Source organism: Algoriella xinjiangensis, assembly GCF_900115015.1.
Classification (GTDB): Bacteria; Bacteroidota; Bacteroidia; order Flavobacteriales; family Weeksellaceae; genus Empedobacter; species Empedobacter xinjiangensis.
This window is the reverse complement of sequence record NZ_FOUZ01000006.1, coordinates 1-57,671: the sequence shown is the minus strand read 5'-3', so window position 1 is coordinate 57,671 and position 57,671 is coordinate 1. Positions and strand designations below refer to the sequence as shown.

Annotated in this window: 63 protein-coding genes (1 of these 63 running past the window's edge); 27 read left to right on the top strand and 36 right to left on the bottom strand. The window is 30.6% G+C overall.

Annotated features, from left to right (window positions below; translation table 11 throughout):
- Positions 1-224 carry the 3' portion of an Imm40 family immunity protein gene (gene imm40 / locus BM072_RS06850; protein ID WP_125113026.1) on the top strand. 139 nt of this gene lie to the left of the window's left edge, so only the last 224 of its 363 coding nucleotides appear in the window; the start codon falls outside the window, past its left edge; the stop codon is at positions 222-224.
- Between the two features lie 447 nt (positions 225-671).
- Here the strand turns inward: imm40 and BM072_RS06845 are convergent, their stop codons facing one another.
- Positions 672-1,229, bottom strand: a complete 558-nt coding sequence (locus BM072_RS06845; protein ID WP_092907866.1) for a hypothetical protein — start codon at positions 1,227-1,229, stop codon at positions 672-674.
- The gene (gene ligA, locus BM072_RS06840; protein WP_092907864.1) at positions 1,229-3,223 is read right to left on the bottom strand and encodes an NAD-dependent DNA ligase LigA; all 1,995 of its coding nucleotides are present in this window, start codon (positions 3,221-3,223) and stop codon (positions 1,229-1,231) included. The genes BM072_RS06845 and ligA overlap by 1 nt, the downstream gene beginning before the upstream one ends.
- Before the next feature lie 118 nt (positions 3,224-3,341).
- Here ligA and BM072_RS06835 point away from each other — a divergent pair, with 118 nt between their 5' ends.
- The 7 genes from BM072_RS06835 to BM072_RS06800 all read left to right on the top strand — a co-directional run bounded on the left by BM072_RS06835 (position 3,342) and on the right by BM072_RS06800 (position 9,680).
- Positions 3,342-3,596 carry a hypothetical protein gene (locus BM072_RS06835; protein ID WP_092907862.1) on the top strand — a complete coding sequence of 85 codons (255 nt, stop codon included), beginning with the start codon at positions 3,342-3,344 and terminating at the stop codon, positions 3,594-3,596.
- Between the two features lie 790 nt (positions 3,597-4,386).
- On the top strand, positions 4,387-5,091 hold the full coding sequence (locus tag BM072_RS06825; RefSeq protein ID WP_092907858.1) for a phosphoadenylyl-sulfate reductase: 705 nt from the start codon (positions 4,387-4,389) through the stop codon (positions 5,089-5,091).
- A 12-nt stretch (positions 5,092-5,103) separates the two neighbouring features.
- Entirely contained in the window at positions 5,104-6,009 is a 906-nt protein-coding gene (gene cysD / locus BM072_RS06820) for a sulfate adenylyltransferase subunit CysD (protein ID WP_092907856.1), read from the top strand.
- Between the two features lie 207 nt (positions 6,010-6,216).
- Entirely contained in the window at positions 6,217-7,455 is a 1,239-nt protein-coding gene (locus BM072_RS06815) for a sulfate adenylyltransferase subunit 1 (protein WP_092907854.1), read from the top strand.
- A gap of 9 nt (positions 7,456-7,464) precedes the next feature.
- Positions 7,465-8,637 (top strand): sulfite exporter TauE/SafE family protein, encoded by a 1,173-nt coding sequence (locus BM072_RS06810; RefSeq protein WP_125113027.1) that lies wholly within the window; start codon positions 7,465-7,467, stop codon positions 8,635-8,637.
- An 83-nt stretch (positions 8,638-8,720) separates the two neighbouring features.
- The gene (locus BM072_RS06805; RefSeq protein ID WP_092907852.1) at positions 8,721-9,281 is read left to right on the top strand and encodes a Crp/Fnr family transcriptional regulator; all 561 of its coding nucleotides are present in this window, start codon (positions 8,721-8,723) and stop codon (positions 9,279-9,281) included.
- Between the two features lie 72 nt (positions 9,282-9,353).
- Positions 9,354-9,680, top strand: coding sequence for a DMT family transporter (locus BM072_RS06800; protein ID WP_092907850.1), 327 nt, complete (start codon positions 9,354-9,356; stop codon positions 9,678-9,680).
- Positions 9,681-9,731: 51 nt separating this feature from the next.
- On the opposite strand, the gene asnB is transcribed toward BM072_RS06800, so the two are convergent.
- On the bottom strand, positions 9,732-11,342 hold the full coding sequence (gene asnB, locus BM072_RS06795) for an asparagine synthase B (protein WP_092907848.1): 1,611 nt from the start codon (positions 11,340-11,342) through the stop codon (positions 9,732-9,734).
- 211 nt (positions 11,343-11,553) lie between these two features.
- Between asnB and BM072_RS06790 the strand changes: the two genes are divergently transcribed.
- Positions 11,554-11,880 (top strand): DUF493 family protein, encoded by a 327-nt coding sequence (locus tag BM072_RS06790; protein ID WP_092907847.1) that lies wholly within the window; start codon positions 11,554-11,556, stop codon positions 11,878-11,880.
- A gap of 43 nt (positions 11,881-11,923) precedes the next feature.
- Here BM072_RS06790 and BM072_RS06785 read toward each other — a convergent pair whose 3' ends face one another.
- From BM072_RS06785 to BM072_RS06760, 6 genes are all read right to left on the bottom strand, one after another.
- Complete coding sequence (locus BM072_RS06785) at positions 11,924-12,691, bottom strand: isocitrate lyase/PEP mutase family protein (RefSeq protein ID WP_092907845.1); 768 nt, start codon at positions 12,689-12,691, stop codon at positions 11,924-11,926.
- 397 nt (positions 12,692-13,088) lie between these two features.
- On the bottom strand, positions 13,089-13,580 hold the full coding sequence (locus BM072_RS06780; protein WP_092907843.1) for a 3'-5' exonuclease: 492 nt from the start codon (positions 13,578-13,580) through the stop codon (positions 13,089-13,091).
- A complete protein-coding gene (miaA, locus tag BM072_RS06775) occupies positions 13,573-14,499 on the bottom strand; it encodes a tRNA (adenosine(37)-N6)-dimethylallyltransferase MiaA (RefSeq protein WP_092907841.1) in 927 nt (308 codons plus the stop codon). The genes BM072_RS06780 and miaA overlap by 8 nt, the downstream gene beginning before the upstream one ends.
- A 145-nt stretch (positions 14,500-14,644) precedes the next feature.
- Positions 14,645-15,106: a MaoC family dehydratase gene (locus BM072_RS06770; protein ID WP_092907839.1), complete on the bottom strand. Its 462-nt coding sequence runs from the start codon at positions 15,104-15,106 to the stop codon at positions 14,645-14,647.
- 167 nt (positions 15,107-15,273) lie between these two features.
- Positions 15,274-15,627, bottom strand: a complete 354-nt coding sequence (locus tag BM072_RS06765) for a YkvA family protein (RefSeq protein WP_092907837.1) — start codon at positions 15,625-15,627, stop codon at positions 15,274-15,276.
- Positions 15,628-15,746: 119 nt separating this feature from the next.
- Positions 15,747-15,971: a hypothetical protein gene (locus tag BM072_RS06760; protein ID WP_092907835.1), complete on the bottom strand. Its 225-nt coding sequence runs from the start codon at positions 15,969-15,971 to the stop codon at positions 15,747-15,749.
- Positions 15,972-16,213: 242 nt separating this feature from the next.
- Between BM072_RS06760 and BM072_RS06755 the strand changes: the two genes are divergently transcribed.
- The 3 genes from BM072_RS06755 to BM072_RS06745 all read left to right on the top strand — a co-directional run bounded on the left by BM072_RS06755 (position 16,214) and on the right by BM072_RS06745 (position 17,889).
- Positions 16,214-16,621: a hypothetical protein gene (locus BM072_RS06755; protein ID WP_092907833.1), complete on the top strand. Its 408-nt coding sequence runs from the start codon at positions 16,214-16,216 to the stop codon at positions 16,619-16,621.
- Positions 16,622-16,625: 4 nt separating this feature from the next.
- Entirely contained in the window at positions 16,626-16,952 is a 327-nt protein-coding gene (locus BM072_RS06750; protein WP_092907831.1) for a translation initiation factor, read from the top strand.
- A gap of 64 nt (positions 16,953-17,016) precedes the next feature.
- Complete coding sequence (locus BM072_RS06745) at positions 17,017-17,889, top strand: nucleoside phosphorylase (RefSeq protein WP_092907829.1); 873 nt, start codon at positions 17,017-17,019, stop codon at positions 17,887-17,889.
- 64 nt (positions 17,890-17,953) lie between these two features.
- Here BM072_RS06745 and recN read toward each other — a convergent pair whose 3' ends face one another.
- The 11 genes from recN to BM072_RS06690 form a co-directional block, all read right to left on the bottom strand.
- Positions 17,954-19,612: a DNA repair protein RecN gene (recN, locus tag BM072_RS06740; RefSeq protein WP_092907827.1), complete on the bottom strand. Its 1,659-nt coding sequence runs from the start codon at positions 19,610-19,612 to the stop codon at positions 17,954-17,956.
- 1 nt (position 19,613) lies between these two features.
- Positions 19,614-20,519, bottom strand: coding sequence for a type IX secretion system protein PorD (gene porD / locus BM072_RS06735; RefSeq protein ID WP_092907825.1), 906 nt, complete (start codon positions 20,517-20,519; stop codon positions 19,614-19,616).
- 8 nt (positions 20,520-20,527) lie between these two features.
- A complete protein-coding gene (gene coaBC / locus BM072_RS06730) occupies positions 20,528-21,727 on the bottom strand; it encodes a bifunctional phosphopantothenoylcysteine decarboxylase/phosphopantothenate--cysteine ligase CoaBC (protein WP_092907823.1) in 1,200 nt (399 codons plus the stop codon).
- Positions 21,727-22,050 (bottom strand): DNA-directed RNA polymerase subunit omega, encoded by a 324-nt coding sequence (locus BM072_RS06725; protein WP_092907822.1) that lies wholly within the window; start codon positions 22,048-22,050, stop codon positions 21,727-21,729. Before BM072_RS06725 ends, coaBC begins: the two co-directional genes overlap by 1 nt.
- A 21-nt stretch (positions 22,051-22,071) precedes the next feature.
- Positions 22,072-22,956 (bottom strand): outer membrane protein assembly factor BamD, encoded by an 885-nt coding sequence (locus BM072_RS06720; RefSeq protein WP_092907820.1) that lies wholly within the window; start codon positions 22,954-22,956, stop codon positions 22,072-22,074.
- An 82-nt stretch (positions 22,957-23,038) separates the two neighbouring features.
- Complete coding sequence (locus BM072_RS06715) at positions 23,039-23,545, bottom strand: ferritin (protein ID WP_092907818.1); 507 nt, start codon at positions 23,543-23,545, stop codon at positions 23,039-23,041.
- Positions 23,546-23,556: 11 nt separating this feature from the next.
- Positions 23,557-24,435, bottom strand: coding sequence for a 4-hydroxy-tetrahydrodipicolinate synthase (gene dapA / locus BM072_RS06710; RefSeq protein ID WP_092907816.1), 879 nt, complete (start codon positions 24,433-24,435; stop codon positions 23,557-23,559).
- Positions 24,436-24,722: 287 nt separating this feature from the next.
- Positions 24,723-25,019, bottom strand: a complete 297-nt coding sequence (locus BM072_RS06705) for a hypothetical protein (protein ID WP_092907814.1) — start codon at positions 25,017-25,019, stop codon at positions 24,723-24,725.
- A gap of 147 nt (positions 25,020-25,166) precedes the next feature.
- Positions 25,167-25,646, bottom strand: coding sequence for a hypothetical protein (locus BM072_RS06700; RefSeq protein WP_092907812.1), 480 nt, complete (start codon positions 25,644-25,646; stop codon positions 25,167-25,169).
- 161 nt (positions 25,647-25,807) lie between these two features.
- On the bottom strand, positions 25,808-26,200 hold the full coding sequence (locus BM072_RS06695; protein WP_092907810.1) for a VOC family protein: 393 nt from the start codon (positions 26,198-26,200) through the stop codon (positions 25,808-25,810).
- Between the two features lie 17 nt (positions 26,201-26,217).
- The gene (locus BM072_RS06690; RefSeq protein WP_092907808.1) at positions 26,218-26,787 is read right to left on the bottom strand and encodes a DUF1572 domain-containing protein; all 570 of its coding nucleotides are present in this window, start codon (positions 26,785-26,787) and stop codon (positions 26,218-26,220) included.
- Positions 26,788-27,186: 399 nt separating this feature from the next.
- Between BM072_RS06690 and BM072_RS06685 the strand changes: the two genes are divergently transcribed.
- From BM072_RS06685 to BM072_RS06665, 5 genes are all read left to right on the top strand, one after another.
- Entirely contained in the window at positions 27,187-28,905 is a 1,719-nt protein-coding gene (locus BM072_RS06685; RefSeq protein ID WP_092907806.1) for an amidohydrolase, read from the top strand.
- Positions 28,906-28,924: 19 nt separating this feature from the next.
- The gene (locus BM072_RS06680; RefSeq protein WP_092907804.1) at positions 28,925-29,698 is read left to right on the top strand and encodes a glucose 1-dehydrogenase; all 774 of its coding nucleotides are present in this window, start codon (positions 28,925-28,927) and stop codon (positions 29,696-29,698) included.
- Positions 29,699-29,890: 192 nt separating this feature from the next.
- Positions 29,891-31,129: a M20 metallopeptidase family protein gene (locus tag BM072_RS06675; RefSeq protein ID WP_221405167.1), complete on the top strand. Its 1,239-nt coding sequence runs from the start codon at positions 29,891-29,893 to the stop codon at positions 31,127-31,129.
- Positions 31,130-31,307: 178 nt separating this feature from the next.
- Positions 31,308-31,976, top strand: a complete 669-nt coding sequence (locus BM072_RS06670) for a TMEM175 family protein (protein ID WP_092907802.1) — start codon at positions 31,308-31,310, stop codon at positions 31,974-31,976.
- Between the two features lie 312 nt (positions 31,977-32,288).
- The gene (locus tag BM072_RS06665) at positions 32,289-32,555 is read left to right on the top strand and encodes a hypothetical protein (protein WP_092907800.1); all 267 of its coding nucleotides are present in this window, start codon (positions 32,289-32,291) and stop codon (positions 32,553-32,555) included.
- A gap of 47 nt (positions 32,556-32,602) precedes the next feature.
- Here the strand turns inward: BM072_RS06665 and BM072_RS06660 are convergent, their stop codons facing one another.
- The gene (locus BM072_RS06660; protein WP_092907798.1) at positions 32,603-33,067 is read right to left on the bottom strand and encodes a hypothetical protein; all 465 of its coding nucleotides are present in this window, start codon (positions 33,065-33,067) and stop codon (positions 32,603-32,605) included.
- A gap of 282 nt (positions 33,068-33,349) precedes the next feature.
- Between BM072_RS06660 and BM072_RS06655 the strand changes: the two genes are divergently transcribed.
- Entirely contained in the window at positions 33,350-34,006 is a 657-nt protein-coding gene (locus tag BM072_RS06655; protein ID WP_092907796.1) for an HAD family hydrolase, read from the top strand.
- 31 nt (positions 34,007-34,037) lie between these two features.
- Here the strand turns inward: BM072_RS06655 and BM072_RS06650 are convergent, their stop codons facing one another.
- The 3 genes from BM072_RS06650 to BM072_RS06640 are packed head-to-tail and all read right to left on the bottom strand — an operon-like array spanning position 34,038 to position 36,145.
- Entirely contained in the window at positions 34,038-34,646 is a 609-nt protein-coding gene (locus BM072_RS06650; protein WP_092907794.1) for a fumarylacetoacetate hydrolase family protein, read from the bottom strand.
- A gap of 3 nt (positions 34,647-34,649) precedes the next feature.
- Positions 34,650-35,408 (bottom strand): 3'-5' exonuclease, encoded by a 759-nt coding sequence (locus BM072_RS06645; protein ID WP_092907792.1) that lies wholly within the window; start codon positions 35,406-35,408, stop codon positions 34,650-34,652.
- Positions 35,405-36,145: a CDP-alcohol phosphatidyltransferase family protein gene (locus tag BM072_RS06640; RefSeq protein ID WP_092908063.1), complete on the bottom strand. Its 741-nt coding sequence runs from the start codon at positions 36,143-36,145 to the stop codon at positions 35,405-35,407. The genes BM072_RS06645 and BM072_RS06640 overlap by 4 nt, the downstream gene beginning before the upstream one ends.
- Positions 36,146-36,249: 104 nt before the next feature.
- On the opposite strand from BM072_RS06640, the gene BM072_RS06635 reads away from it, so the two are divergent.
- Entirely contained in the window at positions 36,250-37,350 is a 1,101-nt protein-coding gene (locus tag BM072_RS06635; RefSeq protein ID WP_245752068.1) for a putative type IX sorting system protein PorV2, read from the top strand.
- Between the two features lie 203 nt (positions 37,351-37,553).
- On the opposite strand, the gene BM072_RS06630 is transcribed toward BM072_RS06635, so the two are convergent.
- Both BM072_RS06630 and pafA read right to left on the bottom strand, forming a co-directional pair.
- Positions 37,554-38,393 (bottom strand): sulfurtransferase, encoded by an 840-nt coding sequence (locus BM072_RS06630; protein ID WP_092907788.1) that lies wholly within the window; start codon positions 38,391-38,393, stop codon positions 37,554-37,556.
- 77 nt (positions 38,394-38,470) lie between these two features.
- Entirely contained in the window at positions 38,471-40,117 is a 1,647-nt protein-coding gene (gene pafA, locus BM072_RS06625; RefSeq protein ID WP_092907786.1) for an alkaline phosphatase PafA, read from the bottom strand.
- 104 nt (positions 40,118-40,221) lie between these two features.
- On the opposite strand from pafA, the gene BM072_RS06620 reads away from it, so the two are divergent.
- Positions 40,222-40,674 carry an SRPBCC family protein gene (locus BM072_RS06620; protein WP_092907784.1) on the top strand — a complete coding sequence of 151 codons (453 nt, stop codon included), beginning with the start codon at positions 40,222-40,224 and terminating at the stop codon, positions 40,672-40,674.
- 54 nt (positions 40,675-40,728) lie between these two features.
- Here the strand turns inward: BM072_RS06620 and BM072_RS06615 are convergent, their stop codons facing one another.
- The gene (locus tag BM072_RS06615) at positions 40,729-40,935 is read right to left on the bottom strand and encodes a hypothetical protein (protein ID WP_092907782.1); all 207 of its coding nucleotides are present in this window, start codon (positions 40,933-40,935) and stop codon (positions 40,729-40,731) included.
- Between the two features lie 133 nt (positions 40,936-41,068).
- Between BM072_RS06615 and fumC the strand changes: the two genes are divergently transcribed.
- From fumC to BM072_RS06600, 3 genes are all read left to right on the top strand, one after another.
- A complete protein-coding gene (gene fumC, locus BM072_RS06610) occupies positions 41,069-42,466 on the top strand; it encodes a class II fumarate hydratase (RefSeq protein WP_092907780.1) in 1,398 nt (465 codons plus the stop codon).
- Positions 42,467-42,597: 131 nt separating this feature from the next.
- The gene (locus tag BM072_RS06605; RefSeq protein WP_092907778.1) at positions 42,598-43,032 is read left to right on the top strand and encodes an antitoxin Xre/MbcA/ParS toxin-binding domain-containing protein; all 435 of its coding nucleotides are present in this window, start codon (positions 42,598-42,600) and stop codon (positions 43,030-43,032) included.
- 2 nt (positions 43,033-43,034) lie between these two features.
- A complete protein-coding gene (locus BM072_RS06600) occupies positions 43,035-43,487 on the top strand; it encodes an RES family NAD+ phosphorylase (RefSeq protein ID WP_092907776.1) in 453 nt (150 codons plus the stop codon).
- A gap of 51 nt (positions 43,488-43,538) precedes the next feature.
- Here BM072_RS06600 and BM072_RS06595 read toward each other — a convergent pair whose 3' ends face one another.
- Complete coding sequence (locus tag BM072_RS06595) at positions 43,539-43,880, bottom strand: DUF2489 domain-containing protein (RefSeq protein WP_177190271.1); 342 nt, start codon at positions 43,878-43,880, stop codon at positions 43,539-43,541.
- Position 43,881: 1 nt separating this feature from the next.
- Positions 43,882-44,028 carry a DUF2695 domain-containing protein gene (locus tag BM072_RS15630; RefSeq protein ID WP_125113139.1) on the bottom strand — a complete coding sequence of 49 codons (147 nt, stop codon included), beginning with the start codon at positions 44,026-44,028 and terminating at the stop codon, positions 43,882-43,884.
- Positions 44,029-44,250: 222 nt separating this feature from the next.
- On the opposite strand from BM072_RS15630, the gene BM072_RS06590 reads away from it, so the two are divergent.
- The 4 genes from BM072_RS06590 to BM072_RS06575 all read left to right on the top strand — a co-directional run bounded on the left by BM072_RS06590 (position 44,251) and on the right by BM072_RS06575 (position 47,692).
- Positions 44,251-44,919 carry an ankyrin repeat domain-containing protein gene (locus BM072_RS06590; protein ID WP_092907772.1) on the top strand — a complete coding sequence of 223 codons (669 nt, stop codon included), beginning with the start codon at positions 44,251-44,253 and terminating at the stop codon, positions 44,917-44,919.
- Positions 44,920-44,921: 2 nt separating this feature from the next.
- On the top strand, positions 44,922-46,133 hold the full coding sequence (locus tag BM072_RS06585; protein ID WP_092907770.1) for an amidohydrolase: 1,212 nt from the start codon (positions 44,922-44,924) through the stop codon (positions 46,131-46,133).
- An 89-nt stretch (positions 46,134-46,222) separates the two neighbouring features.
- Positions 46,223-46,705 (top strand): DUF4822 domain-containing protein, encoded by a 483-nt coding sequence (locus BM072_RS06580; RefSeq protein WP_092907768.1) that lies wholly within the window; start codon positions 46,223-46,225, stop codon positions 46,703-46,705.
- A 129-nt stretch (positions 46,706-46,834) separates the two neighbouring features.
- Positions 46,835-47,692 carry an AraC family transcriptional regulator gene (locus BM072_RS06575; protein ID WP_092907766.1) on the top strand — a complete coding sequence of 286 codons (858 nt, stop codon included), beginning with the start codon at positions 46,835-46,837 and terminating at the stop codon, positions 47,690-47,692.
- Between the two features lie 26 nt (positions 47,693-47,718).
- On the opposite strand, the gene BM072_RS06570 is transcribed toward BM072_RS06575, so the two are convergent.
- The 7 genes from BM072_RS06570 to BM072_RS06540 form a co-directional block, all read right to left on the bottom strand.
- Complete coding sequence (locus BM072_RS06570) at positions 47,719-48,321, bottom strand: transcriptional regulator (RefSeq protein WP_125113029.1); 603 nt, start codon at positions 48,319-48,321, stop codon at positions 47,719-47,721.
- A 116-nt stretch (positions 48,322-48,437) separates the two neighbouring features.
- Positions 48,438-50,840, bottom strand: coding sequence for a heavy metal translocating P-type ATPase (locus tag BM072_RS06565; protein ID WP_092907762.1), 2,403 nt, complete (start codon positions 50,838-50,840; stop codon positions 48,438-48,440).
- A 133-nt stretch (positions 50,841-50,973) separates the two neighbouring features.
- Complete coding sequence (locus tag BM072_RS06560; protein ID WP_092907760.1) at positions 50,974-52,272, bottom strand: cryptochrome/photolyase family protein; 1,299 nt, start codon at positions 52,270-52,272, stop codon at positions 50,974-50,976.
- Positions 52,273-52,350: 78 nt separating this feature from the next.
- The gene (locus BM072_RS06555) at positions 52,351-53,496 is read right to left on the bottom strand and encodes a cytochrome-c peroxidase (RefSeq protein ID WP_092907758.1); all 1,146 of its coding nucleotides are present in this window, start codon (positions 53,494-53,496) and stop codon (positions 52,351-52,353) included.
- A gap of 9 nt (positions 53,497-53,505) precedes the next feature.
- Positions 53,506-55,104 (bottom strand): DUF6850 family outer membrane beta-barrel protein, encoded by a 1,599-nt coding sequence (locus BM072_RS06550; protein WP_125113030.1) that lies wholly within the window; start codon positions 55,102-55,104, stop codon positions 53,506-53,508.
- Positions 55,105-55,119: 15 nt separating this feature from the next.
- On the bottom strand, positions 55,120-56,448 hold the full coding sequence (locus BM072_RS06545) for a DUF4876 domain-containing protein (protein ID WP_125113031.1): 1,329 nt from the start codon (positions 56,446-56,448) through the stop codon (positions 55,120-55,122).
- Between the two features lie 16 nt (positions 56,449-56,464).
- A complete protein-coding gene (locus tag BM072_RS06540) occupies positions 56,465-57,583 on the bottom strand; it encodes a TonB-dependent receptor domain-containing protein (RefSeq protein WP_092907752.1) in 1,119 nt (372 codons plus the stop codon).
- Between the last annotated feature and the right edge of the window lie 88 nt (positions 57,584-57,671).

The following is a 57,671-nucleotide window of genomic DNA, read 5'->3' as shown; positions in this document are numbered from 1 at the left end:
GAGGCGATATTCTTTCAGAACGAAATGGTTCACTTATTTACGCTTATCAACTTTGGGGAGATGAATTTCAATACCTAAACTGGTATTGTGATAAATTAAAAAATGAAAATAACGAAAACTATTTAAAAAGGAGTCTTAATGTTGCTAAAGAAGCTATTATTAATGCTAAAATTATTTCGGAGCAGTTAAATAAAAAATGTCTTATAGTATTTATTACTGATTAGTAATGTTTGGTACTGTTCCAGGCGTGTTATTTTATTACAACTCACACATAAACAATCAATTAATCATAAAATAACTTTGCTCAATAGTGGACAGGTAATCTGTTAGATGTGTTAGCAATCCGTAAGGAACACACACAGTATATTAACTATTAAATAACATCACCCAATGATGGATTAAATCTTTATTAATATGCCTCAAAAGTTAAACACTTTTTGGGGCATGTTTTATGGTTTCAAAATTTCATTAAAGTATAAACTAAATCCTAATTTTTGTATATTCGCATTAGAGTTATCGGAAATAGATTGAAAAACAATGTAATAAGAACCGTTACTAATTCGTTACTTCTCTTTTTTGGATTCACTTGAAAAACAATGAAATTCAAACTGTAATAGATTTTTGTAAATACTTTAAAATAAAAAAAAACCATCAATTTGATGGCTTTTTAGTTAATAAACTTCTTCTTTTTTAAAGAAAACAGTATCTATATTTTTTCTCAATTTCAGTTCGGTATATTGAATGGTATATTCATCAATTTTGCCATACGTTTCGAGCATATAATTGTCCTTAAAACGATAATTTCTTATTACTTTTTGACGCGCATTCGAACCAAGTTCGTCTTTCAAATCTAGTAGTTTCATCGAAATTTGATACTTTGAATCTTCTTCTATTTTATTGATAATTCGGTTTACATCAGCTGTATCAATAATCAAAACGGTTTTTTGTTTCATATTTTTAATTCCGTTAATGTCATTTGACACAATACGAATCGGATTTTTAAATCCAATACCTGCTTTGTGCAAATCATTTACCGCGTCTTGATTACTGTACATTTGGCTTCTGTAACCATATTTTACCATTGGTATCATAATGATTAGAAACATAATTGAGCAAATAATAATTGCTAATTTATTATAACCTGCCATTTTTAATCCATAATAAATAAATGGAATTAAGAGTAATATTACGATTCCGAAAATTACAACTGCTATTAATCCTGATTCCATTATCCGTTTATCATTGTTAAAAATTCATCTTCTGTCAATACAACAACAGTTCCTATTTCTTCTGCTTTTTTCAATTTGCTACCTGCTTTGTCGCCTGCAATCAAATAATTTAAGTTTTTAGATACTGCGGAAATATTTTTTCCACCATGATCTTCCACCATTTTTTGAGCTTCTGTACGTGTAAATTTGGTTAAAGATCCTGTAAATAGAAAAGTTTTACCTTCTAAAGAATCTGATAAAGGTTTAGCTTCGTCGCCAATTTCAAAGTTTAAACCATATTCTCTTAATCGTTGAATAATTAATTGATGATGTTCTTCTTTAAAATAATCTTGAATTGATACCGCTATTTTTTCGCCTACATCATCCACCGAAACTAATTCTTCTGTTGTCGCATTTATTAACCGATCAATCGTTTGAAAATGTTTTACTAATTTTTTTGCCACAGTTTCGCCAACATGACGAATTCCGATTGCATAAAGTACTTTTTCAAATGGTTGTTCTTTTGATTTCTCAACCGAATTAATAATATTTTGAGCAGATTTTTCCGCCATTCTTTCCAAAGGCAAAATATCTTCTTTTTTTAATGTATAAAAATCAGCAACATTATTTACCAAACCAGCTTGAAATAGTAAAGCTGCAGTTTCTCCGCCAATACTATCAATGTCCATCGCTTTTCGAGAGATAAAATGCTCAAGTTTACCAATAATTTGAGGTTCGCAACCATCTTCATTTGGGCAATAATGTTGTACTTCGCCTTCTTTACGAATCAATTCGGTTCGACAAGAAGGACAGTTTTTAATAAACTCAATTTCTTGTGTTTCGGGTTGACGAACATCTATATTTACACCAACAATTTTCGGAATAATTTCGCCACCTTTTTCTACATAAACCATATCACCAATTCGAATATCCAATTTTTTGATAATATCTTCATTGTGTACAGACGCACGTTTTACGATAGTACCTGCCAAAGAAACTGGCGCCAAATTAGCCACTGGCGTAATTGCACCCGTTCTACCAACTTGATAATCGATGCTTAATAATTCGGTTTCGGCAGCTTCGGCTTTAAATTTATAGGCCATTGCCCAACGCGGCGATTTTGCTGTATAACCTAATTCATCTTGTTGTGTAAACGAATTTACTTTGATTACAATTCCGTCTGTTTCGTAAGGCAAATTTTTACGTTCTACATCCCAATAGTTTACAAATTCTAAAACTTCTTCTAAAGATTGACATAGTTTTGATGTATTTGGAATCTTAAAACCTAATTCATCAGCCGCTTGTAGCATTTCCCATTGTGTAGCATAAGGTAAATTGTTTCCGATAAAATAATACGGAAAACATTGTAAACCACGTTTTGCAACTTCAGAATTATCTTGTAATTTTAATGATCCAGAAGCTGTATTTCTAGGATTTGCATACAATTCTAACCCATTATTTGCGCGTTCTTCATTAATCGCTGCAAATTTATCTAAAGGAATTGTAATTTCGCCGCGCATATAAAAACGTTCGGGATAATTACCTTTCAATTTTAAAGGAACAGATTGTATTGTTCTGATATTATTTGTGATTTCGTCACCTTGTGTTCCGTCACCACGCGTCACAGCTTGCGTTAATTCGCCATTTTCATATAAAATAGAAATTGATGCACCATCATATTTTAGTTCGCAAACAAATTCTATTTTTTCGCCTAATGCTTTTTCAATTCGTTTTTCCCAATCTTGTAAATCCTCAACCGAATATGAATTGTCTAAAGAATACATTCTAAATTCGTGCGCAATTGTCGGGAAATTTTTAGTCACCATTCCACCAACTCGTTGAGTAGGAGAGTTGATGTCAAAAAATATAGGATTTTCGTCTTCTAATCGTTTTAATTCTTTCAATTTCAAGTCAAATTCGAAATCAGAAATCGTCGGATTATCTAAAACGTAGTAATTATAATTATGTTGATTTAATTCTTCTCTTAAAGCAATAATTTTATCTTGAATTTCCATAGTCGAAATGTTACTGAGCAAAGATAAACACTAGATTTAAATCGCACAATTTTTAAAATAAAATCGAAGTCGTTATATTTAGGAATATTTATTGCATTAATTAAGAAAACTTAGAACCATGAATAATTTAATAGAAGTACTCGATACTAAATCGAAAGGATTTGAAAATACAGTTTCTATTGTAACAACCGGAGCAGCAGCAGGAATTGCAGTTTCTAAAGCTATAGAAAAAAACCAAAAAATTGGTGCATTAGTAGGAATCGGATTAGGTTTATTGGCTTATGCAATGTTTAGCCCAGAAGGAAAATTAAAAAAAGAAAAACGTAAGCTTGAAAAACAAATAGAAAAAATAGAAGGAGAAATTGAGAAATAAAATTTTATTTTTTTTGAGCATTGTCTCATTTTTAATCAGTTTAGTTTTACCAGTACATTTTATTTTCGATAAACCTGATGAATATTTAGGTTACGTTTATTTAAGCGTAGGCTGGTATACATTTCCTTATTTAGATTTTTTCTGTTGGTTAGGAAATTTCACGTTACTTGTTTCGTGGATATTTTATAAAAAGAAATTCAGTTTATACACCGCTTATTTAACGGCAGTATTAATGTCATTTTACGGAATTAATCATTTATTTGAGCTAGATATTCTAATGATTAAAGAATATCATCTTCCATTATTTGGTTATTGGCTATGGTTTTTATCATCAATTTTTCAAATAATTTACCTTTATAAAAGAAATTACATAAAAAGTCAAACTATATAGTTTGACTTTTTATTTTGCGAATATGATAATTTAGTCTCGAGTGGGATTTGATAATTCGTAATTATTTATTAAGTATTTAATAAATAATTAAAACTAAGCTTAATTCTATTGTTGTTTTCTTGATTTGATGTTTTAAAATCTCTTAAAACAGCCAATTTCCTTGCTTTTTTAATCACTTTTACGAATATCATAATCTATCCTCGAACATGATTAGATAAATGATAATTATTTACTTCAATTAATATCATTTTTAACCATCAAAATTTACTTGAATTTATATATAACATGATTCTCTATAAATAAAGTAGAGAAATAGTTTTGTCATTAAATTTCGAATTAATAGATTTGCTCAAAATTAAATCTCTATTTAAACCATAGAGATTATATTTAATTATTGAAATGAATCAACTCAAACAAATTTTAGAACAAGTTATTCAACAAAAAACATTAGAAGAAAAACTAAAGTTTTTGAATAATAATACAAAAGAAAAAATTGTTTTTTCGACAAGTTTTGGATTTGAAGATCAAGTTATCTCGCATGCTATTCTTAATCAAAAACTACAAAATATAGAAATTTTTACGTTAGATACGGGTCGTGTTTTTCAAGAAACTTATACAACTTGGAATAAAACCGAACTTAAATATCAAACGAAAATTAAACCATATTATCCTCCGACAACAGAATTAGAAAATTTTATAGAAGCAAATGGAATTAATCCTTTTTATGATTCTGTAGACTTGCGCAAACAATGTTGTTATATCCGAAAAGTAATTCCGTTAAATCGCGCTTTGCAAACTGCATCGATTTGGATTACTGGTTTGCGTGCCGAACAATCAAACAATCGTCATGATATGCACGAAATTGAATTTGATGAAGAAAAACAACTTTTTAAATTTAATCCTTTGATTGATTTTACGACAGAAGATTGTTTTAATTATCTAAAAGAAAATCGTGTGCCTTATAATCCTTTGCATGATAAAGGTTTTATAAGCATTGGTTGTGCGCCTTGTACGCGAGCAATTGCTGATGGAGAAGATTTTCGCGCTGGCCGTTGGTGGTGGGAAGATGAGAATAAAAAAGAATGTGGTTTACACGCAAAATAATTTAATACGTTTATGTCTACTCAAAATAGTTATTTAAAACAATTAGAAAACGAAGCAATTTATATTTTTAGAGAAACTGCGGCTCAATTTGAGCGTCCTGCATTACTTTTTTCTGGAGGTAAAGATTCTATCGTTTTAGTTCATTTGGCACTTAAAGCTTTTCGTCCTGGTAAATTTCCTTTTCCGCTTGTACATGTGGATACTGGGCATAATTTTCCGGAAGCGATAGAATTTAGAGATTATGTTGCAAATCAAATAGGAGAAAAACTTATTGTTGCTTCTGTAGAGGATGCGATTACAAAATATAATTTAAAAGAAACGGGCGGACGATTTCCTTCTCGTAATGCTTTGCAAACGTATGCACTTTTAGATGTGATTGAAGAAAATCAGTTTGATGCTTGTATTGGTGGCGCTCGTCGTGATGAAGAAAAAGCACGTGCAAAAGAACGTATTTTTTCTGTTCGTGATGATTTTGGCCAATGGGATCCAAAACTACAACGTCCAGAACTTTGGAATATATTAAATGGTCGCATCGATCAAGGACATAATGTTCGTGTTTTTCCTTTAAGTAATTGGACAGAACTTGATATTTGGAATTATATTAAACAAGAAAATATAGAATTGCCTTCGTTGTATTTTTCTCATGAAAGAGAATGTATTCAATATAATGATCGTTTAGTTGCAACTTCTCAATTTATACAACCACAAGATGGCGAAGATTATGGAATTGAAACTGTTCGTTATCGTACAGTTGGTGATATGACGTGTACTGCAGCTGTGCCTTCAACTGCTATAACAATTGATGAAATTATTGAAGAGATTATTGCTACTCGAGTTTCTGAACGTGGACAAACTCGTTTAGATGATCAAGTTTCTGAAGCGGCTATGGAAGATCGTAAAAAACAAGGCTACTTTTAAAACATTATTAGTCATTCTGAACTTGTTTCAGAATCGCATATTATTAGATACGAAGCTGAACTAAATTCAGCTTGACAATCTTGTTTTAAATAAAATTATCAATATAAATAGTCTTGTCATTCTGAACTTGTTTCAGAATCACCTATTATTAGATATCAAGCTGAATTAAATTCAACTTTACAATTCTCAAATCTCAAAACTAATCCAATGGATACATTAAAATTTATAACTGCAGGAAATGTAGATGACGGTAAAAGTACCTTAATTGGACGTTTACTTTACGATTCACATTCAATACATACAGATCAATTAGGTGTTTTACAAAAACAATCTAAGAACATTTCAAAAAATAGTGATATCGATTTAGCTTTGGTTACAGATGGTCTTCGTGCCGAACGTGAACAAGGTATTACGATTGATGTTGCGTATAAATATTTTGCAACCGATAAACGTAAATTTATTATTGCAGATGCGCCAGGACATGAGCAATATACGCGTAATATGGTGACTGGTGTTTCTAATTCTGATTTAATTATTATTCTTATTGATGCGCGTCATGGTGTTACAACTCAAACAAAACGACATGCAAGTATTGGATCTTTAATTGGGCTTAAAAAAGCAATTGTAGCAATTAATAAAATGGATTTAGAAGATTATTCTGAAAAAATTTTTACTCAAATTAAAAATGATTTCGAAGCACTTTTACTGCAACTTAATTATGATGAGGTTCATTATGTGCCAATTTCTGCTTTAGTTGGCGATAATATTGTTTCTTTATCAGAGAATACACCTTGGTATAAAGGTCAATCAATTTTATCACTTTTAGAAACAATTACAATCGCTTCTCAAGCAAATCTTCCAGCTCGTTTTCAAGTTCAATATGTTATTCGTCCGCAAGAAGAAACTTTGCATGATTATCGTGGTTATGCTGGTCTTGTTCTAAGTGGAAAATATAAAGTTGGGGATGATATAACTATTTTACCTGCAAATATTCCGACAAAAATTGTGCGTCTTGAACGTGATTTAACTGATGTTAATGAAGTTATTGCTGGAGAAAATGTTGTGATTCATTTAGCTGATAATATTGATATTTCTCGTGGAGATTCTTTTATTTTAGCAAATGATGAGGTTTTACAAAATAATAAATTTACTTCTTGGATTTGTTGGTTAGATCAACAAAATCTTCAATTAGGAAAACCATATATTTTACAACATCGTTTTAAATCGACTCGTGTTAAAATAAAAGCAATTACACAACGTTGGGATGTTAATAATTGGGAGTTTATTGCAGCTGATCAAATTGGTTTAAATGATATTGCGCAAATAGAAATTCAATCTAATCAACCTTTGGTTTATGATGTTTTTACAGATAATAATCAAACCGGAAATGCTATTTTGATTGACGAAACTACGCACAATACGGTTGGCGCTTTAATGATTTTGTAAAAAACGCCTATGTATCAATTAATTTATTCGCTGAATAAGAAAAAAGTGAAACGAATTTTGGTGATTAATGAAACTGATCAAGAAATTTCTTCTCCAAAAATTGAACAACAATATCCAAAAGCGACAATTGTACATTACGATGAAAATAATTTTACAGCACTCAATAATTATCATTCGTTTGATATTTTAGTCTTTAATTTTTGTCAATTACATTGGGTGAAAGATTTTTTAGCTCAAAAACTTTCAATTGATTTAGAAACTGAAGAAACAAATTATCATTTAGAATTAACCAAACAACATCAATCAAATCCCACAAAGGGTTTGGGTTATATAAAAGTAATTCGAAATAGTAGTATTCTATTTTTCGTATTCTTTTTTGGATATAGTCTTTCGACATTAATTCCTATCGAAAATGTCAACGATTTTGTGGTTCAAATTCCAAATGAATTTTACATTATGTTGGCTGTTGGTTTTTTTGCTCAATTGGTTGATGGCGCGCTAGGTTTAGGTTATGGAATGACTTCTGCCGCAGCTATGATGTCGATGGGAATTAAATTGCCAGCCATTTCAGGAAGTATTCATACAGCCGAAATGTTTTCGAGTGCGGTAAGTGGTTATTCGCATTATCGTTTCGGTAATGTCAATAAAAAAATGCTCGTTTGGCTCGCAATTCCAGGCGTTGTTGGCGCTGTTTTAGGTTCTCTTTTCGTTATTTACATTGGCGAAGAATACGAATATTATGCATATCCGTTTGTTGCATTATATTTAGCTTTAATCGCAATCAGATTGTTTGCTTTAGCTTTTAAAAAGAAAGTCGTTCGTAAAAAGATTAAAAAATTAAGTTTTTTAGGATTTTCAGGTGGATTTTTCGATGCTTTTGGAGGTGGAGGTTGGGGACCAATTGTTACTTCAACTTTATTAACAAAAGGAAGAAATTCTAAATATGTAATTGGAACAGTTTCTTTGGCCGAATTTTTTGTGACTTTTGCCGCAACAATGACTTTTTTTACAAGTCTTGGTGTAGAATATTGGTACATTGTTTTAGGTTTGATAATTGGCGGAATGATTGCTGCACCTTTTGCTGCAAAATTAGCAGGTAAATTACCGCAAAAAATCGCTTACATATTAGTCGCTTTATTAGTTATTATTTCGAGTATAAGAATCATTATAAAAATGGTTTAAAGTTTACACATATTATATTCAATAAAAACTCAACTTCATCAAGTTGAGTTTTTTATTTCCGAAACATTTCCGTTCTTTACAAAATGAAATTCGAACAAATCATTGATGAGGTTTATATTATTTCTGATAATTCTAAACAATTATTAATGAATAATATAAAAGAAGTTACTTTACCTAAAGGTTTAAATATATTAAACTCTGATAAAATTGAACGAAAAGTCTATTTTATTAAAAAAGGAATTGTACGTGCTTATACAATTTTTGATGGTGATGAGGTGACTTTTTGGTTTGGTCAAGAAGGAAATTCTATTCTTTCGATGCGAAGTTATATCGAGAAAAAAGCAAGTTACGAAACAATAGAATTGCTAGAAGATTGTGTTCTTTATGAAATAAAAATGAATGATTTACAAGGTTTATATGAGACTAATCTTGAGTTGGCAAATTGGGGAAGAAAACTTGCCGAAAACGAGTTAATCAAAACCGAGGAACGATTTATTTCGAGCCAATTAGGAACTGCAATTCAACGGTATAAAAAGTTATTAATTGAAAACCCAAGTTTGATTAATCGTGTTCAATTAGGGTATATAGCTTCATATTTGGGGATAAGTCAAGTTACACTAAGCAGAATTAGAGCAGAAATTTAATTGGTTTATTTTTTAACATTTGTTAAAAAATAAACAGTTTTTCAATCTAATATTTGCATAAAATTATAGAAAATGAATTGGATTTTATTAATATTAGGCGGATTATTCGAGATTGGTTTTACATCTTGTTTAGGAAAAGCAAAAATGACAACTGGTAACGAAATGTATTTGTGGTACGGTGGTTTTGTCATCAGTTTATTTGCGAGTATGGGTTTATTGATAAAAGCTACAGAAACTTTACCACTTGGAACAGCTTATGCAGTTTGGACGGGAATAGGGGCGGTTGGAACAGTATTAATCGGAATTTTTGTATTTAAAGAACCTGCTACATTTTGGCGTTTGTTTTTTATTTTTACTTTAATTAGTTCAATCGTCGGATTAAAATTTGTATCAAATTAATAACTAAATATATAAAAAAGTCAACCAATTGGTTGACTTTTTTTATTTAATCTATACTAAAACAACTTCTGTTGTTTGCTCGTGAATTGTAGAAGCTCTACCAGAAGGATCTTCGTTATCTTGCCATTTTGGAATCCATTTTTTTACAGTTTCTGCAGCAGATTTAGTCGGAAAATGTTTTGCGAAAATTTTGCGCATATACATTGCTTCTTTAGTTGTTGGTGTGTTGAAAGGGAATAATTCTTCTGCTTTTTCCATTTCTTCATCAGTAATTTTACTTTCACAATGATCGATTAATTGATCAATCCAAGAATATCCAACTCCATCCGAAAATTGTTCTTTTTGTCGCCATAAAATGTTTTCTGGTAACCAAGGTTGTTCAGCATCATCAAATGCTTTTCGTATAATGTATTTTTCTATTTTTCCTGTTGCTCTATCTGGACGTTTTACAGATGGTTCAATTTTCATAGCAACATCTAAAAAATGACGATCCAAAAATGGTACACGTGCTTCTAAAGCCCAAGCCATCGTAGATTTATCTGCTCGTAAACAATCTGCTGTACTTAATAATTGTACGCGACGAATGGTTTCTTTTTGAAATTCTTCGTCACTTGGTGCGTTATGAAAATATAAATATCCTCCAAAAATTTCGTCAGAACCTTCTCCAGACAATACTACTTTTACGCCTAAATCTGTAATATATTTCGACATAATATACATAGGCGTTGAAGCTCTGATTGATGTGATATCGTAGGTTTCTAAGTGCCAAATTAATTTGTCTATGATTGCTAAACCTTCTTCAAAAGAAAAATGAATGGCGTGATGTTTTGTTCCAATAAAATCGGCAACTTGTTTTGCTGCAATAATATCTGGCGCATTTTCATCTAATCCAACTGAAAAAGAATGTAATTCTTTTCCTTCTTCTTTTAATAATCGTGCTGTGATTGATGAAATTAATGAACTATCTAATCCTCCCGAAAGTAAAACACCAACAGGAACATCGCTCATCAAACGTTTTTTAGTTGCATCAATTAAACTATCTCTTAATTTATCTAAATCTAATTTTTCTGTACAAACTTTATCATCTTGCCAATCTGGCTGATAATATTTTACAAAACCAGTTTCTTTTGTGTAAAAATATCCTGGAGGAAAAGCTTTTAATTTTTCAACTTGATCTTCGATTGCTTTCATTTCCGAAGAAAAGTAAAAAGCACCCGTTTCATCTTGTCCATAATACAAAGGCTTTACACCAATTGGGTCGCGTGCAACCATATATTTATCACCATCCATCACAACAAAGCCAAAAACTCCGTCTAAAAGGTTACAAAAATCTGTTCCGTATTTTTCGTATAATTTTACAATAACTTCACTATCACATTTTGTAGAAAAACTAAAATCTTTCAATTCAGTTTCTTTCAATTGCAAATGGTTATAAATTTCACCATTGTGAACAACATAGGCATTATTTGTTCCTTTTATTGGTTGCTTACCAGTTTGTAAATCAATAATTGCAAGACGTTCGTGTGTGATAATTCCAGTTTTAGATTCGTTTAATTGAAAATCTTGTTCATCTGGACCACGGTGTCTCATTCTTTTGCTTAAAGCTTGTACATGTTGTACATCTAAATCTTTTTTGTCGAAAATGCCTAATATTCCACACATAATGTTATTGTTTTGTTTATTATTTGATACAAAGTTGATGTTTATGATTTAATTTGTAAAGTTTATTTTATTAATTGATTTAATAATTAAACTGATAAATGTTTATTTATGTAAATAATGAATTAAATATGTCAAAATGGCTTGAATTTAGTTAAGAATTTCAATAAACTGAAGTGGTATTATTTTTGTATTTTTAGTTGAAATTATAATTATGAACGAAGAAAGAGACTATAGTTTCGAAGAAATTCCAGATAGTTCGCATAATGAGCAAGATTTTTATGCAAAATTTAGAGAGAGATTGGATGATGTACAGAAATTTCCGGCTGATTATTTATTCAAATTTATTTATCCTACAAGTGAGGTAACGATGAATGAAATTAAAGGATTATACACTGGTACAAATGCCGAATTTGATTATAAAGCGTCTGCAAATAGAAAATACACGTCTATTTCGATTAAATTATATATTATTGATGCGGATACAGTTATCAATTATTATAAAGAAGTTGCAAAAATAGAAGGTGTAATTATGTTATAAAAAAAGGTTGCAATTGCAACCTTTTTTTATGTAGAGTAGGGGATTACAGTAATTTTGAGAAATCTTTGGTTTCTGCTAAATCCTTAAAAAAATCATTTGTAAACTCTGTTACTTTATGATGAACTTTATTTCCGCTAGAAACACGATGAATTCCTAATTTACTTATTGTTTCATAAGAATTTAATTTTGGTGTAATAAAAATATTCAACGGTAAATTAACTTCATTTATAACGCGAAGAATATCGTCTTTTTCCTCAATTAACGGAACAAAAATTCCGTCAGCACCAGCTTCTTTGTAAGTTTTTCCTCTTTTTATTGTTTCTTCTAATGCATTTTTAGCCTTCGTAGTATACGTGTCAATTCGCGCATTTATAAAAATATCTTTACCCTTTGATTTTAAATAATCCTTGATTGATTTAATTTTATTTGCTAGAATATTTTCGTTTGCTAATTTTCTTTTTTCATCATTTGTATCACCATCTTCTAGGTTAATTCCGACAACACCAATATCAACTAATTGTTCAATATAATTATTCAAAAGATCTAAATCTTCAGTAAATCCACTTTCTATATCAGCCGAAACGTGAATATTAATTGATTTTGAAATTCGATTGATAACTAATAACATTTCATCAAAAGGAATGTTTTGACCATCTTCATAACCCAACATATTTGCGATTGCATGGCTAGAAGTTCCGACAGCTAAAAATCCTGAATCTTCTGCCGCTTTACTACTTATTGCATCCCACACATTTGCGATAATTAATGGTTTATCAGCATGATGTAATTCTCTAAATTTTTGTACAGACATAATTTATTTTTTTGTGTTGATTAACATAAAGCAATAACCGTTCTATTCTCTTGAGAATGGGATATAATTTCTTCGTGATGATTTTTTTACAAATAGAGGATATATAATTAATTTTAAGTATTTGTAAATACTTGTAAATATTTGTTATCGTTTATTATATTGTAAAACAATAATTTATAAATTATTGAAATTATTTTTAAACGGTTAGATATAGAATTATGTTAGATGAAGTAATAATGAGCTATATAAATGATATTGGAAATTTGATTGATTTTTGTATTATTTTAATTCTATTTAAACCAATACTTTAAATAGAAGATGAAGGATTTATGGCTTATAAGTGCATAAAAAAGGAGCAAAAATTTGCTCCCTAATTTGTATGTTTTTATGGATAAATTTATTGTAATAAGTATAATTGAGCACAAACTCTAGCATCAGATAATGCTTCGTGGTGATTTAATTGTAAGTTAAATTTACGTGCACAATCTGAAAGTTTTGTTGGTACAATTCCTTTTAATTTGAAAATCCTATAAGTACATTCCCACTTTTCAGCAATGTTTAATAGGTTATAATTTAAACCATAAAACTCCATTGTTTTTCTCAAAACCGAACGATCAAAAGATTCGTTATGCGCAACAATTATTTGATTTTGTAAACGCTGTTTTATCTCAAAATACACATCATCAAATGTTGGCGATGAAATTGTATGCTCTGGATGAATTCCGTGCACCTGGATATTGTGATAATTATATTGATTGAGCGGCGGCTGAATTAACGTGTAAAATTCGTCCGTAATAATATTGTCTGTTACTGTTACAATTCCGACCGCGCATGCAGAATTTCTGTAATTATTTGCAGTTTCAAAATCGATGGCTACAAAATTATTCATCGCAAGTTGTTTTAGAATTAATAAAATTGATAATTTCCTCTTTTTCTAAAGGCGAAAACCAATTAACATCTTGGTCTTTTTTAAACCAAGTCATTTGTCGTTTTGCAAATCTTCGGGTATTTTTTTTAATTTCCTCATTTGCAAAGTTTAAATCAATTTTGTCTTCAAAAAAATCAAATAATTCGCGGTAACCAACGGTTTGTAGCGCATTTAGTTCTTTTAATGGATACAATGATTTTGCTTCGTCAAGTAAACCTTCATTCATCATAATATCAACACGTTGATTAATTCGGTCATACATCTCTTGTCGAGGAAGTTCTAACCCAATCTTAATTATGTTAAATGGACGTTTATTTAAATCTTGATTTCTGAATTTAGAGAAAGGTTGACCAGATCCACGATAAATTTCTAAAGCTCTAATTACACGTTGTTTGTTGTAAATGTCAACTTCTTCGTAATAAATTGGATCAACTTGCTTCAACTCTATTTGCAATTTCTCAATTCCATCCGTTTCTAATTCTTGATTAAGTTGTTCTCTAAAAATAGGGTCAATTTCAGGAAAAATATCAAAACCAGTTGTAATTGCTTTTTCGTATAAACCAGAACCGCCAACCATTATACATACATCATTCGTCTGAAAATAGTCGTCCAAAAACTTTAAACCATCGCGTTCAAAATCTCCAACTGAATATTTTTCGTGAATCGAAATATTCTGTATAAAATGATGTTTTGCTTGTGCTAATTCCGAAGTAGAAGGAACCGCCGTACCAATTGTCATTTCTTTATAGAACTGTCGACTATCGCAAGACAAAATGTCTGTAGAGTAGTGCTGCGCCAATTGTATTGCAAGTCCGGTTTTACCAATAGCCGTTGGACCAACTATGCTAATTAAGGTTTTATTGTGTGAAAAATGTTGCATTTTAGTATCGTTGTTCGGGCAATAGTTTGATTTGCGTGCAAGATACTTCTATATTTTAGGAACAAAAAATTTGAAAATCGAAGGAGAATAAAAAAGCTTCTATTCCAAAAGAATAGAAGCTGAAAAAATATTGAGTTAATTTATTTTAATCATTAAAATGATACAAGAAAACAACATCTGCTGTATAAGCAGGTTTTGGATTGTCTTGAATCTCAAAAGTTGCAGCAATTACAACTTTAGCAATTCCTCTAAGATTTGTAATAGATTTTAGTTTCGCTTTTAATCTAACATCACTATCAACCAAAACAGGTTGTCCAAATCTTAAATTTTCGATACCGTAATTGATTAACATTTTGATATTTCGAACCTCTGCAATTTGATCCCATAAATGAGGAATCATAGAAAGTGTTAAATATCCATGCGCAATTGTATTTTTGAAAGGTCCTTCTTTTTTTGCTTTTTCAGGATCTGTATGTATCCATTGATGATCTATTGTAGCATCTGCAAAACGATTGATTTGTTCTTGCGTAATTGTATGCCAATCCGAAACACCAATTTCTTTTCCTTCAAATGCTTTGTATTCGTCAAAGTTGTTAATAATTACCATTTTCTGGTTGTTTAATTTTTAGTATAGTTATTAATTTTCTAAAACTAATAAAATCTTCGCATATATGCAGGGTTTATTGCTATTTTTCTGCAAGATTTAATGATTATGCATAAAAAAGTCCGACTTCTACTAGAAATCGGACTAAATTTTTTATTATATCGTTATTTTTAATCTATAATTTTTGCATCTTCGATATTGTTATACGCTTTTTGGTTAATTTCCCAAGCAAGGTATTTTGAGACTTCTTTATTGAAATATTTCATTCCAAATAACAATATTCCAAAATCATCTACCAAACCAAAAGGACCAAATAGTGCTTCTGGAATAATATCAATCGGCGATATTATATACAAAGTAGCTAGAAAACCTATGACTAAATTAGTCATTTCGGGTTTATAATTTCCTTTTTTATAATCAGCCAACATTCTGAAAAATGCTTTTACTTTATCTAAAAAAGATTTGTCTTTTTGTGCTTCCATTGCTGCTGCACCTGCGACTTTAAAAAACTTTGATTTTTTCATTTTACTAATTATGTTATTTTAACGTATTATGTATTACAAAGTACATGCCATACTTTAATTGTCACATTCAATAAAATAGTTAAAGTTTTATTTGGGTTATCTTTTTGGTTTTAAGAAGTTTATTGTTCCTCTTCTTGTAAAGCTTTTTCGATATTAAAAACCCATTCCATTTTTTGATTTTCAAGCTTTTTTCTAGCCAAAGCAGCAAGTACTGTTAATGTTTCATCGTATTTTTCTTTATCCATTGTTTCTGGATTAAATGGTGGCAATTGCTCAATTTCTACAGTAAAAGTTTTTGTATTTCCTTTGTACGTTACTTCTTTTGTTAACTGTTGTTCGCTCATGGCTATTTTTTATGAATCTTTATTAATTGATAAATTAATCTCGAATATTGTTTTAATAAAATTTATTCAGGATTGATGTTGCAAAAATACAAACTAAATGCGTTACAATACAGAAAAGATGGTATTGGCTTTTTAAACTTCAAAATCATTTAATTTTAGATTTTAATCTAACAAAATAATAATGAAAAAGAACCTATATTTGGTCTACTTAGTTTAATTTTGCAGATTAAACATATATTAAGATGCCATATCAGACTGTTTTTGTTGAATTTTACGAACAAGTAAAATTAAGTATCAACCAAGGAACTTTTGCCAAACTTACTTTTGCCAAAACAATGGGCGATACTGAGCTTAAAAATATTTATGTAAGACTTCATATTTTAGAAACTGGAGGATATAACTTTGCTTTCAATACACGTTATAAATCAGAAGAAGTAGAAAGTTTTCATACTGTAGACGAAGCTTTTATGATTTTAAGTTCTTATATCAAAAATCCTTTTACATCTGCTTTATTATTTACAACAGAAATGGATTTGACATTTAAAGTGAATAAAAAAAATGCAGGAAGTCTTATACAACAATTACCTACATTTAAACATATTTCACTAGAAATGGATGAAATGATTGAAAGAGGAATTATAAAAATATAATTTTATGGATTTATCAGATCAATTAAAAAATCTATTTCCTGATCATATTTCAGAACCAGAAGAAATCGAAGAAGTTGAAAATGAGCTGTGGATGCAAGCCGATCCGTTAATTTGTAAATACGAAAAACGAAAAGGTAAGCCAACAACTGTTATCGAAGGTTACACGGGTGCTGATGAAGATTTTAAACAATTAGCCAAAGAAATTAAAGTGTTTTTAGGCGTTGGCGGAAGTTTTAAAGACGAATCAATTATCATTCAAGGTGATTACCGCGACAAAATAATGAGCTTCCTAAAAGATAAAGGTTTTAAAGTGAAAAGAGTAGGTGGTTAATAAAAATTTTACACAAATTTGCAATAAACATTGTATCTTGTGTGTTTATTTTTAATTAGAAAACATGAGTAAAGCAGCATCAGAATTAGTTTTAAATGCAGACGGAAGTATTTACCATTGTAATATAAAACCAGAACATTTAGCTGATACAATTATCACGGTTGGAGATCCAAATCGTGTAGAAAAAGTTTCAAGACATTTTGATTCAATCGAGCACAAAGCTTCTAAAAGAGAAATTGTTACGCATACAGGTATGTTAAACGGACAACGTTTAACGGTTATTTCGACAGGTATGGGAACAGACAATATTGATATTGTTTTTTCTGAATTAGATGCTTTAGCAAATATAAATTTAGAAACTGGACAGATTAAAGAGGATTTCAGAAAATTATCTTTTATACGTTTAGGAACTTCGGGCGCTTTACAAGGCGATATTCCTGTGGATAGCATTGTAATTGGTTCACATGGTTTAGGTTTAGACGGTTTATTGCATTATTATGTAGGAAGCGAAGCAGTGATGAACAAAGAGGTAGAAGATGCTTTTATCAAACATGTAGATTGGTCACCAAATAAATCTCGTCCTTATTTAGTAGAAGCTTCTACAAGTTTATTAAATAAATTGGCTTCGGAGCAAACAATTCAAGGAATTACAGCAACGGCATGTGGTTTTTACGGACCTCAAGGTCGTCATTTAAGATTGCAACCAAATCCTGCAGATATTAATGAGCGTTTAACATCATTCAATCATAATGGTTTAAGAATTTCTAATTTCGAGATGGAAACTTCGGCAATTTATGGTTTAGCAGCGATGATGGGACACGATGCTTTATCTGTTAACGCAATTGTTGCCAACCGTATTTTAGGAGAATTTAGTACAGATTCTTATAAAACTGTTGATGCGATGATTGAATATTCTTTAGAGAAATTAACGAAATAATATAAGTTCAATTCAATAAAAAATCCACTCAATTGAGTGGATTTTTTATTTTATATGATAATTTTTAATTCAAATTCATTAATTCTTTTGCTTGATTAAGCGCTGCATCAGTCAATTCTGAGCCCGAAATCATTTGTGCAATTTCAGATAAACGTTCTGTTTGCGACAATTCTTTTACATTAGTTTTTGTGGTTTCATCTACAACTTCTTTATAAACTTTTAGTTGATGATTTCCTTTCGAAGCAACTTGCGGTAAATGTGTAATTACTAAAAGCTGCATATTTTGCGACATTTCTTGCATTACTTTTCCCGTTTCATTTGCTACTTTTCCAGAAATTCCAGTATCAATTTCATCTAAAATTAAAGTTGGTAAATGTTGATGTGTTGCCAATAATTTTTTAATAGCCAACATCAATCGCGAACGTTCTCCACCCGAAACAGATTTCTCAAAAACGCGAGGTTCCATTCCTTTGTTGGCACTAAACAAGAAAAGAACTTCATCTTTACCAGTCAAAGTATAATCAGAAGTTTCGTTTAACTGAATGATTAATTGAGAATTTTCCATTCCTAATTGAGACAAAGTCGACAAAATATTTTCTCTAATTGTATCAATAGAAGCAAAGCGATTTTTGCGTATTTTAAGTGATAGTTTGTCAAGTTTATCACTAATTAAATTTAATTCTTTGTTTAAATGAATAATCAAATCACTTAGATTATCAAAACCAGAAGTTTGCGTTTCTAATTGTTCTCTTTTTTCAATTAAATCTTCAATTGTTAGGACATCGTGTTTACGTAATAATTTATGAATCAAATCAAAACGTTCTGTCAATTCAAGTAAACGTTCAGGGTTTAATTCGGTTGATTCTATCAAATGACTCATCTCTCCAGAAATATCTTGAAGCTCTATTTTAGATGAATTTAAACGATCATAAATAGATTTGTAGTCACTAGAAAAATCTGTAATTCGATTTAATTTATTACTTGCTTCATTTAATTGCGAAACAATTCCGACTTCTGGATGTTCCAAAAATTGGTAAGTTTCATTTAAAGTTGAAATGATTTCTTCTACATTTGAAAGAGATTTTATTTCACTTTCTAACGTTTCTAATTCACCAATTCGGAGTGAAGCATTATTTAATTCTTCCCACAAATGAAGTTTATATTCTAAATCTTGTGATTGATTTTCTAATGAATTTTGCGCTTCTTTTATCTTCTTTTTTACCGCGATATAATTTAGAAAAACGGTTTTATATTCTTTCAATAACTCTTTATTGTTTCCGTAAATATCCAACATTGATAATTGGAAATCAGCTTCAAAAATTTTAGGTGTATTAAATTGAGAATGAATATCAATTAGTAATTCTGATAATTCGTGTAAAATAGAAACTTTAACAGGTGTATCATTTATAAAAGCACGCGATTTACCAGAAGGTAATAATTCTCTTCTCAGAATAGATTCGTCTTCGTAATCCAAATCATTTTCTTCGAAAAAAGTTTGTAATTCTAATTCTTTGATATTAAAAATGGCTTCGATAATGCATTTTTCTTTCTCATTTTTTAGCGCTTTTAAGTCGGCGCGTTCGCCTAAAACTAATTTCAAAGCACCTAAAATAATTGATTTTCCAGCACCAGTTTCACCCGTAAGTGTAGTCATACCAGATTTAAAATCTATTTCTAACTCATCAATTATGGCAAAATTATTTACTCGAAGCGTACTTAACATTTTACTTTTTTAAGGAATTCCAACTTGAACTATTTTTTGGAGAGATTGAATTTAAAATTTCTTTTAATTTCTCGATATTTACGGTAGACGTTTGTCCGCCAGAAAATATTTGTTTAATCTCGTCTTTTTTTGCATTTACAAAAATGTCTAATGGATAAAATTGAGAGTAACTTCCGCGTTGATAAAATTCTAATTGTAAAAGTGTATTTCCAATTGCATTTTTACCACGCAATTCATTTTCTGACATAATATCCAATCCATTTCTGTGGTATTGATACGATATATTTCGCAAAGAAGAATTGTCGGTTTTTAAAACATTATTGATTAAAGATGAACGAGATTGTAAACCATCTAATTCGCTCCAACCGCTAAAATTGTTACTTGCTTGACCAAAGTCTGCAATTTTTTTAGCCATTTTAAAATATTCTGTTCCGCCTTCTTTTGCAAATGTATCTGCATCGTAACCTAAAACTAAATATACGTAAAAGGTAATAACATCTGTTAAATTTTTATTACTGAATTTACGGTCATTAAAAACCAATTCTTCGTATTCTTGGTACTCAAAATTAAAATTTGTGTCGTTTAAATTAAGAACTGGCGTATAATAAGTTGAATTGAAAACCGGACGACGAGATTGTACTAAAATAGTTCCCGTGAAACGATTTCCTTCTTTTTTCTGAATATTAATGTTGAAACTAGCTTCAATTCTTTCGTAGGTTTTTAGGCGATCGTTTGTCCATTTTGTCGAATTAATAAATGTAGTCAAAGATTTTTGTAATGTTTGATACACTTGGTTATTTGAACTTTGTACTTGCGAATAATCTACTTTTACATCTGCAATTAAATTTTGTGAAAATGCAGTTGCAGCTAAACATGCCGAAAAGAAAATTGAGGCTAATTTCTTCATATCAATTGTTATAATTTATTTAAAATAACATTTAAAATATCTTTTGCAACATCTGCTTTTGATTTTGCATCAAATTGTTGCATTGATAAATCTTTGTCAATTATTGTAATTTTATTTGTATTCTTCTGAAATCCAGCTTCTTTGTCTTGCATAGAATTAAGAACGATAAAATCTAAGTTCTTTTTAGTTAATTTTTTCTTTGCATATTCTTCTTCATTATTCGTTTCTAAAGCAAAACCAACCAATAATTGATGCGTTTTGATTTCGCCTAACGATTTTAGAATATCAGGATTTTTAACCAATTCGATTACTAAATTATCATCATTTTCCTTCTTAATTTTTTGATTCGCCATTTCTTTAGGACGATAATCTGCCACTGCAGCCGACATTACAACAACATCTGCTTTATCAAAATTAGCATGCATGGCATCGTACATATCTTTTGCCGAAACCACATTTATACGTTCTATTGGATAACCAGAAACAGATTCGTGACTTGGCCCAGCAACTAAAGTAACATTTGCACCTAAATTTGCTGCGGCTTTTGCAATTTCGAATCCCATTTTTCCAGAAGAATAATTACCTATAAAACGAACAGGGTCTAGGTTTTCGTATGTAGGACCAGCAGAAACTACAACATTTTTACCATGAAGTGGGAGAGTGGCAACAATAGATTGTTCTAAAAATGCAACAATGCTTTCAGGTTCAGCCATTCTGCCTTCGCCAATTAATCCACTTGCTAATTCGCCAGCCTCTGCAGGAATGCAAATATTACCAAATGATTCTAATTTTTGAATATTTTCTAATGTTGTTGGATGTTTGTACATGTCTAAGTCCATTGCTGGAGCAAAATAAACAGGACATTTAGCGGAAAGATAAGTTGCTAAAACTAAGTTATCGCACGTACCATCTGCCATGTGCGAAAGGGTATTGGCTGTGCAAGGTGCAATAACCATATAATCTGCCCAAAGTGCATATTCTACATGATTGTTCCAATCGCCTTTATCTCCAAAAAACTCCCATTCAACTGGATGTTTAGAAAGTGTAGAAAGTGTAAGTGGAGTGACAAAGTTTTGAGCCTCTGGCGTCATAATAACTTTAACTTCTGCACCTTTTTTGATTAGCCCTCTAACAAGAAAAGCGGCTTTGTAGGCCGCTATTCCGGCAGTAACTGCCAAAAGAATTTTTTTGCTATGTAAAACAGACATTATTTATCCTCATTTGGATTTCTGTAGTATACGTCGTTATCTAACCATTCTCTAACCGCGATAGCAGTAGATTTTGGTAATCTTTCGTAGAATTTAGAAACTTCGATTTGCTCTCTGTTTTCAAAAACTTCTTCTAACGAATCAGTGTGTGCAGCAAATTCATCCAATTTCTGAATTAATTCAGTTTTCATTTCTTGGTTGATTTGTTCTGCTCTTTTTCCCATAATTACAATTGATTCGTACAAGTTTCCTGTTTTCTCATCAATTTTATTACGATCGTAAGTTTGTGTTGTTGGTGCTGCACCGATATCTTTGAAATTCATAATGAAAGAATTAGTATTTTATTATTTATTATTATTTTGCTCTTTGATTGCTTCTGCTTGACTTGCTTCTGCAGCTTTTCTTGCAATATCTAAATCAGCTAATGCTTTTTTAGTTTCGATTATATCTTTGTCAATTTTCTCCATTAATTTATCAGCTTCGCTTTTAAATTTTGTTTCTGGATAATATCTTTTTAACAATAGATATTGAGTTCTTGCTTCTTGTAAACGTAAATCTTTGCTCTCTAAACGGCTAAAGTTTAAAGCCAATTCGGCTTTAGAACGTAAAGAATACATCATTGCTTCTTCGCGGAATTTAGAATCTGGGTATTCGTCGATCATATTGTCAAACGATACAGCCGCCGCTTTATATTTCATTGTTTTGTAATAAACTTTAGAAATTTCGTAGGCTTTTAATTCTAACTTCTGTCTAAGCTCTGTAATATAATTATTGGCTTCGCTTACATGCGCAGATTCTGGATAAGTATTGATAAACGATTGCAATTCGCTAATCGCTGTATAGGTACTTGTTTGATCCAAATCGTACTTTGGTGAATCTTGGTAATAAGAAAACGCCGATTTAAACAAAGCTTCTTCTGCGCGAGCATCCATGGGATAAGCTCCTGCGAAACTTTTGAATTGATGACCTGCTAAACGAAAGTTTTTCTCGTTAAAATTAGCTTGTGCCATATTATAAGCAATATCAGCTGCTTTTTCTGTTCCCACGAAAGATGTCGAAATTTTTTCGTACAATTCGTTTGCTAAATCATATTTACCATCTTCGTACAACTGTGTTGCTAGGGTAAATATCTCATCTTTATCCGTACTTTTCATCGCTTTATTGTAAGTCTTATTACAAGACATTACTGAAGCGCCAATTAAAACTACTAAACTTAGTTTTTTAAACATTCTGCAAATTTAATAAAAATTGAGGACTAAAGTATAAAAAATTATTATCTAATCCTCTTAATAAAAACTCAAAATTTTTTATTTATTCTTGAGACGACTCTACGCTTATTGTAACAATGTCACGATCAAATAGATACAATCCTCCTTTGTCAGATCCGATCATTTCTAATTTGTCTAAAACGTTACGAGCTAATTTTTCTTCTTCAATTTGCTCAGAAACATACCATTGCATAAAATTATGTGTTGCGTAGTCTTTTTGTTCTAATGTTAAGCCTACAATATCGTTAATTGAGTCAGAAACAAAGCATTCGTGGTTTAAAATTGCTGTAAAAACATCTTTTAAAGTAGAAAAATCTTGTTTAGGTTCCTCAATTTGTGGAACAAATGCTTTTCCACCTCTTTCGTTAATAAATTTGATTAATTTTAACATATGCATTCTTTCTTCGTCTGCATGTGCGTACAAAAAGTTTGCTGTTCCTTCTAATCCTTTAACTTCTGCCCAAGAAGCCATTGCTAAATATAATTGAGAAGAATCTCCTTCTAATTTTATTTGCTTGTTTAAAGCATTTAATACGGTATCTTTTATCATAGTTTTATTGTTTAAATTTCTGCTAATAATTGGTTAATTTTTTCAGTTAATTTTTCTGAAGCTGGTACCAAAGGCAAGCGTGTATAAGGCGAACAAACTCCTTTATTGTCTAAAACAGCTTTTATTCCACATGGATTTCCTTCTTCAAAAATTGCACGTGTTATTTCTACAGCTTTGTAATGTTGCGTGTAAGCAGCGTCTACATCTTTGTTTAAAGCTTTACGAATCATGTCTGTAAAAATCTCAGGAATACCTTGTCCTATTACAGAAATAACGCCAGATCCGCCAGCCAAAGTCATTGGTAAAGCGTATTCGTCGTCTCCAGAAATAATATTAAAATCTTCTCTTGTATTTGTTCTGATGATATCAGTTGATTGTAAAAAGTTTGGAGAAGCTTCTTTGATTGCTACAATGTTTTTAAACTCATTTGCTAAACGAATTGTAGTTTCTGGATTGATGTTAGAACCTGTGCGTCCTGGTACATTGTACAAAATAATATTTTGCTCTGTACTTTCTGCAATTGCTTTGTAATGTTGGTAAATACCTTCTTGTGTAGGTTTGTTATAGTAAGGCGAAACCGTAAGAATCGCAATATAATCACTTAAATCTGTTTCTTTATATTCTGCAATAACTTCAGCAGTATTGTTACCTCCAATACCCAAAACCATTGGAACACGGTTTGCATTGGCTTTTTTTATCGTTTCGATTACTTGCTTCTTTTCATCTTTTGTAAGTGTTGCTGCTTCTGCAGTAGTTCCTAAAATAACTAAATATTCAACACCTCCATTGATACTATAATCCACTAATTTCTCTAAACCAGCAAAATCAATACTACCATCTTGGTGAAAAGGTGTAACTAAAGCGACTCCTGTTCCAACTAATTGTTTCATCTTCTAAAAATGTTATTAAATATAAATAATACGTTAAATTTCGTAATTATAACTCGAATTATCAAATTATTAAGCTAATATAGAATTTGACTTGAATAAAATAAAGAAAACAAAACGGCTAAATATCTGTTTTTCCTTAAAATTTATTCGTTCAAGAATAATTACTTTTTCAAAAGTAAACATAAAATGATAGTTTTAAAAACTAAAATCTTGGTTGTTTTTATGATTTTACTTACTTCTATGATTATGAGAAATTAATGGTTTCTTAAAATAAAGAAATGGGGATTTTAAAATTTCCCGAAAAATTTAGAAATATCAAAATAATAATCAACTTTTTCTCCATTAGGCTTTGTATAAGTTAATATATCAAATGGTTTTTCTTTATCATCCATAGATAAAGTTTGCGATTCTAGTTGACAATCAGGACATTTATTACGAGCAATTTTATATTCCTCTGCTACACTACTTACTTTTATTGCTTTTTCCATAGAGCTTCCATCATTTAAAGTTTGATTTTGTGTAGAAACACAATTAAATAATGTAAAACATGCTGTGATTAGAAATAAGTATTTAATTTCTTTCATAATAGATCTTTTTATGTTTGAAAGAAACTAAGTTAAGTCTTATTTTAAAATATAACTTAAAGATTTATTGTAAAAATAATATCATATTATTACTGAATAAAAAAACCACTCAATATTGAGTGGTTTTTTAGTTTCCAAAATCTGCTATTAATTGAAAACATATTTAAATCCTAAAGAGAATCTTCCTGCTTCAAAATTTGAATCGTTTGTTAAATTCCACCAAGGTTTCCAATCAAAATGTAACGCTAATGGCGCCGATGGAATTTTATACTCTAACCCTACTTGCGGACGAATTGCAAAGTATGTTTTATCTGCATCTCCATGATAATCATTTCCATAATCAACAAAAGATAATTGTGGTCCAACACCAACATACCATCCTAATCCATTTGTACCTGCAAAAGCTTGATTGTACGTATAATCTGCACCTAAAACAGTGATATTATCGCCGAACATTACTTGTACATTACCAGCATTTTTTCCGTCAAAAGAATGTTTATACTGAGGACCAACTAATGTTGCACCGTCACCTAAATCTACAACAACACCCAATGCATTGTTATAATTTTGAGCATTAACTTGAGATAATCCTAAAGCCAATACAGCTGTAAATAATACTTTTTTCATTGTAAATAATTTTCTTATTTATACTTTACAAAAAGCGTGCAAATGTTATTTTAATGTTAAGTTTATTAATGTAATGTTATGATTTGTACTAAGATTTATGATTTTAACTGATTAAAAATCAATTTTAGACAAGCTATTTAAAATGCTTCTAAAGTTTAAATTTATTCAATTGGTGTACATAATTCAATTAAAAAACCATCAAGATCTCTAATATATCCAACCGTTTGTCCCCAAGGTTTTGTTTTCGGCTTTTCTACAAGCGCCGCACCAGCATTTATCGCCGTTGCAATCGTTTCTTCCACATTATCTGTTGTAAAACCAATTTCAATTCCAAAAGGTTTATTGGATAAATTACTCTCTAAAAAACCATCTTTTAAATTAGATTGTGCCAATGTTATTGAGGCAAACGAAAGTGTTGTTTCGCCAACTAAAAGTTCGCCATAATCATTTTCAGGTGTTATAAATTTTCGAGTAAAACCAAAAGCTTTTTCGTAAAATTCTACAGTTTTTGTAACGTCTTTAACGTAAAGAATAGTGTAAGCAAATTTTATCATTGTATATGTTATTGTTATTATTCATTTTCATTTAAATATTCATCCGTAAAATGTTGTTTATGTTTTGGTTTTGAGAATTTATCAGCATTATATTCTTTTGAATTTCCTTTCGGGATAGAAAGAGATGCCCAATTGTCATTACAAACCATTTTTCCAATAAAAACGATTTGTCCAATGTGATATGGATAATGGGCAAGTTGTCTATTGATAGCTTCTATAATTGAATGACCTTGATTTCGAATGAAGATTTCTTTACTCAAATCATCTTCAGTTAATGGATTCAGAGCATTAAATAAACAGTCCCAACCTTCATTCCATTTTGATAAAAGTTCAGCTTTATCAGCAATATCATTATCAAATTCTGCATCTCTTTTTCGCCATTCTTTTTCTCCATCGGTCGTTAAAAAATCTGTCCAACGCGAAAGCATATTTCCCCACAAATGTTTCACAATTGTCGCAATACTGTTACTTTCTTGGTTGTACTGCCAAAAAAGTTGCTCATCTGTAAGTTGCTCAAAAGTTTTTTCGCCTAACATTTTGTAGTATTCAAATTGTTTTATAGCACTTTCTAAATAATTATTTGTCATGATTTTGCCTTTTTTGTGGTTAATAAGCAATTATTAATTAAACTTAAAAATACAGAAAATATGTGATGATTATCTGTTTTAAATCCTATTATAGATTTCTATAATTTAGACGAAGGAGAAATTTAAAAGTTTAATTTTTATAGACATTATAATATAATTACAGAGATTTATTAATCTTACAATACTGTTTTTGCGTTAATTCATTTTAAATAACAGATTATTAATTCGCTTAATTTTTCTATTCCGCAAATTATCAGTAAATTACTTCATAGAAAAGTATAGAATCAAATTTACCTAATTTGAACTTTTTTAGTTTCAGAAACTCTCTATTATTCATCACTATTTTTTGTTCGTAATAAAGCAAAATCATCCTAAATATTAAACAAAAAAAATGAATAAATGAAAAAAATAGCGCTACTTACATTGTCTTTAACATTATTATTTGGTTGTGGACAAACTGATAAAAAATCGAGTAAAGAAGGTAATTCTGAAGCTCAATTGTATTATAATGGACACATTATAACAATGGAAACTGATGAAATAAATTATGCCGAAGCTGTTGTAGAGCAAAATGGAAAAATTGTGTTTGTTGGTAATTTGAAGGAAGCAGAGAAATTGTTTTCAAAAAACACAAAAGTAGATTTGAATGGAAAAACTTTGTTGCCTGGTTTTATAGATCCGCACAGTCATTTTGGTATGGTTTCTAACACAATGGGACAATTAAATCTGAATCCGCCACCAGTTGGTAATGTTTCGAGTATTTCAGCTATGCTTGATGATCTTAAAAAATACAAGGAAGAAAATAATATTAAAGATGGCGATTGGATTTTTGGTTGGGGATATGATGAAAGTCAATTAACAGAAAAAAGACATCCAAATAAAAAGGAAATAGATGCTGTTTTGCCTAATAATCCTGTTTATTTACAACACACAAGTGGGCATATGGGTGTTGCAAACTCTTTGGCGCTTCAAAAAATGAACGTGACAAGCGCTACTCCAAATCCAGCAGGAGGAAATATAGATCGCCTTCCAAATTCAAAAGAACCTAGCGGATTGGTACAAGAAACGGCAATGTATCCTTTTGTGGGAAATATGCTTCAAATTCTTCATGCAAAACAAGGCGAATATTTTGATAAAACGCAAAATTATTATGCAGAAAACGGAATTACAACAGCGCAAGATGGAATGACAGATCGCAATTCGATTAAGTTTTATCAGAAGCAAGCAAAAGATGGAAAATTGAAAATAGATTTGATTGCTTTGGCTGGTTTTAGCGATTTAGAAACGAATTTGGCAGATTCTACAATTCATTTTAAACAATATCAAAATGGATTTAAAGTAGAAGGAACTAAAATTGTTGCAGATGGTTCGCCACAAGGAAAAACGGCTTATTTTACAAAACCATTTTTAACGCCTGTGCCTAGTTGTTCGCACGACTGTAGAGGACTTGCGAGTTTGACACAAGATCAATTAAACAATCTTTTTAAAGTTGCTTATGCAAACGACAATCAGCTTTTTGTACATTGTAACGGCGACGCAACAATTGATATGCTTATAAAAGCGCACGAATATGCTTGTAAAGCGCTTTCGCAGCCATTAGACAAAGACAGAAGAACTATTGCAATTCACTCGCAATTTGTTCGTCCTGATCAATTAGAAACGTATAAAAAATATAAAATAGAACCTTCATTTTTTACGAATCATGCATATTTTTGGGGTGATGTACATGTAGAAAATTTAGGAAAAGAAAGAGCATTTTTCTTAAGCCCGATAGCAACTGCAGATAAAATGGGTTTAAAATATACCAATCATTCTGATGCTACAGTAACGCCAATTGATCCAATATTTACGGTTTGGACGGCTGTTAATCGTACTTCTAGAACGGGACAAGTGATTGGAGAAGCAGAAAGAGCGACACCTTATCAAGCTTTAAAAGCGATTACAATAAATGCGGCTTACGAATTTTTTGATGAGAATTTAAAAGGTTCACTAAAGAAAGGAAAAATGGCTGATTTTGTAATTTTAGATAAAAATCCATTAACAACAAAATCAACAGAATTAAAAGGTATTAAAGTAGTTGAAACGATAAAAGCGGGAAAAACTATTTTTAAAAAATAATCAATTTAAATCACACAATATGAACACTTCAGAATTATTCAATTTAAAAGGAAAAACTGCTATTGTAACGGGTGGCGCCAATGGAATTGGTAAAGCTACTGCGATAATTTTAGCGCAACATGGCGCTAATATTTCGATTGGTGATTTTAATTTAGAAGATGCTAAAAAAACCGCAAAAGAGATTGAAGCCTTGGGTGTAAAAGCCATTGCGATAGAATGTAATGTGCTGAAAGATGAAGATTTGGTGAATTTGGTAGAATCGACGATTAAAGAACTTGGAAGTATTCATATCTTAATAAATAATGCTGGCGGTGGAGGCGGTGGACGAGAAAACCCGTTCAAAATAGCTGTAGAAGATATTAAACGAGATTTTGATTTGAATGTTTTTAGCGGTTGGCGATTGTGTCAATTAGTTGTTCCGTATATGAAAAAAGTAGGGTATGGCTCTATCGTTTTTACAACCTCTATGTCGAGTATCAATAAAAGCCCGAATATGAGTGGTTATGGTGGTTCTAAGGCAGCTGTTAACCATATGGTTGCTAATTTAGCGCATGATTTTGGTCCAGAAGTACGAATAAACGCTGTTGGTCCTGGAGCAACAAGAACTGCAGCTTTAGAGAGTGTTTTAACGCCAGAAATAGAAAAAGTAATGCTAGCTCATACGCCAATAAAACGTTTAGGAAAAGCTGAAGATATTGCTGGAGCAATGTTGTATTTTGCATCGCCAATTTCTGAATGGGTTAGTGGTCAAACTATTTTTGTGAATGGCGGCGGAGAGCAAACTCTTGAATAATTAAAGGATTATAAAATAAAATTTAACATTAAAAACACTGTTATAATTGAGTAATCATAACAGTGTTTTTTTTGTTATAAAGTAATTAAATCTAGTGTATTAGTAGATTATTAATGATAATATAAACTTAAACGTATAGAATAGGCTTAATTATTGATAGTTTTTTGATATAATTTTATTAAATATAATTTCATGAATAAAGTCTCAACGCTATTAATAGCTTCGTTATTTAGTACAATGCTTGTTGCGCAAAATAAAACGTCAAGTGATCATTCTACAGCTGCTTGGATGAAAAATATACCTGAAAGTGAAGTTGTTGAATGGAGAAGACATATACATCAAAATCCAGAATTGTCTTATAAAGAAGTAAATACGAGTAACTATGTGGCAGATTTATTAAAAAGTTTTGGAAATATAGAAGTAATAAGACCAACCAAAACAAGTGTTATTGGAATTTTAAAAGGTTCTAAACCTGGTAAAACAGTTGCTTTTAGAGCAGATATGGATGCACTTCCTGTACAGGAAGAAACCGGTTTAGAATTTTCTTCAAAAAATAATAATGTAAGTCATGCATGTGGTCATGATGCACATACAGCAATGTTATTAGGTACAGCTAAAACCTTATCAAAGATGAAAAACGATATAAAAGGAACTGTATATTTTGTTTTTCAACATGCTGAAGAAGAAGCTCCAGGTGGTGCTCAAGAAATTATAGAATCTGGCGCTTTAAAAGATGTTCAGGCATTTTTCGGAATGCATGTATTGCCAAATTATCCGGTAGGAAATGTAGGTATTTTACCTGATGCAGCAGCTTCTACAACTTCAGATGGTTTCACATTAACAATAAACGGTAAAGGTTCTCATGGCTCAATGCCTCAACTTGGTATTGATCCAATTGTTGTTGGTGCAGAAATAGTAAATGCATTACAAACTGTAATATCTAGAAATGTAACGCCAGGTGAAATGGCGGTTGTAACAATAGGTAAATTCCAATCGGGTAGTGCACCAAATGTTATTCCAGATAAAGCAGAATTAGCCGCAAGTATTCGTACAATATCGCAACCAACAAGAGAGTTGGTAGAAAATCGCATAAAAACAATAATAGATAATATAACAAAAGCACATGGTGCTACGTATGAGTTAGATTATATAAAAAGTTACCCAGCGATACAAAATGATGTTGTTCTTAATTTACAAGCAAAAACTAGTGCTATAAAAGCTATTGGAAAAGAAAATGTATTTGATGCATCTCGAATGACTGCAAGCGAAGATTTTTCTTATTACAATAAAATTGCACCAACTTGTTTTATGGTTCTCGGAATTGGAGATGGCGTTGCTAATCACAATCCTAAATTTAATTTAGATGAAAAATCGTTGAAAAATGGTGTAAAAGCTGAAGTTCAAGTTATTTTAGATTATTTGAATAATTAAGGAAAATAACTTTAGAGTACTAAATAACAAACCTCACTTTATATTTTTAAGTGAGGTTTTTTTAATATATGTTTTAGTTATTTTAAATCCGAAAAAAAAATAGGACAATTTTATAAACTTTTATAGTTATTGATTATATTGTTGCCATCAAACAACTCTAATCAACCTACTTAAAAAAATGAAGAAAGATCTAAACGAGGAGCATAAAGAAGAATTTCAACTGGAAAGAGTCGCATTTTTTAGCGATGCAGTTTTTGCAATTGCAATAACTTTATTAAATATCGAAATTAGAGTGCCAGAGATACATGCACACAAAATTACAGATAAAGAAATTTTAAATGAATTCGTAAAATTAATTCCTAAGTTTATAGGTTTTATCGTTAGTTTTATGGTAATTGCTTTGTATTGGCTTTCTCATCATAGGATTTTTAGGTATGTAACTTCAGTTAATCAAAAATTAATTTGGAGTAATTTACTTTTCTTATTACCAATTATTGTTATGCCATTTAGTACTGCTTTTTTGAGTGAATATTATAGTTCTTCGGTAAAATTTCCTTTAATTATTTACACATTAACAATTTGCTTATCAGGATTTTTTAATTTCAGAATTTGGAAAATTATTGGAAATAAAAAGAATAATTTGAGTAGTAATCTTGATAAAGTAATCGTTAATTACAATTGTACAAGAGCATTAACAGTTCCTATTTTATTTATAATGACATTGTTATTGTCATTTCTAACAAATTGGGCGTTTATTTTACCAATTTTAATATTATTCGTACCAAAAATAATTACAAGATATTACACAAAAAAGTATCCAGAAATTATGGAAAAATATAATAAGTAAACTGAATACTTCTTAAGTATTCAATTACAAAACAAATTCTGAATCAAAAGAAAAAATAGAAGAAGAAAAATCAAGAATTGATAAAGCGAAAGAAAACAAATCATCTGGCTTTAATTGGAATTTTACAATTATTTTGATTGTTGCTGTTGTGGTTGTAATTGGTGGGTTTTACATTTATAGGTTTTTTAAATAATATTTTAAGTTTCACTAAATTTTTGGTTCTAAATCACGTTTACTATTATACTTATGTACCTTTGTTTGTTTTTTACTTTCAATATAACTTTCTATTTTTGATTTACTTAATATTAAAAAATGGAAAATATGGGTTTTGAGATTTATACAGATAATGAAAATATACAGAGAATTAAGTATCAAGAATCAGAAAGAAAAATTAATAATCAGATAATTAATATAGAAGGTTTAGAAGATTGGATTTATCCTAACGAATGGTTTGAAAAAAGATATTCTGACGTTTTTTCTGCAGCTGTTTTATGTAAAATTAATGTTGCTAAAGAACCAATTATTAGGTTTCAATTAACTGAAAAAGGTTTAGAAGAAGTAGATAAATTAAATCTATAAAAAAGTGGTAAATAACGACCACTTTTTTTAATTAAATATGATTTTTTTTAGAAGCGACACAATATTTCTGATTTTTCAAAATATGTTGAACCATCTGCTTTTGAAAACTCAGCCTCTAAAAAGACTTTATAAGGTTTTGGGTTTGTTGCAGTAGGGTCCCAACTTGTACTAAAATAAGTAGAAGTATTAATATTACCACTATAAATATATGCTTCATATACTGGATTGTAATATTGATTATTATTTGTATAATCAATATTTGATGCAGGATATATCCAAATATAACCTTCATTTACAGTAGTACTATTAATTTTGTAAGTAAATGTTCTACTGTTTGCATTACAGCTTAAATTTATGTTTGAACCATATGACTCTTGGGGACCTGAAGGAGCTGAAGGACCTGGTGTAATTGTAGATGGACCATGGTCGCCTAAATCAGGATTAATAGTTTGCCCTTGTCCAAATGAATTTACTGAAATTAATGTTAAAATTGAAAATAAAATCGTTCTCATAATGTATATTGTTTTTATAAAAATAATATACATTATGAAATATAAAAAATTTTAAATTAATTATATTTTAATATTTTATAGGGATGACCACTTTTTAAATTCTAGGAGTTGTAACGACTTTAATCAGGCAAAAAAGAAAAGTGTAAATAAAAATTAATTGTATATTTGTTAAGCGTTCAGATGGAAAATCTGAACGTTTTGTGTTTATTTAAAAACGCTTAATATTGCAATATTAAGGTAAATTAAAAAACACAAACATAAAATTTTGAAAATCAAACAAATATGATTAAGACTGTAATCTTCGACATGGATGGTGTAATTGTCGATACAGAACCTGTGCACAAATACGCTTATTTTGAACATTATAAAGAGTTAAATATTCCAGTTACAGAAGAATTATTTTCTACATTTACAGGACAATCAACCAAAAATGTATATCAAATTTTAAAAGATAAATTTGATTTGAAAGGAGAAGTAAATGATTTGGTTTTACGTAAACGAGCTATTTTTAATGAAGCTTTTGATACAAAACCAGATTTATTTTTGATTGATGGAGTAGAGCAATTAATCAAGGATTTACATCAAAATAATATCGAATTAATTTTAGCTTCTTCGGCTTCAAAAAGTACAATTGATCGTGTTTTTAATCGATTTAATTTAAATCAATATTTTTCGCATAAAGTTTCGGGAGAGAGTTTTCCGAAATCAAAACCAGATCCAGCAATTTTTCTTCATGCGGCTGATTTAGCCAAATCTACCAACGAAGAATGTATTGTTATTGAGGATTCTACAAATGGAGTAGAAGCGGCTTATCGCTCAAATATCTATTGTTTGGGCTATAAAAGTGAAAATTCTAAAAAGCAAAATCTCGAAAAGGCCAATACAATTGTCGATGATTTTAATACAATAAATGCAACGTTTATAAAAGAGTTGAAATAAAAAAAGCACTTCCGTAGAAGTGCTTTTTGCTTTATAATACTTTTATTTCAAATACTTTTTCATCGTTAAGAAAACCTTCTAAAGTATCTTTCGAATTTATTTTGCTTACTCCGGCTGGCGTTCCGGTAAAAATTAAATCACCTTTTTTTAGGGTAAAATATTTAGAACATTCTGCAATCAACGTGTTGATATGAAAAATCATATCTTTTGTATTTCCAGTTTGTACATTTTCACCATTTCTATCCAGTTTAAAATTAAGATTATCTAAATCAAAATTTTCTTTCGGAAAGAATTCTGAAGCAAAAGCAGAACCATCAAAAGCTTTAGCAATTTCCCATGGAAAACGTTTTTCTTTTAATTCTTGTTGAATATCGCGTGCAGTAAAATCAATTCCCAACGCAATTTCAGAAAAATAACGATCTGCAAATTGTGGTTGAATCATTTTTCCAACTCGGTCAATTTTAATCACAACTTCTGTTTCAAAATGAACTTCTTTTGTAAAACTAGGAATAACAAACGGAAAACCTTTTCGCAAAATAGCCGAATCGGGTTTCATAAAAAACATTGGCGAATCGGGAATATCGTTGTTTAATTCTTTTGCGTGTTCTGCAAAATTTCGTCCAACACAAATAATTTTCATCGCTTAGAAACCGTTTTTTAATTTAATTTTAGTAAAAACTTTCTTTGTATATAAAGGGAAATCAGCATTCTGAATCCATGTATAATAACCAGGATCTTTTGCAAAAACATCTGTTACGACTTGACCTTTGTATTTTCCGAAAGAAATAACATCATTTCCATTTTCGTCAACTTGTATAAAACCAGCTAAATCGGCAGTTTTACGTTGAGAAGAAAATTCACTCAAAAATTTATTGTCATTTTCTAATTCGTCATACTTTTCTATTTGCGCCATCAACACTTCGTAAGTTGCCAAAGTATCTGCTTCAGCCGAATGTGCGTCAATCAAATCTTTACCACAATAATACTTATATGCAGCACCAAGATTACGTGGCTCCATTTTATGATAAATAACTTGCGCATCAATTGGACGATGTTTTGTTAAATCAAAATCAAAACCATTGCGCAATAATTCTTCTGCTAAGAGCGGAATATCAAAACGATTTGAGTTAAAACCTGCTAAATCAGAATCTTTAATCATTTCGATAATTTGCGGCGCTATATCTTTAAAAGAAGGTGCATCTTTTACATCTTCATCAGAAATACCGTGAATTAAAGTTGTTTCCATCGGAATTGGAATACCTGGATTCACTTTCCACGATTTTACTTCTTTTGTTCCGTCTGTAAATGCTTTTACAATTGCAATTTCTACAATTCTGTCTTTCGAAACATTTGTTCCTGTTGTTTCTAAATCAAAGAAACAGATATTTTTAGTTAGTTTCATTTTATAATTTCTTTTCTAAAAATGATTGAGATGATGATATACAACACTATTATTAAAGGAATTGATGCGACTTGCAACCATGCAACTAAACCTAAAGTGATGATTAAAAAAATGTATTTATAATAATTTTCTGCCCAACTCAATCCTTTAAATTTTAAGGCAAATAATGGTAAATCAATAATTAATAAAATACTAAACACAATAGATATTGCGATTAATAAATATGGGTCAACAGTTGGATTGATGATTTGTCCGTTGTTGTAATAGATAGAAAAAATAGAAAAAATAAACAACGTATTTGATGGCGTTGCCAATCCTTTGAAATATGTAGCTTGATCTTCGTCTAAATTAAATTTTGCTAATCGTAAGGCTGAAAATGCTGGAATTAAAAATCCAAATAAAGAAATTGCTGCAATTTTAAGGTTTTCATTTTCATAAATAAAATCGGTAGAAAGATGATTTAACATCGCGAAAACCATCAAACCTGGCACAACACCAAACGAAATACAATCGGCCAAAGAATCTAATTCTTTCCCAATTGGGCTACCAATATTCATTAAACGCGCCACCATTCCGTCCAAGAAATCAGCGATTAACGAAATTAACATCAAAACCATTACAATTGTTACTGTTGTTGCCGTTACATTTCCGTTACTTGAAATAATAAAAATTGACGACAAAACACCACACGAAAGGTTTAGGAGCGTTAAATAATTTGGTATTGTAAATAATCTCATAGAAGAATTTTTCGGAACAAAAATACAAACAAAAATTATCTGAATCCTTATTAAATACAATAAAACGTCTATTTTTGAGTTTTTATATTCGTAATCAAACAATTTTGAAAAAATCACTTCTTATTATATCATTTGTTGCAAGTCAGTTTGTGTTTTCTCAAACAACGCGTAAATATTCGAATGAATTTTTGAGTATCGGAGCCGATGCGCGTTCATTTGCGATGGGTAATGCTGTTGTTGCAAACATTGGCAATGCTAACGCTGCATATTGGAATCCAGCAGGTTTAACGGAGGTTAATTACGATTGGGAAGCTTCGGCAATGCATGCAGAATATTTTCAATCCATTGCAAAATTTGATTATGCTGCAGTTGCAATTCCGTTGAGCGAAAGTAATGCAACAATCGCTTTTTCGTTGATGCGTTTTGGTGTTGATGACATTTTAAATACAACAGAATTAATCGATAATCAAGGAAATATAAATTACGATAAAATCTCTAAATTTTCGAGTGCTGATTATGCTTTGACAATGTCTTATGCGGGTAATGTATTCGGAAATAAAGACATTCAGTTTGGTGCAAATGCAAAAGTTGTTTACCGTCATATCGGGAAATTTGCGCAAGGTTTTGGTTTCGGAATTGATTTAGGATTGCAATATCGCACCGATAATAAAATGTATTTTGGTGTAATGGCGCGTGATATTACGACAACTTTTAATGCGTGGAGTATTAATAAAGAAAAAGTAAAAGAGATTTCGGTTGATGAACCAAGTAATGAAGGTGAACCTACAATTTTGAATGATCTACCTGGAGAAAATATTGAGTTAACAATGCCAAAATTACAATTTGGTGTTGGAAAAAGATTCGATTTTGCTGAACGTTGGTCTTTATTAGGAGAAGTTGATATGAATGTTGAGTTTCAACAAACAAATGCTGCAATTTCTGGTAAAGGATTTTCTATTTCACCAGCAATTGGAGTAGAATTAGGTTACGATGAAATGGTTTTTGTGAGAGGTGGATTAAATAATCTTCAGAAAATAGAACAGTTTGATGGAAAACAAAAAACACAACTTCAACCAAATGTTGGAGTAGGGTTTAAATACAAAGGAATTGCGATAGATTATGCATTGACAAATTTCGGAAATAGTGGTTTAGGATTATATTCTAACATATTTTCTGTTCGATTTGAAATGGATAAATGGCGATAATATCAATTTAAGATTAATATTTAGTAAAACATAAAAGCTGATTCATAACGAATTGGCTTTCTTTTTTAATTATTAGTATATATAATCATAATAGTCTATAGGTTATATGGGAATAGTAGAGTTATAGAACAAAAGAATTTATAAAAATTGACCGAAAAGTCTTAATAAATTTCGAGAAAAAAATTAAGGCTTTATTAATTTTACTACAAATCTTTTTCTATTGGTAAACTTTCATCAGCGCCCCATTCGCTCCAAGAACCATCATAAACTTTTACATTTGGAAAACCTGCCACGGTAGAAGCCAATGCCAAAATTGAAGCTGTGATTCCGGAACCGCACGAAAATATATTTTCTTGATTTTGATTGGTTAATTTTTGAAAAATTAACTTCAATTCTTGTTCAGATTTATAATGAGATCCATCTAAAATATTTTCGAAGAATAAATTTTTAGAATTCGGAATATGTCCACTTCGTAAACCTTGTCTTGGCTCGGGCGAAGTGCCTTTATATCGACCTTCTGAGCGGGCATCGACAATGGTTTTTGATTGATCGTTGATTGAATTTAACATAACTTGTTTATCGGCAAACCAATCTTGTTGAAAATCAGCTTTAAAACTACCTTTTTCTGTTGGTTGAAAATGAACTGAATTTGTTTCAAAATTATTGGCTTTCCAAGCAGGTAAACCTCCATCCAAAACATATACTTCTTTGTGCCCCATCGCTTTAAACATCCACCATGCACGCGGACTAGAATAAACGCCCCAACGATCATAACAAACAATAATTGAATCTGAATTAATTCCTAAATTTTGTACTTCTTTTGCAAAAGTTTCTTCATCAACCAAAGTATGTGGAAGATTTACGGCATGATCAGAAAATTTCCCTTCTATATCAAAAAAAATAGCATTCGGAATTGTTTCTAATTTTTCGTCTTTTAGAGATTGTCCAACTTTATCAATCGTACAATCTAAAATAATTAAATTAGGCAGATTGTTATTTTCATGAAGTTGTTGTGCTGATAGTAGTGGTTTATCGAATTTCATTTTTTTATAATTTAGATGATAAAAATAAAAAAACGCTACCAATATTGGTAGCGTTTTTTCGTAAAAAATAAATTGTTTTATTTTTGATTAATTACTTCTTGTACTGGTTGCCCAATATTTCCGTTTGGCTCTTCGATATGCAATAAAGCTGAAATAGTAGGAGCGATGTCTGTCATATAAACACGGTTGTTATTTTGTCCATGTTTTATTCCCCAACCCATTAATACAAAAGGAATATGTGCATCATAAGATCCCCAAGTACCGTGTGTTGTTCCACCACTATTTTGTTTACCACCATACCATTGTGGCTCTAAAATATAATTAATTGCACCACTACGTTTTTTATTGTAACCGTTTATCATGCGCTCTTTTATAATTGCAGGAATCGAAGCTTCTCCAATTTTATCCATATCAGCAACAAAAGAAACACCATCAACTTTGCGCATAAATTTTACGATTTCATCTTTAATATCTTCTTCGTCTAATTTATTTTGCTCGATAGTTTGATAATTTAAATGAACTTGATAATTAGTTAAAGAACGTACAATATCATCCAATTTAAATTCTTCTTTCAGTTTTGCATTCAATGCTTTTTTAACTTCTCCGGTCGGAAAATAACCTGCATTTCCTTTTTTATCTTGAAAATATTTAGGATTATGTGCTCCACCATGATCGGCTGTTAAGAAAACTAAATAATTTCCTTTACCAACTTTTTTGTCTAAATGGTTAAATAATTCTTCTAAATCTTTATCCAAACGCAAATAAGTATCTTCAGCTTCTATTGTATTTGGTGTAAATTGATGTCCAACATAATCTGTAGAAGAAAAACTAACTGCTAAGAAATCTGTAACACCAGCTTGGTTTTGACCTAAATTTTCGTTGTCAATAATTTCTATTGCAATGTCTTTTGTTAAAGAATTTCCGAAAGGCGTAGAACGAATTAAACCTAAACCATTGTCTTTTTTAAGAGCTTTTAAATCATAAGGAAATTGACTTTTTGTTAATCCTTTGTAATTTTCGCGGTACGGATTTCCATCTTTTTCACTTTGCACATAAGTTTCAATTGGATAAAGTGTATTCCATTTATCTAAATACTTTTCAGCAACCTTTTTATCATTAAATTTTTGTAACCATTTTGGTAATTCATTCATGTAAAAAGAGCTCGAAATCCAGTTTCCAGATTCACCTTCAAACCAAAAAGCAGCATCAGCAAAATGACCAGCAGGTAAAATTCCACCACGATCTTTTAATGATACTCCAAATACTTTTGAACGAAAATTTGTTGCTAATTTTAATTGATCTGTAACTGTAGAAGTTAACAAGTTTTTTGGCGACATTTTTCCCGCTTTTCCTGTTGTTCCAATTCCATTTACAGCATCATCTTGCGTACAATACATTTCTTTACCAGTTGCTTGAATGATAAAATCATTTCCTGCAATTCCGTGTATCGCAGGCACAGAACCCGTATAAATAGTACTATGACCAATTGCCGTATAAGTAGGCAGATATGGTATATACGTATTTTCGTTACTAAAACCTTCGTTTAACATACGATTAAAACCGCCCGACGAATAACGATCTTGGTAACGATAAAGATAATCCCAACGCATTTGATCGACTACAACTCCAACTACTAATTTAGGACGGCTTACTTCTTGTTGTGCATAAAGCGACAAACCAGCAAAGAGTCCTAAAACACTTAAAAAAGTTTTATTAAATTTCATTTTAAAAAATTTTACAGAACAAATGTAACGAATAAAATTTTGGCACAATTTTAAATAATAATTAAAAAAATCATTAATTTAAACAAACCATAAAAAAAGATAATATGAGCGCACAACCCGTAATTATAAAAGAGATTTTTGAAGCACCAATAGATAAACTTTGGTTTGCATTGACTAATAAAGAAGCTTTTGATAAATGGTATTTTGATATCGATAAATTTGAAGCAATTGTAGGATTTGAGTTTGAGTTTTATGGAGGTTCTTATCTACATCATTGTAAAATAGTTGAAGTAGAAACCAATCAAAAAATTGCTTATACATGGAACTATCCAGTTTACGAAGGGGATTCTTTGGTTATGTTTGAATTAACCGAAATTGAAGACGTTTTAGGTAATCAAACTCAATTGATTTTGACACACGAAGGAATTGAAACTTTTCCGCCAGATGATTCAAATTTCTCAAGAGCAAGTTTTGAAGCTGGTTGGAATGAAATTATCCGAATTAGTTTAAAAAATTATATCGAAGGTAATTTAGATGAAGAATCAAAAGTAGAATAAATAAAAAAGAGGAGCTTCGTCAAGCTCCTCTTTAATTTTTTTCTAACAGTTATATTATTTCTTGAATAATACTGTGATTCCTTCTTGATTTGGTAAAATCGGACGAGGATCTTCTGCTGTGATTATTCCAGCTTTTTCTTTTCTTGTATTTGCAACCCAGAATGGGATCCATGAAATAGCCATTGTCGCGAAGAAAATGATACCCCAAAATCCGCATAAAGCGACTACTAAGAATAACAAGAAACCTAAAAATTGAATCATGATTTTATTTTTATGTGCTACAAATTTAATAAATAAAATTTATAGAAATACTAACAATAATCACTTTTCTTTCATCAAACGATTTCTTAAATTTGTAGGAATAAGTTATAATAATAAATAAAAATATACCGAAATGGAATACAGAATAGAGAAAGACACCATGGGGGAAGTTAAAGTTCCTGCAGAAAAATATTGGGGTGCACAAACAGAACGTTCTCGTAATAATTTTAAAATTGGACCATCAGGTTCTATGCCAAAAGAAATTATCGAAGGTTTTGCTTACTTAAAAAAAGCTGCTGCGTTTGCAAATGCTGAATTAGGTGTTTTACCAACAGAAAAGCGTGATGCAATTGCAGCAGTTTGTGAAGAAATTTTAGCAGGAAAATTAGATGATCAATTTCCATTGGTTATTTGGCAAACGGGTTCTGGTACACAATCTAACATGAATGTGAACGAGGTTGTTGCAAATCGTGCGCAAGTTTTAGCTGGTTTCAAAATTGGTGAAGGAGAACCAGTTTTAAAAGCAAATGATGATGTAAATAAATCACAATCATCTAACGATACTTTTCCAACAGGAATGCACATTGCAGCATACAAAGCTGTTGTAGAAGTTACAATTCCAGGTGTTGAGCAATTACGTGATACGTTAGCAAAAAAATCTGCTGAGTACATGAATGTTGTTAAAATTGGTCGTACACATTTAATGGACGCAACTCCGTTAACTTTAGGTCAAGAATTATCTGGTTACGTTGCACAATTAAACTACGGTTTAAAAGCTTTACGCAACACTTTAGAGCATTTATCTGAAGTTGCTTTAGGTGGAACTGCAGTTGGTACAGGTTTAAATACACCAGAAGGTTATGATGTTACAGTAGCAAAATACATTGCAGAATTTACAGGTTTACCATTTGTAACGGCAGAAAATAAGTTTGAAGCTTTAGCTGCTCACGACGCTATTGTAGAAACGCATGGTGCTTTAAAACAATTGGCTGTTTCTTTAAACAAAATTGCAAATGACGTTCGTATGTTGGCTTCAGGACCACGTTCGGGTATTGGTGAAATCATCATTCCAGAAAATGAGCCAGGATCTTCTATCATGCCAGGAAAAGTGAATCCTACACAATGTGAGGCGTTAACTATGGTTGCAGCGCAAGTTATGGGTAACGATGTTGCAATTACAATTGGTGGTACGCAAGGTCATTACGAATTAAATGTTTTTAAACCATTAATGGCGGCTAATTTCTTACAATCAGCAATTTTATTAGGAAATGCTTGTGTTTCTTTTGACGAACATTGTGCACAAGGAATTGAGCCAAATTATGCTCGTATCAAAGAATTGGTAGACAATTCGTTAATGTTGGTTACAGCGCTTAATACAAAAATTGGTTACTACAAAGCGGCAGAAATTGCTCAAACAGCTCATAAAAATAACTCAACTTTAAAAGAAACTGCTGTTGCATTAGGATATGTAACGCCAGAAGAATTTGACGAATGGGTGAAACCTGAAGAAATGGTTGGTTCTTTAAAATAAGAATTAATTTAATTATAAAATTCCAAAAGAGGTTGTTTTTTACAGCCTCTTTTTTTAGCTGTAAAAGTTAAATTTGAGAAATAATTCCTTTTTCAATCGGAAAATTTGTAACTTAATACAAAGTTTAGATTATGGCAACTACAACACTTAAAGAATATAAAAAAATTATTGCAGATATACCGGAAGTCAACGATTTTACGAATGTATATTTCTATGTAAATAACTATACAATTGACCAAAAATACATTCAATATTTAGATGAATTATCAAATCTGAAAGATGAAATTATTTCGAAATGGTTAAATATTACAACGCGTACTTATCGCAATTATAAAACAAAAGATGTTTTATTAAAAGACAATACAAAAGAACAAATTGTATTGCTAATTTCTTTATATAAGCACGGTTTAGACGTTTTTACAACAAAAGAAGATTTTGAACATTGGTTAACAACACCCAATATTTTGTTGGATAATAAAGCTCCAATGGATTTTTTGGACACAGTTTCTGGTTTAAAATTTATTGATAATAGATTGACAGCAATTGAATTTGGAGAAAACGTATAATTATGTTTGTTTACAATATTCGTAAAGCAAAATATGCCCAATCGTTGCAAGCATCTGGAGTTGCCAACAGATGGAACAAAAACGATGAATTTGTGGTATATACAGCTAGTTCGCGCGCGCTGTCTACGTTAGAATTGGTGGTGCATAGAAATTATATCAACATAGATAATTCGTATAAATTACTGGTGATAGAATTGGATTGTGAGGAAAGTGAAATATTGGATATTTCGAAAATAAAGTTGCCTAAAAACTGGAAATCTGTAGAAGCATATCCAAAATTACAAGAAATAGGTTCTAAATGGTACCAAGATTTTAAGTTTTTGGCGATGAAAGTTCCTTCTGCAATTATTCCGAAAGAGTTTAATTACCTCATCAATACAAAACATCCTAATTTTTCTGAAAAAGTAAAAATCTTCGAATTAGAGAATTACGAATGGGATAATAGGTTGTTGTGAGAGAATAAAGTTTTTTTACAAACACTGGCTCGTAGATATTGCTCATTTACTTTAAAAAATAGAATTTTTAATAATTTCTTCGCATTTATCTAGAATAGGTTTTTCAAATTCATCCAATATTAATTGAATTTTTAGATTTAATTTCTCTAAAAATTCTTTATTATATTCCTCCTTCTCATCACCAACCGGATAAAAAGCCATTTTATGGTAAAAGACGGAGAAAATTTCTAAATCAATATTATCAATGGGTTTTATGTAAGTTACATTTCCTATTAAAACCTTCATTTTAAAACAACCCTCAACAAAATCGATTTGTTTAGTTAAAATAGCTCTTGAATTCGAAACCATTTTTTTAATTATATTATCACGTTTTATAAGTTCAAATTTATTCATTTTACAAAATAATATTATATTTAAAATGTTCTTCAACATTATTTTCTATTAAAAACTCTTTTGTAAATTTTAAAGAATCATTACAATTACTTTCTGAAAGTTTTTCGTCTACAAAGTCAAGAAATGTTTTAAAATTTCCCCAAGGAATAGCTAAACTCTCTTCAAATTCTAATCTAGCTTTTTTTCTTCTTTACCAAACATTAGTTTACATGTTTATTAAACAGATTTTACTTTGCATTAAATAAACTTACAACTATAATTTTATACAAAGAATAAATCTTTCAAGGATTAAGATAAAATTCACAAAAGAAAGGTTCAAAATATCCTGAACTTTGTTATCAATAAATTAGTAATTATTTAATTCAAAAAGATGAAAGTACTCTTGTTTTTACTCACAATGGAAATCTTCAGTTCTTGTAGAGCATCAGATCATCCCATCTCAAAAGAAGCGCATATGCAACAGGAAAATATAATTGAACTTGTTTCAAAAAATGATATTGAAGCGGTCAAAAATGCATTAGAGAATGGTGCAACTGTCAATGCACAAGATAAAAGCAAACGAAATCTTTTATTATTAGCAACGATCAATAAACAAGTTGCAATGGCAAAACTATTGGTAGAAAAAGGTGCTGATGTAAATATGCAAGCTGATAATCAAGATAATGCTTTTTTATATGCTGGAGCGAGCGGACAAACTGAGTTAGTAAAATTGTATCTAGCTCATGGCGCTCGTTTTGACTTGTTTAATCGTTATAATGGTACTGCCTTAATTCCTGCATGTGAACGTGGTCATGTAGAAACAGTTAGACTACTTGCAAATACAAAAAAATATCCAATTGATCACATCAATCGATTGGGATGGACAGCACTGATGGAAGCAGTCGTATTAGGCGATGGGTCTAAAAAATACCAAGAGATCATCCAAATCTTGAAACAGGCAGGCGCAAATCTTCAAATCACGGATAACGAAGGTATTTCAGCACTTCAACATGCTAAAAATAATGGTTTTACTGAAATTGTAAAAATACTATCAAACTAAAAATGGAACACAAAACATATAACTTAAAAAATGTATTACTCGAAACAGGTTTTGAGTACGACAATCAAGAAGTCATCAAAACAAAAACTGAGCTATTTTGCATCGAAGTAGAAAATGGTCAAATAAAATCTATTAAACCCAATGAGCCAAACAGCAATGCAATAGACGCTAAAGGACATTTAATGTTGCCTGCTTTTAAAGATATGCATGCCCATTTGGACAAAATGCTCTTCGGATTACCATGGCAAGCAGTATCTTCTAAAAGAAGAACCGTGAAAGATATGATCGCTTATGAGCAAAAGATGATTCCAGAATGGTTGAATACTTCTGTAGAAAGAACAGAGAAAATGATCGACTTTCTACAAGGATATGGTACAGATCATATTCGTTCGCATTTTAATGTAGATCCTACTTCTGGTCTTGATTCATTAAAGCATTTAGAAAAAGCATTAGAAAATAAAAAATCAACTTTTTCGGCTGAATTGGTTGCTTTCCCGCAACATGGCTTGTACTACACGGATACCCTTCCAATCTTAAAAGATGTTGCGAAATTGGATGCAGTAGCCTTTATCGGCGGAGTCGATCCTTACTCTTTGGACGGAAGTATAGAGAAAGTAATGGACCAGATTACGCAACTTGCGATAGACAACAATAAAGGAATTGATATTCATCTTCATGAAATGGGTGAAAGTGGTATGAACACGATTCAATATTTAATTGATAAAACAATTGAAAATCCACAGCTTCGTGGAAAATCATTTGTGAGTCATGCCTTTGCATTGAGTGCTTTGAATACTACAGAAGCGGAAAAAATAGCTGAAAAACTAGCGCATGCGGGTGTAGGTATCGTGTCGTCTGTACCTTTTGGCAATATGATTATGCCTATCCCGACACTTCGAAAACACGGCGTAGAGGTTTTAATCGGAAATGACAACATTCAGGATCATTGGAATACCTTCGGATCTGGAAATATGCTTCAAAAAGCAAACCTCATTGCCGAACTATACGGTTATGGAACGGAATGGCAATTATCGAGAACATTAGCTTTCGCGACTCGCTACAAACTTCCTTTGGATGATAACGGAAATCAACAATGGCCAAAAGTTGGAGATGAAGCAAACTTGGTTTTTGTAGATGCAAGTTGTTCTGCAGAAGCTGTGTCACGTATTTCTCCAGTAAAATCATTGATTCACAAAGGAAACATTGTTTTTTAATTATAAATTCTTCAAGCATCAGAATAAAAGACACAATTATTAGATTGACTTATCTTCTAATTTTGTTTAAAACATAAAAACCATAAAATATGAAAACTTTCAAAAAAATTGCATTATCACTTTTGGTTGTATTTTGCACATCGTTAATTTTTAGTTGTTCAGACGACGACTCAACTGTAGAACCAGTATTAACGCCGAGCGAATTATTAGCAAGTACACCTTGGGAAACAACTAATGCCAAAAATAACAAAAACGAAAATGTAGCATTAACGGACCCTAATGTTTCTAATTTTGTTGGCTTTGCTTACTTCAAAGCTGATGGTACATTTACCATGTTTAATCTTAATGATACTCCCAAAATGCATGGAGATTGGTCGGTGTCTGCTGATGGAAAAACACGTACAATTGTGGCTAAAAACGATGCAGGAACAGTCTTATTTACACGTGTTGTTGATATTACCGTATTGACGAAAAAAGAATTTACTTATAGAATTTATCCAAATAATGACGATAAAACGGTCTATTTTGATATCATTCATACAGTTACAACGCATCCAGAACCAAAAAAATAATCTCAATATTGAACAAGATTTCATTATAGCGTAATATTAAATATGGATTAAGATGTAAACACACATATTAATCCATATTTTTTTTATAAATTTCCCTAGAAAGCAAGTGTAACAAGATGTTTTAGATAGATGAATTTACATACCGATAACAAATATGTACCTATTATTGGTATTCAGGAATTCAGAAAAGGACAAACTGCCGGAAGAAAAGAGTTACTTTACAATGAACTTCATGGAGAAAGGCACATCAGCAAGCCCCATAAACATGATTTTTTTATCATTGTTTTATTTGACCGTGCAAAAGGCACACATAATATTGACTTTCAAGATTATGTTATTGGCGATAAGCAAGTTCATATACTTTTCCCAGGTCAGGTGCATAAATGGAGTATAGAGCCGAATACGACAGGCTATCAACTGATGATTGACAAAGTTTTTTTTGATCGTTTTTCATCCTATTTCCGCTTTTCATTTACAGATTACATTAACCATCCTGTCATCTCATTATCGGATAAAAATTTCGACTTACTCAAATATGAATTTGATGCGATCAAGGATGAATTAGATGCGCTTGATTCGCTACAAGACATCATCAGTACAAGAGCAGCAGTAATTGCGACAATTGTCAGCAAAGCGGCTGAAGAAACATTTACAGGAGCTAAAATTTATCAGTCGAACCCTAGACTTGCCAAATTCAATATGCTCATCGATCAGTTTTTTAAAGAGGAAAAACTAGTCGCATTTTATGCAACTAAATTGAATATATCGGCGAATTATCTGAATATATTGTGCAAGAAAAACTTGAATGTTTCGGCGACACAACTCATCCAACAACGGGTATTACTCGAAGCAAAGCGCTTACTTCAATCCACCGATCTATCGATCAAAGAAATTGCTTTTGAACTTGGTTTTGTTGATCATGCCTACTTTTCCAACTTTTTTAAAAGTCAAACGGGTATGACACCAACGAAGTTTAGGGAAGAGTAATTTTTATAAATCAGAGTATATTAACTTTACAATTGCTCTAACTTAATTTGATAAAATAAAATAGCTTGTAAAATTTCTTCGTATGCAGCACGTTTCAAAATGCTACTTACGGTACTTTGGCTTTTTAATTCTAATAATTTTGCCAATTGTTTTTGATTCAGATTTTGATTGAGATAAGCAATTTTAAAATATTCGGCCATTTTTTCGGTCCAATTATGCAGAACAAAAGTCAATAAATCAACAACAGTTTTTAGTTCTTGATTAATTCTATCATTTGGTGTTTTTATAGATAAAGTTGATTTTTTCAAATCCTTAAATAATTCAGTAGAATAGGAGAAGGCAACGCCTTTAGAAGCTGTTATTTCATCAGATAAATTTTCAATTTCTCCAACGCCAATTGCAATTCGCGCGTCCAAAGGTTTAATTGCTTTTAGCGTTGCTTTAATCAACAAAGAAAACTCTAAAGCCTTATTTGCATCAATTATTAGTTGAAAACGATCAGCATCATAAATTTGCCAATCTTTGGTTTCTTTACCAATTGTTTGAAAGAGTTTTTGTAATTCTTTTTTCCAAATTTCAGATTCAACTTCACGAGAATTAATCACATCTCCGGTAATAATTGCTTTCATAGGTTTCTCCATTCGAAATCGAATATACAATAAAATCGACTAATTCTTCGAAAATTATAATTTCCAAAAAATTAGTCGATTTTATATTCAAGTTTCTTTTATACAGCGTTTTTAAACTATATTTTTTTATATTTTAAGAACAAACTATTTGTAACAACACTCACGCTACTCAACGCCATCGCAGCACCCGCAACCATCGGATCTAACAAGAAACCGTTAATTGGATACAAAACGCCAGCAGCAATCGGAATTCCAATTACATTGTAAATAAATGCCCAAAATAAATTTTGATGAATCGTTTTTACCGTTTGTTTTGATAGATTTATTGCATGATCAATTTTTGTTAAATCGCCACCAATCAGCGTAATTTCTGCAACATCTATCGCAATGTCAGAACCATTTCCCATTGCAATACTTACATCTGCTTGCGCCAAAGCTGCACTATCATTAATTCCGTCACCAACCATTGCAACAGTTTTTCCGTTTTTTTGCAAATTTTTGATGATATCCATTTTATCATTTGGTAGCGCATTTGCAACAACATGGTCTATACCAACTTGTTTTGCAATTGCATTTCCAGAAAATTCATTGTCGCCCGTAACCATCCAAACTTCAATTCCTTTTTCATGAAAAGCTTGAATTGCCTCAATAGATGTTGGTTTAATTTGATCCGAAATACCAATCAAAGCCAATACTTTTTCATCATCTCCAAAGAAAGAAATTGTATAGTTTTTACTTGAAAATGAATTAATTAATTGATTAACTTCTTCCGTTTTTTGAATATTTAATTCATCAATCCAACCAATTTTACCAACATAATAATTCTTGTTTTTATAATTCGTTTTCAATCCTTTACCAGAAACATCTTCAACATTTAAATGAAGTAAATTTGTTTCATTTCCTAAAAAATCTGTAATTGATTTCGCAAGTGGATGATGACTATTATTTTCGATTGTAAACAATATATCTTTCGTAGAATTATCTAACCAAACTAATTCCTGAACTTTAGGTTTTCCTTCGGTAATTGTTCCCGTTTTATCTAAAATAATTGTATCAATTTTTTTTGCTAACTCTAAACTTTCAGCATTTTTTATTAAAATTCCATTTTCAGCACCTTTTCCCATTCCGACCATAATAGCAGTTGGTGTTGCCAAACCAAGCGCACACGGACAAGCGATAACCAAAACCGTAATCATAGATAAAAGCGCCATTGTAAAGGCATTTTCTTGACCTAATATTAACCACGTTACAAAAGTTAACATGGCTATTACAATAACAATTGGCACGAAAATACCTGCAATTTTATCAACCAATTTTTGCACAGGCGCTTTACTTCCTTGTGCATTTTTAACAGATTGAATAATTTGTGCCAACAAAGTTTGATTTCCGACTTTTAAAGCTTTGTATTGGATAGATGAATTTTGATTAATAGTTCCTGAAAAAACCTCATCATTTATTCCTTTTTCGACTGGAATTGGTTCTCCTGTTAAAGAACTTTCATCAATAAATGATTGTCCTTCAATAATTTCTCCATCAACTGCAATTTTTTCGCCTGGTTTTGCTAAAATTAAATCTCCAATCTGAACATCTTCTATTTTTGTCTCAATTTGTTGATTATTTTTTAAAATAGTCACGGTATTTGGCTGTAAACCGATCAATTTTTTAATTGCTTCGGATGTATTTCCTTTTGCGCGTTCTTCTAATAATTTACCAATTAAGATAAAAACAACGATTAATCCAGCAGCTTCAAAATACGGATGCGCGTGTAAACCTTTGCTGTGCCAATAGGCTGGAAAAAGTGTATTAAAAACACTAAAAACATAGGCAACACTTGTGCTTAAAGCTACCAAAGTGTCCATATTAGCCGATTTATTTTTAAGTTGTTTCCAAGCACCAACAAAAAATTGTTGTCCAAAAATAAATAGAATAGGAGTGGACAGCGCCCACATAATGTAGTTTGCGTAAGGCATATTCATAAAAAACATACCGATAATAAACAACGGAAAACCAAAAATTAGCGCGTATATTACTTTGTTTTTTAATGCTTTATATTTTTCTTCTTGCAATTGTTCAATTTCTTCATCTTGATTAATTTTTTCATCAATCATCAAGTCAAAACCAACATTATTTAGCGCATCTTTAAGTTTTTCTGGTGTAATTAAATTTGGAATATATTCAATTTTACCCATTCCATTTCCGTAATTAACCTCAGCATTTACAACACCAATTTGTCTTTGTAAATTAGCCTGAGAACTGCTAGCACAAGATGCACACGTCATGTTGAGTACTGGATATGTTTTCTGAACAGAGTTAATTTCAAACTTATTTTGTTTTAAAGCTTCGTAAACTTTAGCCGTAATTTTTGGTAATTTTTTAGCCGTAATAGAAACTGATTTTGTGTTTAAATCAACAGTAAATTCTTCTATATTTTCTATTTCAGTAAGTAATGTTTTAAGTGTAGCAACATCTTTTTCTGAGTTTAAATTAAGAATTGGAATAATAATATTTTGTGCGTCCATAAGTTTTAATTTTGTTTTACAAAGTTCCGTATTTTACATGGCGATTGTTTTATACAATTTTCAAATAATCTTATATCTTTCGGTATGTATTATTTGAACTATAAATTTAAGCAAAATATTTTATCTAATTAATTTACAATGTATTATTAATTCCTTCTTTATAAATTCTTAATGCTCTTTCTCGTGCAAATTGATGCTCAACAATTGGTGTAGGATAATCTAAATCGTTTAAATTCGGAATCCAATGATTAATGTAAATTAACTCTTTATCAAACTTTTTAGTTTGTTCGTACGGATTAAAAATTCTGAAATATGGCGCAGAATCGCAGCCGCAGCCAGCCGACCATTGCCAATTTCCGTTATTTGCAGATAAATCATAATCTAATAATTTCTGAGCAAAATAACTTTCGCCCCAACGCCAGTCAATTAATAAATGCTTACAAAGGAAACTTGCCACAATCATTCGCACACGATTATGCATAAAACCCGTTTGGTTTAATTGACGCATTCCTGCATCAACAATAGGATAACCCGTTTCGCCATTGCACCATTTTATAAATTCGTTTTCATTGTTTCGCCAAGCAATATTTTCATATTTTTCTTTAAAACATTTGGTTTGTACTTTTGGAAAATTTGCGAGAATCTGCATAAAAAATTCTCTCCAAATTAATTCATTTAACCATATTTGATTATGATTTAGCGCAAATTCGACACATTTTCGGACAGAAATTGTACCAAAGCGCAAATGAACGCCCAAATGTGTTGTATGATTTAGAGAAGGATAATCGCGGAATTCATCATAATTAGAAATGATATTTTTATCTAAAATTGGCGCTTCAAAATGAGTATCAGTTTTCTTAAAACCAATTTCTTGAAGCGAATGTAATGGAGTAGAATTGGGTGTAAAATGGTTTAAATTACAGTTAAAACTTTGAAAATAATTTGCATTTAGCTTTTCTTTCCATTTTTTAGAATAAGGCGTATAAACGGTGTAAGGCGTTTGATCTGCTTTTAAAATATCATTTTTCGCAAATATAACTTGATCCTTAACCGAAGTGAATTTTATACCTTGAGTTTCTAAAAACAACTTAATTTCTTCGTCTCTTTTTATTGCAGACGGTTCGTAATCTTCGTTACAAAAAACTTCTGCAATTTGATATTGGTTTGTTAAATGCTTAAACGCTTCATTAATTGTTCCAAAAAAAGAATAAATAGATGTATTGTATTTCTCTAATTCTTGGTTAATATTTTGTAAAGATTGATGAATAAAATCTACTCGACGATCTGATTTATCTTCTAACTGATTTAGAATATCTTTATCAAAAATGAATAATGGTAAAACTTCATAATCCGAATTTAAAGCCAAACTTAACGCGTGATTATCTGTTATTCTTAAATCTCTTCGAAACCAATGTATCGCAATTTTTTTCATGTTCGCAATTTAATAAAATCAATTATCATTCAATAAAAAACGACTCAAATCATGAGCCGTTTATATTTTGTGTTTTAATTATTTTGGTAATTGTGGTGGACGCATTTTATATTGATTCTGTTCCAAACTTTTCAAAAAAGATTCTAAAGCATCCATTTCTGAAGAAGTTAAATTCAGTTTCTGAACCAATTCTGTTGTTTTTGGAAATAAAGAATCATTTTTCTGTTTATCATTTGGTTGAAAATGAAACATTCCGGCATTATACATATTCAAAACACCACGAATTGTAGGAAAAAGTCCGTTGTGCATATACGGTGCATTTTGCGGAACTTCTCTTAACGAAGGCGTTTTAAATTCGCCTACATTTTTTGCTAATTTTGAGGTATTGTATAAACCTAAATCTTGATATTCTCGACCATAATACGTTAAACCAATATTATGAAATTTATTATCCGAAAAATAAGCTGTATTGTGGCAATTAATGCAACGCGCTTTTGTACGAAAAAGATGTAAACCTTCAACTTCCTGATCTGTTAATTGATCTGCTTTACCAGAAATAAATTTATCAAAGCGGTTTTTAGGTGCTAAAATTGTACGTTCAAAAGTTGCAATGGCTTTTGTAATGCGATCATTTGTCACTTTATCATCGCCAAAAGCATCTTTAAATAATTGTTTATATCCTTCGATTTGCGCAATTCGTTTTGTTGCAAAATCTATGTGATGATTCATTTCTTTTTTATCACGAATCGGAAATTCTGCTTGTTCTTCGAGTGTTGTTGCGCGCCCATCCCAAAACATAACTTTAGAATACGCAACATTCATCAAACTTGGTGAATTACGAGCGCCTTGTTGACGGTCTTCACCATAAGGAACACGGCGTGCATCGCCCCAATTAAGTTCAGGATCATGACAACTTGCACATGCTATTTGGTTAGAATTGGAAAGGCGAGGATCAAAAAATAAAGCTTTTCCTAGTTCTGATTTTTCTTTAGAATATGGATTATCTTTCGGAAAAGGAACTTCTCCTAATGTACCAATGTCTTCAAAACCATCTTTCAAAACACTTTCGTCAACTGTTGGTTTTGGCCATTTTGATTGATCGCCACTGCTGTACAATGCACGTAATTCTGTAATTGTATAACCTTGATCGATAACATTATTTGATTTGAATGCGTAAAATAGAGTAGTTGCGCCAATTGCAAGTAATGGAATTGTCTTCTTCATTTTCCTTCCTTAATAATTTAATTGTATTCCGAAATTGATTTGATAAGAGGTATTTTTATCAAAATTAATTTCTGTATTTACTTGATTATTTAGTGCAAATATACTTCTAAATTGACTATAAATTACGACATTTTTATTGTTTTTGACTGGTAACATATAACGTAAATCTGCCTTTGTATCAAGTCTATCTGTAGAATTGTATATATTATCGTGTAAAATTACATTGTCATAAAACATGTTTTCTGTATCACCCAAAATATTTACATAATTTAGATTATTTTTTAGCGCTGTATAATAATTAACAGCTAAGCCTAGATTAATTTTAGATTGATTTGCGAAAACAAAATCATGGTTACCATAAACTCCAATATTTAACGAATTTATTTGATAATCTGTATATCCCAATTGATCTAAATACCTATTTTGATTATAGCTTGCATAAGCTCCTAAATAATAATGTACAATTTCTTTTTGCTGATTTAATAGATTGACATCAAACGTTACATTTCGCAAGCGGTTGATGTAATTTGTACCTAAAGCAACAACATCAAAATTTTTGGACGTAGATTGACTTCCTTTGATAGAAGCGCGTAACAATTTATTGACTATTTTTTGACGTAATTGTATCTGACCCAAATGTGAAATTGTTTGGTATTTAAACCTTAAATATTTAGAATCTTTGAAATACTCGTTATAAAAATCTTCTAAACTTTTTTGATAATTGTAATATCCTAAAATTTGAGTTTTATCTGATTTGAATTGATACCCTCCACCAAATTTATTGAAACTTGTTCTCGAAAAATATCTATTTTTTGTGTACGGTTGATTAATCACTCGACCATAACCAGAATTAAAACGAATGTATGTTTCTGGATAAGCAATACTGTTTAATTGACTATTTGTATAATTGTATTTATAATCTTTATCTTTTTTACCATACGCGCTAAATACAAAAATCTGATGTTGATTATAGGTATAACCAGCTTGTAATTCTCCATTTAATTTTTGTGTCGAAATTTCTGGACGAGGATCAGCTTTTCTGGCAAATTTTTCGGCATTTAAATCAGCTTTCGCCGCGATATTAAAATTTCCAAAATTCTTGATAATTCCTGCACTTATATCATATTGTTGATTATCCCAATCTGCTGCTCGAGGAACAAAAAAATAAGTAGGATTAAGTACTTCTAAGTCATCAGTTCTTGTATTATCAAGATTATAAGCCAAACTTTTTTCTAAGAATTTTTCTAGTTTAATGGTTCCAAAAACTTTAAAATCATTTTTTAAATTGAATAATCCTTGACTTCTAAAACCAAATCGATTGGTTTCTTTAGCTGTTTGTTTACGTGCAAATTTATTCTTTGTATGATTAAAATAAACCTCTGTTTGTGTAAAATCTTTTATCACTTGATTAGAATAAGAAATAGGAAGCGTGTTTAATCTCTCTAAATCTTGTGCTGATGAAGTGTTTGCATTTATTTTAATTGTATCATTTTCTTGCGCATAAGCCATGGTTCCGAAAGAACCGAAAAGAAAAAGCAAAACCTTGCTTACATTATGATGTGTAAACAAGGAAATGTTATATGAATTTATATTGAATTCAATTCTCATTTTTTGAAATTATTTTTAGTTTGCAAAAGCTTTTGGATTTGCTTTTATATTTACAAAATCTTCTGTCGAGTTATTTGTGTCTTTTAAAATAATACGACCATTGATTGTTTTTGCTGTTTTACGAATAACAGATGTTGATGTATAAGCACCTTGTAATAAATAGGTACGACCAGCATCGTCACTTGTATTTAATTTTTTAGGAATAAGGTTGTTTGCTAAATCTGTTGTTGTTTCTACTGCATCTAAAATAAAAGAATTTGGTATTTGAATGCAATATCTTTCACTTGTTGGTCTTGGATCTGGAGATTTTACTTTAGTAAAACCATTATATTCTGCCGCAGTTGCGTTTAAAATAACATAAGCATCGCGTCCTAAATTATCAAGTGTCATTTCTTTACCTGCATATACAAATAAAATATCTAAATCGGGTACATTAAGATTTTGAATATCCCAACGGTATTGACTTCCTGTGTACGAAGTAAAGTTAGCTTCGAAATCTGCATTAGATAAATCAACAGTTAAGTCTGGGTTTAAAATATTAACTGCATTTCCGCTATTGTCAGTATAATTTGCTTTATGATTAATAGCGGTTGCTGCTATAGTAATGCTTTTACCTGGTTGTATTGGATATTGAATACCTGAACCTGGAATACGATATACCCAATCTGCATAAACGTAATCTGTATTTGCAGCAGCTCCTTTTGTATTACCTTCACCTTTCGACCAATCTAATTGCCCAGTAGAAGTATGATAAGATTCTGTACCAGTTGTTGTAGTTCCGTATAATTGTGCAAATATTAAACCATCTGCATACATAACTTCGTTAGAGTTATTGTAGATTTCTACAAATTGATCACGGAAAACAGCACCTTCTTTGATATGAGAACCACCATAATAAATTTGTTTGATAACCAAACCACCAACTGTTTTTGCAGCCATTAATTCAATAGATAATGTTGTATTAGTAGAAGTTATTGCAATATTTTCTGCAGCTCCGTTAAATACAATATCTTCTTCGTTACCAGAAGGATATCCAAAATATGCTTCGAATTGTTTTGGAGTTAAAGTTAAAGTAACGGTTGCTGTATATTTTCCTGGTAATACAGTTGGTAAAACTAATTTACCATCTTTGTCTGTTATACCTTTATATTCGGCTCCAGTTTCTGTATTTTTTAATAAAACGTTTGTATTTATTGCTTTTGTATCAGAGAAATCTCCTGCAAATTTTACTTCAGCATTTACACTAACTGGATTTAAATTTGCGCCAGAAAAATCGTCATCAGAACAAGATTGAAACATTAATCCTGCTAAAAATGGTGTTAAAATTAATAATTTTTTTATCATAATTGTATATGTGTTATTAAAAAGTATATTCAAGTTTTGCTCCTAAACTAAATTCAGCAATAGGATATAAATTACGGACTTTTACACTGTCTATGTATGTTGGTTTTAGTCCTAAAACATTTGTTGTATAAACAGAAACTTTAAAACCGTTTAAGAAATCTTTTGAAATACGAAGGTGAAAATTATGCAAAGCGCGCTGCAACGATTCATCTCCTTTTACAGGTTTCTGAATAAGATGACCATATTTGTCTGTATTTGTTTGATCTGCAACAGGAATTGCATGATAAACCATTCGATCATCTAAATATCCAATTGGATATCTGTTTTGATTACGATTATGATTCATCATCAATATATGTTCGGTACGTAAGGATAGTATTAAACCAACTTTTTTGAGATGATAATTAAAATTTGAACCTAAATTTAATTGTTCACTTTTTGTAACCAAACCATTGTAAACGGCGTAACGTTCTGGTGCAGTTAAAATAGTAGAAGCACTATATTGTATTTTATTTGGTGTATTTGTAGTTTTTGTAAATGATCCATTTAATTGTATGTCAAGATTTAATGCTTTTATACGGTTAAATGTAAAAAACATTTCTGCTCCAATATCTTCTGATTTTAAAGCATTTATCAAATTATTTGAAAAGAAATAAATATCTCTTTTACCAATAACATCATAAGAGGCTGGAGTAGTGGTTGAGTTAAGTTGTATTAAACTTGCTTGTTTTGTAAAAGGATCTTCTACAGTTGTAATACCATCCTTCATGGTATTGTAAAATCCGGTAAGATTAAATGTTCCGAATTTGAAATTTAAATCAAATCCAATTTCTGATTGATAAGTTTTTATAGGCTTTAAATCAGGATTATCAGCAGCTAATTTAAAAGATTCTATCCAACCTATAAATCCTGTTCCAGGAACCGAATAAATTCCGTCGCCCAACATATAATCATAATATCTGTTACCCGTGTACAATTGATTAAGAGAAGGCGCTTTACTTGTAACACCAAAACCACCACGTACGCGTAAAAAACGATCAAAAGCGTATGAAGTATTGATACGAGGTTGAAAAGTTGAGTAACCTAATTGATTATCATATCGTAAACCTAAATCAAGTTTATAAACCGTGGATATACTAACTTAGTTGGGAGTAAAAGTTAAGCATAAAACCTTAATTTTAATATATGAAAAGAATCCGTAAAATTTATCCAAGCGATTTTAA

Bases quoted from the DNA above. Each gene is read 5' to 3' on its own strand.
- BM072_RS06845 (WP_092907866.1), bottom strand. From the start codon at position 1,229: ATGGAATCAGGATTAATAGCAGTTGTAATTTTCGGAATCGTAATATTA.
- ligA (WP_092907864.1), bottom strand. From the start codon at position 3,223: ATGGAAATTCAAGATAAAATTATTGCTTTAAGAGAAGAATTAAATCAA.
- BM072_RS06835 (WP_092907862.1), top strand. From the start codon at position 3,342: ATGAATAATTTAATAGAAGTACTCGATACTAAATCGAAAGGATTTGAA.
- BM072_RS06825 (WP_092907858.1), top strand. From the start codon at position 4,387: ATGAATCAACTCAAACAAATTTTAGAACAAGTTATTCAACAAAAAACA.
- cysD (WP_092907856.1), top strand. From the start codon at position 5,104: ATGTCTACTCAAAATAGTTATTTAAAACAATTAGAAAACGAAGCAATT.
- BM072_RS06815 (WP_092907854.1), top strand. From the start codon at position 6,217: ATGGATACATTAAAATTTATAACTGCAGGAAATGTAGATGACGGTAAA.
- BM072_RS06810 (WP_125113027.1), top strand. From the start codon at position 7,465: ATGTATCAATTAATTTATTCGCTGAATAAGAAAAAAGTGAAACGAATT.
- BM072_RS06805 (WP_092907852.1), top strand. From the start codon at position 8,721: ATGAAATTCGAACAAATCATTGATGAGGTTTATATTATTTCTGATAAT.
- BM072_RS06800 (WP_092907850.1), top strand. From the start codon at position 9,354: ATGAATTGGATTTTATTAATATTAGGCGGATTATTCGAGATTGGTTTT.
- asnB (WP_092907848.1), bottom strand. From the start codon at position 11,342: ATGTGTGGAATATTAGGCATTTTCGACAAAAAAGATTTAGATGTACAA.
- BM072_RS06790 (WP_092907847.1), top strand. From the start codon at position 11,554: ATGAACGAAGAAAGAGACTATAGTTTCGAAGAAATTCCAGATAGTTCG.
- BM072_RS06785 (WP_092907845.1), bottom strand. From the start codon at position 12,691: ATGTCTGTACAAAAATTTAGAGAATTACATCATGCTGATAAACCATTA.
- BM072_RS06780 (WP_092907843.1), bottom strand. From the start codon at position 13,580: ATGAATAATTTTGTAGCCATCGATTTTGAAACTGCAAATAATTACAGA.
- miaA (WP_092907841.1), bottom strand. From the start codon at position 14,499: ATGCAACATTTTTCACACAATAAAACCTTAATTAGCATAGTTGGTCCA.
- BM072_RS06770 (WP_092907839.1), bottom strand. From the start codon at position 15,106: ATGGTAATTATTAACAACTTTGACGAATACAAAGCATTTGAAGGAAAA.
- BM072_RS06765 (WP_092907837.1), bottom strand. From the start codon at position 15,627: ATGAAAAAATCAAAGTTTTTTAAAGTCGCAGGTGCAGCAGCAATGGAA.
- BM072_RS06760 (WP_092907835.1), bottom strand. From the start codon at position 15,971: ATGAGCGAACAACAGTTAACAAAAGAAGTAACGTACAAAGGAAATACA.
- BM072_RS06755 (WP_092907833.1), top strand. From the start codon at position 16,214: ATGCCATATCAGACTGTTTTTGTTGAATTTTACGAACAAGTAAAATTA.
- BM072_RS06750 (WP_092907831.1), top strand. From the start codon at position 16,626: ATGGATTTATCAGATCAATTAAAAAATCTATTTCCTGATCATATTTCA.
- BM072_RS06745 (WP_092907829.1), top strand. From the start codon at position 17,017: ATGAGTAAAGCAGCATCAGAATTAGTTTTAAATGCAGACGGAAGTATT.
- recN (WP_092907827.1), bottom strand. From the start codon at position 19,612: ATGTTAAGTACGCTTCGAGTAAATAATTTTGCCATAATTGATGAGTTA.
- porD (WP_092907825.1), bottom strand. From the start codon at position 20,519: ATGAAGAAATTAGCCTCAATTTTCTTTTCGGCATGTTTAGCTGCAACT.
- coaBC (WP_092907823.1), bottom strand. From the start codon at position 21,727: ATGTCTGTTTTACATAGCAAAAAAATTCTTTTGGCAGTTACTGCCGGA.
- BM072_RS06725 (WP_092907822.1), bottom strand. From the start codon at position 22,050: ATGAATTTCAAAGATATCGGTGCAGCACCAACAACACAAACTTACGAT.
- BM072_RS06720 (WP_092907820.1), bottom strand. From the start codon at position 22,956: ATGTTTAAAAAACTAAGTTTAGTAGTTTTAATTGGCGCTTCAGTAATG.
- BM072_RS06715 (WP_092907818.1), bottom strand. From the start codon at position 23,545: ATGATAAAAGATACCGTATTAAATGCTTTAAACAAGCAAATAAAATTA.
- dapA (WP_092907816.1), bottom strand. From the start codon at position 24,435: ATGAAACAATTAGTTGGAACAGGAGTCGCTTTAGTTACACCTTTTCAC.
- BM072_RS06705 (WP_092907814.1), bottom strand. From the start codon at position 25,019: ATGAAAGAAATTAAATACTTATTTCTAATCACAGCATGTTTTACATTA.
- BM072_RS06700 (WP_092907812.1), bottom strand. From the start codon at position 25,646: ATGAAAAAAGTATTATTTACAGCTGTATTGGCTTTAGGATTATCTCAA.
- BM072_RS06695 (WP_092907810.1), bottom strand. From the start codon at position 26,200: ATGATAAAATTTGCTTACACTATTCTTTACGTTAAAGACGTTACAAAA.
- BM072_RS06690 (WP_092907808.1), bottom strand. From the start codon at position 26,787: ATGACAAATAATTATTTAGAAAGTGCTATAAAACAATTTGAATACTAC.
- BM072_RS06685 (WP_092907806.1), top strand. From the start codon at position 27,187: ATGAAAAAAATAGCGCTACTTACATTGTCTTTAACATTATTATTTGGT.
- BM072_RS06680 (WP_092907804.1), top strand. From the start codon at position 28,925: ATGAACACTTCAGAATTATTCAATTTAAAAGGAAAAACTGCTATTGTA.
- BM072_RS06675 (WP_221405167.1), top strand. From the start codon at position 29,891: ATGAATAAAGTCTCAACGCTATTAATAGCTTCGTTATTTAGTACAATG.
- BM072_RS06670 (WP_092907802.1), top strand. From the start codon at position 31,308: ATGAAGAAAGATCTAAACGAGGAGCATAAAGAAGAATTTCAACTGGAA.
- BM072_RS06665 (WP_092907800.1), top strand. From the start codon at position 32,289: ATGGAAAATATGGGTTTTGAGATTTATACAGATAATGAAAATATACAG.
- BM072_RS06660 (WP_092907798.1), bottom strand. From the start codon at position 33,067: ATGAGAACGATTTTATTTTCAATTTTAACATTAATTTCAGTAAATTCA.
- BM072_RS06655 (WP_092907796.1), top strand. From the start codon at position 33,350: ATGATTAAGACTGTAATCTTCGACATGGATGGTGTAATTGTCGATACA.
- BM072_RS06650 (WP_092907794.1), bottom strand. From the start codon at position 34,646: ATGAAAATTATTTGTGTTGGACGAAATTTTGCAGAACACGCAAAAGAA.
- BM072_RS06645 (WP_092907792.1), bottom strand. From the start codon at position 35,408: ATGAAACTAACTAAAAATATCTGTTTCTTTGATTTAGAAACAACAGGA.
- BM072_RS06640 (WP_092908063.1), bottom strand. From the start codon at position 36,145: ATGAGATTATTTACAATACCAAATTATTTAACGCTCCTAAACCTTTCG.
- BM072_RS06630 (WP_092907788.1), bottom strand. From the start codon at position 38,393: ATGAAATTCGATAAACCACTACTATCAGCACAACAACTTCATGAAAAT.
- pafA (WP_092907786.1), bottom strand. From the start codon at position 40,117: ATGAAATTTAATAAAACTTTTTTAAGTGTTTTAGGACTCTTTGCTGGT.
- BM072_RS06620 (WP_092907784.1), top strand. From the start codon at position 40,222: ATGAGCGCACAACCCGTAATTATAAAAGAGATTTTTGAAGCACCAATA.
- BM072_RS06615 (WP_092907782.1), bottom strand. From the start codon at position 40,935: ATGATTCAATTTTTAGGTTTCTTGTTATTCTTAGTAGTCGCTTTATGC.
- fumC (WP_092907780.1), top strand. From the start codon at position 41,069: ATGGAATACAGAATAGAGAAAGACACCATGGGGGAAGTTAAAGTTCCT.
- BM072_RS06605 (WP_092907778.1), top strand. From the start codon at position 42,598: ATGGCAACTACAACACTTAAAGAATATAAAAAAATTATTGCAGATATA.
- BM072_RS06600 (WP_092907776.1), top strand. From the start codon at position 43,035: ATGTTTGTTTACAATATTCGTAAAGCAAAATATGCCCAATCGTTGCAA.
- BM072_RS06595 (WP_177190271.1), bottom strand. From the start codon at position 43,880: ATGAATAAATTTGAACTTATAAAACGTGATAATATAATTAAAAAAATG.
- BM072_RS06590 (WP_092907772.1), top strand. From the start codon at position 44,251: ATGAAAGTACTCTTGTTTTTACTCACAATGGAAATCTTCAGTTCTTGT.
- BM072_RS06585 (WP_092907770.1), top strand. From the start codon at position 44,922: ATGGAACACAAAACATATAACTTAAAAAATGTATTACTCGAAACAGGT.
- BM072_RS06580 (WP_092907768.1), top strand. From the start codon at position 46,223: ATGAAAACTTTCAAAAAAATTGCATTATCACTTTTGGTTGTATTTTGC.
- BM072_RS06575 (WP_092907766.1), top strand. From the start codon at position 46,835: ATGAATTTACATACCGATAACAAATATGTACCTATTATTGGTATTCAG.
- BM072_RS06570 (WP_125113029.1), bottom strand. From the start codon at position 48,321: ATGAAAGCAATTATTACCGGAGATGTGATTAATTCTCGTGAAGTTGAA.
- BM072_RS06565 (WP_092907762.1), bottom strand. From the start codon at position 50,840: ATGGACGCACAAAATATTATTATTCCAATTCTTAATTTAAACTCAGAA.
- BM072_RS06560 (WP_092907760.1), bottom strand. From the start codon at position 52,272: ATGAAAAAAATTGCGATACATTGGTTTCGAAGAGATTTAAGAATAACA.
- BM072_RS06555 (WP_092907758.1), bottom strand. From the start codon at position 53,496: ATGAAGAAGACAATTCCATTACTTGCAATTGGCGCAACTACTCTATTT.
- BM072_RS06550 (WP_125113030.1), bottom strand. From the start codon at position 55,104: ATGAGAATTGAATTCAATATAAATTCATATAACATTTCCTTGTTTACA.
- BM072_RS06545 (WP_125113031.1), bottom strand. From the start codon at position 56,448: ATGATAAAAAAATTATTAATTTTAACACCATTTTTAGCAGGATTAATG.